This is a genomic window from Nocardiopsis coralliicola, from assembly GCF_054779695.1.
This window is the reverse complement of the sequence record NZ_BAAGXT010000014.1, coordinates 55,803-112,067: the sequence shown is the minus strand read 5'-3', so window position 1 is coordinate 112,067 and position 56,265 is coordinate 55,803. Positions and strand designations below refer to the sequence as shown.

The window sequence follows — 56,265 nt, the reverse complement described above, 5'->3', positions numbered from 1 at the left end:
GACCGATCCGGTGCACTACCGACCGGTCCGCGGCGGAGGGGCCGCGGCCACCATTGTGTTCGGGACCGTTCAGCGCCCGCCTGTCCGACACGCCGCAGCCGCTCCGGTCGGCGCGCTGCGGAGCGGGTTTCGCGCGCCACCGTGAAATTTCGGTGCAGATACGAGAAAAGACCGGCGAACCGGTCTTCTCCAGGGTGGAGCTGAGGGGATTCGAACCCCTGACCCCCTCGATGCGAACGAGGTGCGCTACCGGACTGCGCTACAGCCCCTGAAGACGCTTCTTAGATTACCAGCTCTCCGCGGGTGGTCCGAACACGTTTTCCGCCCCCTGCGGACGGGCGCCCGCGCGCGGTCGGACCGCCCCGTGCTGCGGCGCTGCGGCGGACGCCGCCGCTCTGACCGCGGCGCGGGGGCTCTCTCTTCCGACAATGGGCTCTCCTCCGGCGCGGACCCCCACCGGGCCGACGGTGCCGGCAGGCAGGGGCCCGCCCCCGAGCGGCAACCGGCAGCCGCCGCCCTAGGGCGTGGCGGGCGGACAACTGCCCTGCTGCGCGGCGCCCTGGCCCGCCCCTCGCGGCGTTCTCCTCAATCGAGGAGGAAACCCCGCCCTGACTCCCTCGCCGGCCGTGCGACGGGTGCACCGCCGACACCGATCGCGGTGAACGCCACCCACCACACACGCCCTAGTCGCCCGCTGCGCGGAGGTGGGCGTCGGTGTACTGGTCGTACACCTCGCCGTCACGGGCCGTCGGCAGGTCGATAATCTCGGCGCGGTGCGCTTCGGCCTTCTCCCGCTCGGCGCGCTCCAGCCGGGCCGCCCGCCGCGCCGCGGCGCGGGACTGCTCGCGGCGCAGTTCCTCGGCGCGGTGCTCTGCGTCGGCTTTGGCCGCCTCGCGCAGCAGCACGAGGTGGCCGCCGAGGAGCAGGACCGGCGGGGCCAGCACCCACCACGGGCCGAGCCCGGCCGCCACGGCGGCCGCGGTGACCGCGAGCAGTGCGGTGAGTCCGGTCGTGCGGCGCCGCCGGCGCGCGATCACCCGCGCCCGGGACGGCGGTGCGGACTGGCGCACGCTCTCCGCCACCGGGGCGCCGGGCACCTCGGGGCCGTCCGCGTCCTGGGCACCGGCGGGCTCTGCGGCGGCTCCAGGCAGGTATTCGTCGTAGTCGGCCGGCTCTCCGGCGTCCTCGTCGTCGATGGCCGCATCGGCGTCGGCACCCTCGTACTCGCCGTCCGGGACGGCGGGGCCGGGGTCGGTGCGGTCGAGCGCGGCCTGGTCGGGGTCCGCGGCGTCGCGGCGCAGCAGCATCGGCACGAGGACGACCAGCCAGACGACGACAATGGCGAGGTACAGGGCTGAACTGTTCATCGCCCCTCCTCGCGCCGCCGATGGCCAGACTCGCGCAGAACGCCCTGGTACGGCGGCCGTGCGGCGGTGTACGGAACCGGCCCCGGTGCCCGGGACCGCGGACGGTTCACCACCGCCGCCCGGCGCGTCCTCCGCGCCGCCCTCCGTACGCCGTATGCACCTGTTGCCGACATCCCTGATGCGTCTACGTTCCGCACGGTACGACCGAGTGTCCGTAAATGCGCAGTATTCGGCCCGGAGTGTCGTGAGATTGCAGTCTTCCTCTTCTCCCGCCGACTCCTCTGCCGGGAGTCACGGAGAGGCACGGAACCGCGGTGAGGCGTCGACCGTACCGACGGTACCGCGCCCGGAGGGTGCCAGGTTGCGTTGTTCCCGCGGTCCAGCACGAAGCGGGCGGGCGGTCGGTACCGACCGGCGATTCGCACGCGGCCGCGGTGCGGCTGCGGCGGAATTCGGAGGGTGGCGGATACGGCGGCGCGCGGTGTCCGGCGCGGCCGGATCCGGCCGCGCTGTAGCGGCGCTGCGGCAGGGCTCGCGCAGCCCTGCGCGGCTGCGCCGCTGCGCCGCCGGCCCCTCCGGCCGGCCCGGCGCAGTGCCGTGGCCCGAGGCACTCACCGGCTGCCGCGGTGGCCGCCCGCGGCGGACGCGCGTGCGCGGAACGGCGGATCGGCCCGGGCGCGTCGGGAGGTCCCGGACCCGGGTGGCGCTCCCGGGGCGCAGAGTGGGGCGCCGGCCGCCGCAGCGAACGAGCCGCCTGCTGGCATGGCTCCAGGGCGGCTTCGGCTCGGCGGTCAAGGGCCTAAGGTCCCCGGCTCGGAGCGGCCGGGCAGGAGCCGAAATGCGGGGCACCCCCGTGCGACGGCCACGCCGGTGCGCCGAATCATGTATTCGGAGCGCGGGGGACGGGCGGGTGTCCCGGCGGTCTCACCGCTCTGACCCGGCGACGGGAAGCCTTTCAACGCCGAACGGGAGCGCCCTTAGCCGCTCGTACCCGTCCAGGCACGCAGGGGCGAGCGCCGGGCCGGCCACCGCAGCGCCCGCACCCCGGTCCCGTTCGCACCGCCTCGGCTGGATGCTGGCGATCAGGCGTCCTCCTGAGCCAGGATCTCTGACCGCTCTGGCGGGGCCCTCCAGCTTGCCGCGGTCCGGATCCGGCTGCGGGCCCGACCTGTTCAGGGAACGGGACCGGGGGCGCGTCTGGTGGACAACCTGTCCTGCCGCGCGCCGCCCTGGCAGCCCCCTCCCGGCGTTCTCCTCTCCTCGGGGCGGCACAGGGGCCGGTTCACCGGGGCGGGCGCGTTCGCAGCGGCGTACGGTGCGGCCGGCGGCGCGGCCAGGCGGGCCGCCCCGGCGGGTGGGGGCGCGGTGGACGGTACAGGCGGGCATGTGCGGGTGCCCGGCGATGCGGACGGGTCCCCGCCGCTGTGGAGTGCGGACCGTGATGAGGCGCCGCTGCCGGCGGATGGGGCGGGGTGAGCGGGCGGGAGCAGCCCGGAGGGGGTGCGGGAGCGCGCGGCCCGGCGCAGCAGCCGCCGGTCCCCGACCAATACAGCGGGCCGGCGGGCGGCGGGCGCGAGCTTGGCAGGGGATGGATGGCGCAGGGCAGGAGGGGCCGTCCGGTCCATGCCGCCATCCGCGCCGATACCGGAGGCCCGCTCCGCTTGCTCCGCGCGGGGCGGGTGTCACCGGCCTCGGCGGTCAGTACACCCGGGGCGTGTTGGGTGAATGGCGTTCGTCGCGCAGCAGGCGGTTGGCCACCCAACACGCCCTAGGACGGCCCGTCCGCCGGATGGGCGTCGCGGACGGAGCGCCAGCGCGCGAGGAGGCCGCCGGGGACGTCCTCGGTGGTCAGGGCGTAGCAGATGTGGTCGCGCCAGGCTCCGTCGATGTGCAGCTGGCGCTTGCGCACGCCCTCTTCGCGGAAGCCGAGCTTCTCGGCGACGCGGCGGCTCGCCCTGTTCTCCGGCCGGATATTGGCCTCGATGCGATGCAGTCCGACGGTGAAGAAGGCGTGGTCCACGGCGAGCGCGACCGCAGTGGGCATAGCACCCCGGCCGGCCTGGGCCTCGTCGATCCAGTAGCCGACCTGGGCGGTGCGCGCCGACCCCCACACGATCGCGCTGACCGTGAGCTGGCCGGCGAAGGCGCCGTCGCAGGTGATGGCCCACGGCATCGAGAGGCCGTGCCGCGCCTCGCGGCGGATCGCCTGCAGCATCGCGACGTAGGGGCTGAGCGAGGAGGTGCGCAGCGGCATCTCGGGGTAGGTGGGCTCCCACGGCCGGAGCCACTCCGCGTTGCGGGCGCGGGTCTCCCGGAGGGCGCGGGCGTCCCGCACGCGCAGCGGGCGCAGCGCAACCGGCCCCTCGGCGAGGGTGACCGGCCAGCCGCGGAGTCGGTTCACGCGGGTCCTCCCCTTCCCCGGACGCGCTCGGTACCGGGCGACTCCTCCCAGTATTCCACTCTGTGCGCCCCGCGGCCGGTCACGCGGAACCGCGGAATGGCGCGGCCGTGCTGCGCGGCGGGCCCGGGGCCCCGCCTCGGCCGCGGGGGCCGGCGGCCAGGGCCCGGACCTGCTCGGGCGCGCCGGGGAGGACCGGAGCCCGCACCGCCGTTGCGTCGATCACTCTGGCGCGTCCTTCGCCGAAGCCGATCCGCTCGCCCCCGGTCCTCCCGCGCAGGCCGGTCTGCCGCACGGCCCTGGGCACGGGCCCGCCGCGGAGGACCCGGCCGCCGGAGGCACCCCGCCGCTGCGGGCTCCTCCCCCTGCGCCCGGGGGTCGGTTCCGGTCGGTTGCGGGCCACCGCTCCGGGCGGCGGCCCCGCTGCCCCGGCGCGGGGGAAGCGCCGGGGGGAAGGCCCGGCGCCCGCCCGCGGCCGGGTGCCCGGGCCCCCGAACCGGACCGCTGCCCACGCGGCTCCGCTCCCCCACCGGCCGGGCCTGGCCCGACTCCGGCTGCCAGGCCGCGCCGCCGGAGCCGCCGGCGCTCCGGCCCGGGTTCGGGGCTGCAGCGGTCAGTGGTCGCCGCCGCGGATCTGGTCGACTGCGTGGGTGAGGACGGGGGCGAGGACTTCCATGGCGTCGGCGACGCCGCCGCGCGAGCCGGGAAGGTTCACCACGAGCATGCGGTGGCCTGCGGCTTCGGCGATGCCGGCCAGACCGCGGGAGAGCATCGCCGCGGGAACGCCCTTGGCCAGGCCGGCCGCGCGCAGCGCCTCGGGGATTCCGGGGATCTCGGCCGCGAGCAGCGGGCGGGTCTGCTCCGGAGTGGAGTCGGTGGGGGTCAGGCCGGTACCGCCGGTGGTGAACACGGCGTCATAGCGCTCGCGGAGGGCATCCCGGAGGGCAGCGCCGACCGGCGGCCCGTCGGCGACGACACGGGGGCCGTCGGCCGCGAGGCCGGCCGCGCGCAGGGCCTCGGCCAGTACCGGGCCGGAGCGGTCGGGGTAGACGCCGGCCGCGGCCCGGTTGGAGGCGGTGACGACGAGGGCGCGGGCGGTCATCCGCGGTCCTCGGTACCGGACCGGGTCCAGTGGCCGGTCTTGCCGCCGGTCTTCTCCTCGACGCGCACGTCGGTGAGTACGGCTTCGGGATCGATCGCCTTGACCATGTCGATCAGCCCGAGGCCGGCCGTGACGACGCAGGTCAGCGCCTCCATCTCGACGCCGGTGCGGTCGGCGGTGCGGACGGTGGCGGTGATGGCGACGTCCGTGTCGCGCACCTGGAGATCGACGTCAGCGCCGTGTACGGCGATGGGGTGGCAGAGCGGGACGAGGTCGGGGGTGCGCTTGGCCCCCTGGATGCCGGCGATGCGGGCGACGGCGAGCGCGTCGCCCTTGGGCACGGTGCCGTCGCGCAGGGCGCGGACGACGCCGTCGGAGACGCGGACGCGGCCGGTCGCGGTGGCCGAGCGGGCGGTGACGTCCTTGCCGGCGACGTCGACCATGCGGGCGCGGCCGGCGGCGTCGAGGTGGCTCATTCCGGAGGGGTGCTGGCCGGGCTGCTCGGCGCTGCCCGGTCCGTGGTCACTGCTGGTGGTCATGGCGGTCTTTCGGTGCGGAGGTGCTGGACTGCGGTAGCCCGCTCTGCGGGTGCTGCCCGTGCCGGTGTCAGCACGGGACGCGGCCCGGCCGGGGAGTGCGGAGGGGGCGCGGGGCCCGGGCACGGGCGGGATCGGCGGAGCACCTGCTCCTTCTCCCCCGCCGCAGCGCCGCGGCTCGGTGTCCCTGCTCCGGTGCCGTCCTCCTTGCTCCCCGGTGCGCCGGGCACTCCGACTCTAGGGACCGCGCCCCCACTCCGGAAGCGGGATGGCCGCGGCTGTGGACAACCGCGCTGCGGGCCCGCGTCACGGGCGCGGCAGCAGCACCGCGTCGACCTCGGCTCCGGCGGGCAGCTCGGACACGCCCTCGGGGATCACGGCGAGGGCGTCGGCGTAGGCGAGCGCGGAGAGCTGGTGCGAGGACTGCCGGGAGACCGGTGCCACCGTCGTGCCGCCGGCATCGCTGCCGAGGACGGCCCGGCGGAAGCAGCGCCGCTCGGTCGGCGTGGCGACCGCCTCAGTGAGGCGGGCGCGCACCGACGGCAGCGGCTCCGGCTCCAGTCCGCGCAGGCGCAGCAGCGCGGGCCGCACGAGGATCTGGAAGCTGACGAACGAGCTGACCGGGTTGCCGGGCAGCGTGATCACCGGGGTGTCATCGTCGCCGACGGTGCCGTACCCCTGCGGCTTGCCCGGCTCCATCGCGATCTTGGTGAAGTGCACGGTGTCCCGGTCGGCCAGCACCTCCTTGACCACGTCGTAGGCGCCCATGCTGACGCCTCCGGTGGTGATGAGGAGGTCGGCGCGGACGAGCACGTCGTCGATCGCGCGCCGCACCTCGCCGGGGTCGTCGCCGACCAGGGTGTGCCGGTAGGCGTCGCAGCCGGCGTCGGCGGCGGCCGCGGTGAGCATGTGCGCGTTGGATTCCCAGAGCTGGCCGGGCTGGAGCGGCTGGCCGGGCTCGACGAGTTCGGCGCCGGTGGCGAGGACGACGACTCGGGGTCGCGGGTGGACCACCGCCGACCGGCGGCCGACCGAGGCCAGTACGGCGATCTCGGCGGCTCCGACCCGGACGCCGCGGCGCAGCACCGTGTCGCCCTCCTGCACGTCGCCGCCTGCCGGGCGGACCGCGGCGCCCGGTGCGGGGGCGCGGCGGAGGGCCACCTCCGCCAGGCCGCCGTCGGTCTGCTCGACGGGGACGACGGCGTCGGCCCCTGCGGGCAGCGGGGCGCCGGTCATGATGCGGGCGCAGTGCCCGGGAGCCACGGTGTGCGGCGCCGAGTCGCCTGCCGGGATATCGGCGGTGACCGGCAGCCGGACCGGGGCGTCCTCGGCGGCTCCGGCCACGTCGGCCGCGCGCACCGCATAGCCGTCCATGGCGGAGTTGTCGAAGCGCGGCAGTGACACGGGCGAGACGACGTCCTCGGCCAGGACGGCGCCGCGGACGCCGTGCAGGTCGAGTTCGATCGGTTCGACGGGGCGGACCGTGCCGAGGATGTCGGCGATGTGCTGGTCGACGCTCTTCATCTGCTGACCTCCGTTGGGACCGCCGCCGCGGTGGGCGGAGTGGTGTCGGTCCGGACCGGCAGGGCGGGCGGAGGCAGGCGCGCGGCGGGCGCCTCGGCGGCTGATCTGCCTCTCGCGCTTCCGGCGGGCGCCGGCCCACTGGTCCGGACCCCAGGAATCATCCCGGACCGCGCACGCGGGAGCGACCGCACCCCGCCGGGCGGCCGCATCCGCGGGGTGTCCGGCGCGCGGCACGGGCGCGCTGGCGGGAGCAGGGGGCAGCGGCCGCCGTGCTCCTCTAGCCCTGTTCTGCGGAGTCCGCGGCGCCGAGCTGCTCCGCCGCGAAGGCGCGCAGCCACGGGGTGAACTCGGCGGCGACGTCGGGGCGGGCGCACGCGAACTCGACGACGGTGCGCAGGTAGTCGACCTTGTTTCCGGTGTCGTAGCGCTGGCCGCGGAAGAGGACGCCGTGCACGGGGCCGCCGTCGTCGGGCTTGCGGCGGGCCAGCTCGCGCAGGGCGTCGGTCAGCTGGATCTCGCCGCCGCGGCCGGGCGGCGTCTCGCGCAGGACGTCGAACACCTCGGGGGCGCACACGTAGCGGCCGATGACGGCCCACCGGCTCGGGGCCGCCTCCATCGGGGGCTTCTCCACGAGGTCGGTGACCCGCACGACGTCGCCGTCCTCGGTCGGCTCGATCGCGGCGCAGCCGTACAGCGACACCTGCTCCGGCTCGACCTCCATCAGCGCCACGACGCTGCCGCCGCGCTCCGACTGCACCTCGATCATGCGCTCGAGCAGGGCCTCGCGCTCGCCGATGAGGTCGTCGCCGAGGAGGACCGCGAACGGCTCGCCGCCCACGTGCGCCGCCGCGCACAGCACGGCGTGGCCGAGGCCGCGGGGCTCGCCCTGGCGGACGTAGTGCACCTGCGCGAGCTCGCTCGGCGCGCGCACGGCGCGCAGCCGCTCCGCGTCGCCCTTGGCGTCCAGCGCCTCCTCGAGCTCGTAGGCCCGGTCGAAGTGGTCCTCGATGGAGCGCTTGTTGCGGCCGGTGATCATCAGGACGTCGCTCAGCCCGGCGCCCACCGCCTCCTTGACGACGTACTCGATCGCGGGTTTGTCCACGATCGGGAGCATCTCCTTGGGCGTGGCCTTGGTGGCGGGCAGGAAGCGGGTGCCCAAGCCGGCCGCCGGCACCACGGCCTTCGTGACCCGAGCGGGGGACTGTCGCGAATCCGTCATGACGGCACTCTAGGACACCGGCGGCGGCGCCCCGCGCCCGCCGCGCGCGTGCTGACCTGCATCGCTCGCGGTGGCCAGGAGCGACGGCACCGCCGCGCCCCCGGCGTTCACCGGCCTTTTCCCGGGCACTCACCGCCGCGCCCCCGCGGCGGCACCGCCGCGGCCCGGGCGACGCTAGACCGCTGGGCTCCATTCCGGCGGTGCCGTGCCCTGGGCGGACGCAGCCGGACCCGCACGTCCCGCGCGCGGGCCCGGAGCCGACTGCGCAGCGGCCCGGCCCCCCGCGGGCGGCGCCTGGAACAATGGCGGCCATGGACGACGGTGCAGCGGCGGCGGAGAGCGCCGGCGGGAGCGGCTGGGAGCGGGCGCAGGCGAAGAAGCGGCTGCGGCGCCGGCTGCTGGAGGAGCGGGCGACCATGCCGGAGGCGGAGCGCGCGGCCGCCGGGTCGGCGCTGCGCGACAGCGTCGCCGATCTGCCGGTGCTCAGCATGGGCGGGACCGTGGCCGCCTACTACTCCGTCGGCACCGAGCCGGACACCCGCAAGCTGGTCGCGGCGCTGTGGAAGCGCGGCTGCTATGTCCTCCTGCCGGTCTTCCTGGACAGCGGCGACCTCGACTGGGCCGCCTACGAGGGGCCCGACTCGATGGCGCCGGCCGGGCACGGGCTGCTGGAGCCGACGGGCCGCCGGTACGGGCCGGAGGCCATCGCCCGCACGGCGGCGGTGCTCTGCCCCGCTCTGGCGGCCGACCCGTCCGGGCGGCGGCTGGGCAAGGGGGCGGGCTGCTATGACCGGGCTCTGGCACGCGTCGGCCCGGACACCCGCACGATCGCGGTGATCTATGACACCGAGTTCCTCGATACGGTGCCCGCGGAACCGCACGACCGCCCGGTGCAGGGCATCGCGACGCCCCGCGGGGGCGTGCGGATGCTGTGACGGGGGCCGCCGCACCGGGCCGGGCGGAACAAGCAGCTCAGCCGCCCGCGTTCCACTGGGCGGCGGCGCGGCCCCGCCCGGCAGGGCCTGCGTTCGCGGTCCGCGTGCGCGAGCGCGTACTATTTAGCAGTCGATGGGCAAGAGTGCCAAGGAGGAGGAACTGCCGTGCCTACATACCAGTACGTTTGCACCGAGTGCAGCACGCCGCTGGAGGTCGTGCAGAGCTTCAGCGACGACTCGCTGACGGAGTGCCCCTCCTGCGAGGGCCGGCTGCGCAAGGTGTACTCGGCGGTGGGCATCGTCTTCAAGGGCTCCGGCTTCTACCGGACCGACAGCGCCAAGACCTCCGACCGCTCCGCCGTCACCGGCAGCTCCGGCAAGGACGGCGGCGACTCGGGCGGCGACTCCGGCTCGGCCGGCAGCTCCGCGGACTCCGGGTCCAGCAGCTCGTCCGAGTCGAGCGGCACCTCAAGCTCCTCGGACAGCGGGTCCTCCTCGAACGGGTCGTCCTCGAACGGGTCGTCGAACGGCGCGTCCAGCGGCTCCTCCTCGTCTTCGCCGTCTCCGTCGTCTCCGAAGGCCGCCGCGAAGGCGTAGCCGGCCGCGGGGAGCCCTTGCCCCTCCCCGCGCGGCACCGCGATTCCCACGGCCGGACCCGGCGGGTCCGGCCCTTTCGCGTGCGCCCGGAGGCGGGCCGCCGGCCGCTTCGGCTTTTCCCCAGGTTCCTGCACGGGCGTTCCGCGACGGCGGGGCGGCTGCCTACGGTGCTGCCATGCCCGTCCGCGCCGCCCTCGCCCTCTCCCGCCACCGCCGCGGCCTCGCTGCCCTCTGCGCGGGGCTGGCCCTAGTGGGCGCCCTGCTGGTGGTCCGGCCCCCGCCCGAGCGGGTCGAGCACCTCGTCGTGGCCGCCCGGGACCTGTCGCCGCTGGACCCGGTGGCCGCCGACGCCGTCCGCACCGCGCGGATCGCGGCCGCCGCCGCGCCGGACGGCGCCCTGCGCACACAGCAGGACGCCGTCGGCCGGCTCCTCACCGGCCCGGTCCGCCGGGGCGAAGTGCTCACCACCGCGCGGTTCGCCGATGCGCCCGCCGCCGACTACGGGCCGGGGCTCGTCGCAGCGCCGGTGCGGATCGCGGACGGCGGGGCGGTCGCCCTGCTGGCGCCGGGCAGCCGCGTCGACGTGCTGGCGGCCGCCGCGCTCGCCGGCGGCGACTTCGCCGGCCCTGCGCCGCCGCAGGAGGCGGCCGCCCTGGCCGAGGACCGCCCGGTGATCGCCGTGCCCGGGGACGGCAGCGCGGCCCCCGGCGGCGGCGCCGGCGGGGGCGGGTCGGGCGGGGCGCTGATCGTCGTCGCGGTCACCCCCGGGGAGTCCCGCCGGATCGCGGGGCACGGTGCGGCCGGCCCTCTCAGCCTGACCATCCGCGGTTGACCACCGACACTGCGTAGTGAATCCTGTTCCGCGCAGTTCCTGCGGGCGGCCGTACCGCGGACAGCCCGCGTACCGCCGCTGCCGCAGCGGCACCCGGAGCCCCCCAGCCCTCCGGCCCGCCCCGGCGGAGCTGCGCGCCCGGCGCCGACCGCCGGGCATTCGTCTGCGAAGAACCCGAAAGGGATGGAGTACCGGTGAGTGGATTCAAGCAGTTCCTGCTGCAGGGCAACCTGGTGCAGCTGGCGGTCGCGGTGGTCATCGGCGCGGTGTTCTCCGAACTCATCACCGCGTTCACGGCCGGGTTCATCACGCCGCTGCTGGGCATCTTCGGCGGGGTGCCGCAGTTCGGCGACCTGTACTTCGAGATCAACGGCAGCCGGTTCCTGTACGGCGCGTTCATCGACTCGATGATCAGCTTCGTACTGACCGCCGCCATCCTCTACTTCTTCGTGGTGCTGCCGGTCTCCAAGCTGCTCGAGCGGATGACCAAGGCCGAGGAGGCCAGTACGCGCGAGTGCCCGCGCTGCTTCAGCGAGATCAGCAACCAGGCCGACCGCTGCCCCGAGTGCACCTCCGAGATCACCCCGGAGGCGCCGGCCGCCACGGGATCCACCGCCGCCCCGTAATCCGCCGGAGGCCGCCCCCGGAGCGCCGCGCCGCCGCCCTCCGCCGGTGGAGGGCGGCGGCGCGGCGCTCTGCCAGGGCGTGTTGGGTGGGTGGCGTTCGTCGCAGCAGGACAGGTGCCCCCAGCACGCCCTAGCCCGCGTACTCGGCCTCGTACTCCCAGTGCCAGGGCTCGAACGGGTTGGAGTAGGCCCATTCCGGGTGGAACCAGCCGTACTCGGTGGAGTTGGCCTCCAGCCAGTTGAACTCGGGCGACCCCTGGTTCTGCACGCCGCCGCAGAGGTCCACGGCGAGGCCCCAGCCGTGGTTGGAGGTGCCGGGCACGGCCGCGTTTCCGGGCGGCTGCTCGGCGTAGACGCGCTGCTGGTTGGGCATGTCGCGGTAGGAACTGGTGACGCAGAGCTGCTTGCCCATCTCGCTCTGGAACGCCTCGTTCATCCGCATGAAGTCGACGGCGGCGTCGGCGCGCACGAAGTGGTCGCCCTGCGGCAGCTCGCAGAGCGCCCCCTGCGGCAGCAGGCCGTTGGGGTAGCCGGACGCCTGCTCGCCCTTTGCCGCGTCGCACTCGACGCCGGCCATATAGGCGTCGACGTCGAGCCCGCGGTCCTCGAGCTCCTTGGTGAGCGCGTCGCTGCTCTCCTTGGACTGCTCCTTGAGGGCGTCCAGGTCGACCTTGAGCTCGACCCGCGCGAGCTGGGTCTCCGACTGGAGCTGCTGGGCGTCGTTGGTGAGCTCGACCTGCTGGTCGCGGAGGTCGTTGGCCTCTTCGATCAGGGAGTCCTTGTCCTCCGACATCTTGGAGACGTAGGAGTCGACCTGGAGGTCCTGCTGGATGGTGCCCGACGTCATCACGCCGAGGATGCCGGCGTCCGGCTGCTGGTAGAGCGTGCTGGCGAGTTCGGCGAGCGGCTCGCGCATGTCGGCCAGCTTCAGCTCGGTCTGCTGCAGGTCGTGCAGGGTGTCCACCAGCTCGTCCTGCGCGGCGTCGAGCTCGTCCTCGCGGTCGGTGTAGGCGTCGGTCGCCTCCTCCAGGTCGTCCTTCGCCTTCTCCGCCTTGTCCGCGAGGGCGTCGAGGTCGTCGTCGGCGAAGGCGACGGAGAAGTAGGGCGAGAAGGCGGTCTGCCCGATGGGGACGACGAGCAGGGCGAGGAGCAGGACGACTACGGCGGCCGCGCCGCGCGACCGCGCGGCCCGGGACAGGGAGAGGACGGGCACCGCCCCGCTGCCGGACCCGCGGTGGTGCTGCCGCGGCGCTGCGCGAAAAGTCGGCACGTGGTCCTCCGGCTACACGGGTCTCGGGCGTCGAACGTGGGGGGTGGCCGCATGGCAAGGTACTACAAAGTCCACAATCGGACGCGCCGCGCCGAGTACCGCGGCCCGCTGCCCTGCGGCGGTGTGCGGCCGCACCGCTGCTCTGCTGCGGACCTGGGGACGGCGCCGCGCGGGGCGCGCTCCTGCGGCGCGTCCACCCGCCCCGGCGCCGAAGCGCCTACCCCCTGATGTGCCGGAGGTCACACGGGGTCGATGACAACCCCGCCACCGCAAGAGTACTCAAAGGCACCCCCGCCCGGTCCCTCCTGCCGCACCCCGCCGCCCCGCCTCCTCCGCTAGGATTGCCCCCCGAGGCCCCATAGCTCAGGGGACAGAGCACGGCTCTCCTAAAGCCGGTGTCGCAGGTTCGAATCCTGCTGGGGTCACCAGTAGCCACGGCGGGCGCGCCCTCTCCGCCAACACCCTGGCGTCTCGTCGCTCCGCACCCTCTCTGCGCATGGCCGAATGCCCTCTGCGCACTGGACGGTGTTCACTCGCCCTCAGCGCTCGTATGCTCCGGGCCCGTTGCGACCTCCCGGAGTGAGCCATGAGCGACGACGAAGTCGAAAAGACGCAATCCGACCGCCCTGATTCCGCTAGCGCTCCGCGCGGGCGCGGCCGCGTGACTCCGAGACGGTCAACCGATCGGCTCGGATGGACCCCTGGCTTCGGCGATGCCATCGATGAATCCTCCCGACGCGCCGAGGCAAAGAAGCGGAAAAGGCAGCAGAAAAACAGGGATAGGGCAGCACGGAGCGAGGCGAGGGAAGCCAAGAGGAATAGGCGGAGCGCCGCCAAGGCGACCCGCAGGCAGGCCCAGACAACAGGGAGCATGTCCGCCGCCATCGACGCGTCGAACGCGCAGGCCCGAGCCGGTACCGAAGCCCAGAAGAAACGACGCGACGCGAATCGCAAAGCGGCCGGCCGCGCCTGGAACGAGGCCAGAGCAGCCACGGGCCGCCCCGGTCGCGGCGGAGACTCGAGGCTCCCCACGACACCGCGTCGTACCTCCAGCACCCCCGGCAAGGGAACCGCCGGCGGCGCCCCCAAGGGCTCAGCATCCGGAGACAAGCCGGGCCGCACGGGAGCGGCTGCGCAACGGACTGGCGGACAGCCCGCAAAGCGGCCGGAGACATCGAAGCGGCGGCAGCCGCCCGGCGGCGGCCGCGGACGAGGCGGCCGGCGCTGAACCGAGCCCCTGGAGCTGGATGGACATCCCGGCACAGGGGCTTGTCCCTACCCCGGGTGCGGCGTAACATACAACCAAATGGTTGTAGAAAGCAGCGCCGACCGCGTGTTCCAGGCCCTGTCCGATGCCACGCGGCGGGACATCCTCCGGCGGTGTGCGGAGGAGGCGGTCCCGGTGTCGCGGTTGGCCCAGGCGTACCCGATGAGCTTTGCCGCGGTGCAGAAGCACGTGGCCGCCCTGGAGCGGGCCGGCCTCGTGGTGAAGGAGCAGCACGGCAGGGAGCGGCGGGTCCGCACGGTCCCTGCGGGGCTTGACGGGGCCCGCAGGGCGCTCGACCTCGCGGCGGGGTCGTGGCGCGGCCGCGCCGACCGGATGGCGCAGCTGCTGGAGGAGGACGGGCCTGCCGGGCCCGCCTCCGGAACGGGGGGAACCCGATGAGCATCGTCAGCGTGGAAACCGACCTGGAGGCCCTGGCCGTGGTCCTGGTCGCCGAATTCTCCGAGCCGCCGGAGCGGGTCTGGGAGCTGTGGTCGGACCCGCGGAAGCTGGAGCGCTGGTGGGGGCCGCCCACCTACCCGGCCACCGTGGAGCGGTTCGAGTTCGCGCCGGGGGGCGAGGTCTCCTACTACATGACCGGTCCCGAGGGGGACCGGCACGGCGGCTGGTGGCGCTTCACCGCGATCGAGGCGCCCACCGGGCTCAGCTTCGAAGACGGCTTCGCCGACGCCGACGGAAAGCCGGCCGACGCGCCGGTCGCCGCGGTCACCGTGGAGCTCGCGGCGGCGGGCCCGGGCACGCGGATGGAGATGCGCGCCGCCTACCCCACCCGCGCCGACCTCGACCAGGTCGTCGGCATGGGCATGGAAGAGGGCCTGCGCGAATCGGCCGGCCAGATGGACGCCGTCCTGGCCCGGTAGCCGAGCCGCACTGCCGGCGGAGGCCGCACCGCCCGCACTGGCGCTGCGGCCTCCGCCGTCCTGCGCGCTACGGCGTGCGGCCCAGGCTCGCGACCAGGTGGCCGGTCGCCGAGGCGTCGGCGGAGACCGGGACCGGCGCGGCGAAGAGGCCGGGGCGGGTCCCCTCGGTGACCACGAGTGGCACCACGGCGGCGAGCGGCTCGGCGAGGGCGTCGGGGAGGTCGGCGTCGCTGCCGGTGGAGCGGTCGATGTCCCAGGCGTGCACGGCGGTCTCGAGCGCGCCGACCGCGGCCATCGCCGACAGGCCAAGCGCGCGGTCGGCGACCGCCACCGCCGCGTCCGGGGCGCCGGCGCCGACCGCGCCCTCCCGGACGCGGCGGGATGCCGTCCGCACCGCCGCGACCGGGTTCCCGGCCGCGGCCGGCGCGCCGGTCAGCGCAACCGCACCGCGGCCGAAGCCCTCCTCGAGCGCCGCGAGCGATTCGGCGACGTGCGCGAGCAGCATGCCGAGGTCCCATCGGCCGCACGGTGTCGGAGCGCCGAGCCCGTCCTGCCGCACGGCGCCGAGCGCGCCGTCCAGCTGGTCGAGCGCCGCGCACAGCAGCGCCGGACCGTGCAGCGCGCCGGAGCCGTCCCGCTCCAGCAGCACCCCGACCGACGCCGTCCCGGACATCGCGCGCCATTGACCCGTCATCGCCGCTCCCGTCGCGCCGCCGGCGCGCCCCGCGCACGCCGTCTGGGAGTGGGGACCGGCGGCGGCGCGGAAACTCGTCGGTGGCGGCGGGATTTTTTTCGGGCACGGCAGAAGACCGCGGCGCCCGACGGCGGAACCGCAGTTCAGCGCTGTGGACGGCGCAGGTCTGGTCAGCCGCCCGCGACCGAGGGCAGGATGCGCACCTCGGCACCGTCGGGCACCGGGGTGTCGAGGCCGCCGAGGCCGCGGCACTCGTCGTCGCCGACGTAGACGTTGACGAACCGGCGCAGGCCGCCCTTCTCGTCGCGCACGCGGCGGTCGAGGCCCGGATGGCGGGCGGCGAGCTCATCGAGGACGCCGCGCAGCGGCCCCCCGCCGCCCGCCTGGGGCAGCTCGACGCGGTGGGCGCCGCCGGCGTCGCCCTGGAGCACCTGGGGCAGGACCACGGTGACCGGCACGGCTCACACCTCCGCGGCGCGGACGCAGAGCACGTCCGGCAGGTCGGTGGCGACGGGCATCCACTCCGAGCCGGGGCCGCCGACGCCGCTGCCGCGGTCCACCGCCGCGTAGACGTCCCCGGAGCGGGTTCCGAAGTAGAAGCCGGGCGCGGCCGCTCCGTCGGTGGCGGCGCCGTCGCGCAGCACGATGCCGTAGTACGGGCTGCCGGGCAGGCCGGCGTCGGCCGCCTGCCACGACTCGCCGCCGTTGCCGGTTCGGTAGGGCGTGAGCCGGAAGCCGGGCGGCAGGTGGCGCGCTTCGCTGATCACCGGGAAGTTGAGCGCCTCGCCGGACCGGTGCGGGTGGGCGACCATGGCGAAGCCGAAGTCGGTGGGCAGCCCGCCGGCGATCGAGTCCCAGCCCGAGGCCGGGTCGGTGCTGCGGTAGACGCCGTGGTGGTTCTGCGCGTAGAAGGCGCCGTCCGGGCCGATCGAGACCTTGTGCACGCACTGCCCGTACTCCGGCTCCTCGCCGGGCAGGAAGCCGGCGTAGATGCCGCGGTTGGCCGGTGCCCACGAGGCGCCGCCGTCGCGGGTCTGGTAGACGCCGCCGGTGGACATCGCCACGGTCATGGCGTCGGCGCCGTCCCCGCCGCCGCCGACCCTGCCCGGCAGGACGGTGTGGATCGCGGCGCCGCCCGCGCCGGGGAACCAGTTGGCCCGGTGCGGGTGGTCCCAGAGGGACCGGACCAGCGTGAAGTGCTCGCCGCCGTCGTCGGAGCGGAACAGCGAGTGCGGTTCGGCGCCGGCGTAGACCACGCCGGGCTCGCCGGTGTAGGCGAACTGCCAGGCGCGGACGAGCGAGTCCTCGACGTCGTCGGGGAAGGCGATCGACCGCGTGTCCGGCTCTGTCCAGGTGCGGCCGAGGTCGTCGCTGTGCCATACGCCCGGGCCGAACTGCATGTGCTCCGCGCCGACGAGCACGCGGCGGGTGTGCGGGTCGATGCCGAGGGCGTAGAAGCCCATCGCGTCGGTGTAGTGGTCCGCGTCGAGCTCCAGCGGACCGCTCACCTCCCAGTCCCGGCGGTCCTCGCTCTCCGCGCGGAACAGCCCTTTCCGCGTTCCGATCATCAGCAGGTAGGACATGGCGCTCCCCGTCTCTGGCGGCCTCCCGCGGCCGGCCTAGGTGATGAGTGCCACAGTGACACGGGGGAGTGACAATCGTGGGGCGCGCGCCGTTCACGACCGGGCAAAACCCGGTGGCGGCGCTGCTCAGCCGGGGGTCACGGGGCCGGCTCCGCCGCGGCCGGACGCACGGAACCCGCGCTGCGCAGCGCGTCGGCGAGCGGGCTGTCGCCGGCGACGGCCGCGGCGCCGGCGGAGACCGCGGCGGCCGGCGGCAGGTCGCCCGCGGCGATCTGCGCACAGACGTCCTCGGCCAGGTCCAGCCGGGCGTCGGCGGCGTCCCCCGCGGCGACGTCGAAGTAGCGCACCCCGCCGGGCTCGCCGGCGCCGAACTCCACCGAGAACGCGCCGGTCTCCAGGTGCACGTCGAGCACGCCGGCGGCGCCGCCGAGCACGCCTTCCAGCGCACTGACCAGCGGAGCCGCGAGCCAGTGGGCGCGGAACGCGTCCGTGGGGCGGCGCTCGCGCAGCGCCGGCGCGCCCCACTCGGCGAGCGCGCGGAGCACCGGCGCGAGGGCCCGGCCGCGCTGGGTCAGGGCGTAGGCGGAGGCGGTGCCGCGCGCGGAGAGCCGGTGCCGGGCCACGAGGCCGTCGCGCTCCATGTCGCGCAGCCGGGACGCGAGGACGTCGGTGCTGACGCCGGGCAGATCGGCGTGGAGGTCGGTGTAGCGGCGCGGGCCGGTGAGCAGCTCGCGGACGACGAGGAGGGTCCAGCGCTCGCCGGCGGTGTCGAGGGTCCGGGCGACGGCGCAGTACTGGTCGTAGCTTCGGCGCGGCATGGGGGACAGTGTAGACGTCAGGTTGGACTTTCCAAGTACTTGCTTGGTAGAACCAAGTAGCAGTTCCGGGGCCGCGGGGTCCGGAGCGGCCCGACGGGGGCCGGCGGAGAAGGGCGGAGAAGGGCGACGATGGAGTACAGGCAGTCCGGCAAGCTCACCAACGTCTCGTACGAGATCCGGGGGCCGGTGATCGAGCAGGCCAACGCCCTGGAGGAGGCCGGGCACAGCGTGCTCCGGCTGAACACCGGCAACCCGGCGCTGTTCGGGTTCGAAGCGCCCGAGGCGCTGGTGCAGGACATCATCCGCAACCTGCCCTCCGCGCACGGCTACAGCGATGCGCGCGGCATCCTGCCGGCGCGCCGGGCCGTCGTTCAGTACTACACCGACAAGGGCTTCCCCGAGCTCGACGTGGACGACGTCTACCTCGGCAACGGCATCTCCGAGCTGATCCAGATGTCCATCCAGGCGCTGGTCGACGACGGCGACGAGATCCTGATCCCGGCACCGGACTTCCCGCTGTGGACCGCCGCCACCACGCTGGCGGGCGGCCGCGCCGTGCACTACGTGTGCGACGAGTCGGCCGAGTGGCTGCCCGATCTGGACGACATCGCGGCGCGGATCACCGACCGCACCAAGGCGATCGTCCTGATCAACCCGAACAACCCCACCGGCGCGGTCTATCCGCGGGAGCTGGTGGAGGGCGTGTGCGACCTCGCACGGCGGCACAACCTCATCGTGTTCAGCGACGAGATCTACGACAAGATCCTCTATGACGGCGCCGAGCTGCACAGCCCTGCTGCGCTCGCGCCGGACGTCCTCACCCTCACCTTCAGCGGCCTCTCGAAGGCCTACCGGGTGGCGGGCTTCCGGTCCGGCTGGCTCGCGGTCACCGGTCCGCGCCGGCACGCGCGCGACTACCTCGAAGGGCTCACCACGCTGGCCGGGATGCGGCTGTGCCCGAACGTGCCGGCCCAGTTCGCGGTACAGGCCGCGCTCGGCGGCCCGCAGAGCATCAACGACCTGGTGCTGCCCGGGGGCCGGCTGCACGAGAGCCGGAACGTGGCCTGGGAGCGGCTGAACGCGATTCCGGGCGTGTCCTGCGTCAAGCCGAAGGGGGCGCTGTACGCCTTCCCGCGGCTCGACCCGGAGGTGCACCGCATCGCCGACGACGAGAAGTTCGTCCTGGACCTGCTGCTGCAGGAGAAGATCCATGTGGTGCAGGGCACCGGCTTCAACTGGCACTCCCCCGACCACTTCCGGATCCTCACCCTCCCCCACCCGGACGACATCGATACGGCGATCGGCCGGATCGGCCGCTTCCTCTCGGGCTACCGCCAGTAGCCGTCCGCGCCCCGCTGTCCGTGCCCGCCGCCCCGCCCGGCGGGCACGCTAAGCGCCTGCGCCGGGTCCGCCGGAAGGACGACATCCGGCCGGCGGAGGACGTACTTCGGTCGCCGGGGGCGATGCCGGCGACCGAAGCGGCGGCGGAGCGCCGGCGCCTAGCGTCGTCCCATGGACTCCCACGACCGCGCGACCGCAGGGGTGACCACCGTTTCCGGTTCCCTGGTGCTGCGGCTGCTCTTCCCCGTCATCGGCGCCGCTGCCGGCCTCCTGCTGAAGTGGGCGGCGGCGTGGATCACCGCCCTGCCGTTCGCGCCGCTGCAGGGGCCGCTCCGCCTGCTGGAGTCGCTGCCGGAGCCGGGCGCGACCGTCGGCGCCGCCGCACTCGGCGGGATCGCCGGCGTGGTCCTCGCCTTCCTGGACGACCACTACTCGCTGGTCCTCGTCGTCTCCCCCGAGCGCGCGGTGCTGCGCCGGCTGGGCAGCACCGAGGAGCACGGGCGCTCCGCGGTCGGCGCCGCCTTCCTCGACGGCAAGCGCCTGGTGCTTCTCGGCCCGGACACCCGGGAGCTGGTCCGCATCCCGTGCGAACTCGGCCCCGCGGCCGTCCGGCGCGCGTTCGAGGAGCACGGCTGGCCGTGGTGCGCGAGCGACCCCTACGCAGAGGAGTTCGAGCGCTGGGTGCCCGGCCTTCCCAACCTCTCGGACACCGCGGACGCCCTGCTGCGGGCGCGCGCCGAGGCCCTCGCGGCGGACTCCGAAGCCGACGCCGAAGAGCTGCGCCGAGCGCTGGCGGCGGAGGGCGTCGCCGTCCGCGACGAGAAGAAGCGCCAGTACTGGCGGCGCGCCGGCGGGCTGACCGGCGGCTGAGCCGCCGCTCCGGTGCGGCGGCCGCGGCGGGCCGGCAGCCCCGTCCCGCCACGGCCGCCCGCGCACTTCTTCCGGTACTTCGACACATGGGCACCACCCGGCTCGGTATGTTGACCGACGCGGCTCCGCCATCGGCCCCCTCCCCCGGTCCCGCTCGCACCGCAGACGGCCCTGCCCCGCCGGCGCCGGCCCCGCTGACTGCTGCGCCCCGCTTCGCACCCCGATGGACGAGCCCTCCCGACCCGCCACCGCGCGGCGCCCCGCCGCGCGCCGAGGAGGCGTCCCCTGCAGTGCCCGCGCCGTATCCGCCGACCGGTATCCCCGGCGACCGCACCCCGCGCATGCGCCACCAGGCGTGCCTGTACGGCTCCGACGCCGAGTTCCTGGCGGCCGCGGTGCCGTTCCTGCGCGGCGGACTCGCCGACGGCGTCCCCGTCCTGGCCGCATCCACCGCGGCCAACCGGGTGCTGCTCCGTACTGCGCTGGGCGGCGACGCCGACCGCATCACCCTGTGCGACACCGCTGACCTCGGCCGCCGACCGCCCGAGCGGCTGGATTTCTGCGACCGGTTCCGCCGGGCCGCCGCGGCGCACGGCGGCGCTCGGATCATCGCCGAACCGGTGTGGGCCGGCCGCTCGGAACGGCAGGTGATCGCGCAGACCTGCCTGGAGTCGTCGCTGACCGCGCTGTTCGCCGACGCACCGCTGCGGCTGGTCTGCCCCTACGATGTGCGGCGCCTGCCGCCGCCCATCCTGGCGGGTGCGCTGACCACGCACCCGGAGACCATCGCCGGAACCTCCGCGCGGCCCAGTGAATCCTTCGTCGACCCCGCGGTGTTCGCCCGCGGGGACATGGCGGCCACGCCCCGGACGGTGCCCACCGGCCTCTTCGGCGGCCGGTTCATGCCGCCCGACCTGCCGCGGGTCACCGAGGACGCGCACACCTACGCGCTGCGGGCCGGCGCCGGCGCGGCGCGCGCCGACGCGGTCGCGACGGCCGTGCAGGAAGCCGCGTCCAACGCGGTGCTGCACGGAGCCGGCCACGGAAGCGTGTGGCTCTGGACCGAGGAGGACGAGCTCGTCTGCGAGGTGGGCGACGCCTCGGAAGGCGCTCCGCTGCCGCGCTTCCCCGGCATGCCCCCGGCCGGTGGCGAACGGCCCCGCGGCTTCTGGCGCATCCGCCTCCTCTGCGACCGCCTGCACGTCTTCCGCACCGCCGGCCGCACCATCGTCCGGATGCACACCCTGGTCCGGGACTGAGCGAGCGCGGCGCGGCACGCCCCCGAATGACAACGCCTTGTCATCCACTCGGCAGTTTGACGACACGTTGTCATGAGCGATGCAGCGAAGAAGACCGTGCACCTCGCCCTGCCCGCGGGTTTCTCCGACTGGGAGACCGGGCACGCCGCGGCCCATCTGCGCAGCGGAGCGGCCCACCGGATCCCGGGCGGCTATCCGGTGCGCACCGCCAGCCGCGACGGCGGCCCCGTGACCAGCATGGGCGGGCTGCACATCCTGGCCGACTGCGCCGTCGCCGACCTCGACCCCGCTGATTCGGCGCTGCTGATCCTGCCCGGTGGAACGGCGTGGGATGACGATCCCGAGCGCACCGGCGCCTTCGCCGCCGCGGCCCGGGAGTTCACCGAGGCCGGAGTTCCCGTTGCCGCCATCTGCGGCGCGACGGCCGGGCTCGCGCGCGCCGGTCTGCTCGACGGCCGCGCACACACCGGCCCCGCCGCCGAGTATCTCGCCGCCACCGGCTACGCGGGCGGAGCCCTGTTCCGCGACGCCGACGCGGTCACCGACCGCGGTGTGGCCACCGCCGGGCCCACCGCACCGGTCGCCTTCGCACGCGAGGTCTTCGCCCTGCTCGACGTGTTCGAGCCCGAGGTCCTGGACGCCTGGTACCGGCTGTTCGCCCACCGCGACGCGAGCGCCTACCCGGTCCTGGCCGAGGCGTCCGCGTGAGCCGGGACTCCGCCGAGCGCCGGCAGCGGACAGCAGAAACCGCCCGCGCGCAGGAGCTCCTGTCCGGCACAGCAATGTCGGCGTTCCGCGTCAACGGCGCCGTCCTCGCCGTTGCGGAGGACCTGGCGAGGCCGGCCGGGCTCACCGCCGCCCGGTGGAAGGTCCTCGGGGTGGCCTTGGAGGAGCCGGCCACGGCCTCGGGCATCGCGCGGGCGCTGGGGATCAGCCGGCAGGCGGTGCAGCGCACCGCGGACGCCCTGGCGGTGCAGGGCCTTGCGGAGTACCGCCCCAATCCGGCGCACGCGCGGGCACGGCTGCTCGTCCCGACCGCCGAGGGGCGCGCCGCCGTGCGGCGGATCGATCCGGCCCACGCCCGGCTGGCCGAACGCCTCGTCCGGGAGGTCGGCGCCGAGGCGCTGGAGGCGGCCGTGGCGGGGCAGCGCCTGCTCTCCGCAGCGCTGGAGCGCATCGGCCCCGCGTCCGGGGGCGCGGTGGGCGGAGCGGACGCCGGCGCGGACGCCGGCGCGGGGCGGGCGGGCTGATGCGCCCCGCCGGCCCTCGGCCGCCGGCGGATCCGCAGCCGATCCGGCCGCGGATCCGCCCGGGGCGGCCGCGCTGGCCGTCCGGCCGCTCCCGCTGCTGCTCTGGCGGGCACACGGAAAGGGGAGGCCCACCCCTGGCGGGCCTCCCCTGTGCTCATCGTCCCCGGGCGGCGCGGTCAGCAGCCGCGGTGCCCGTGAGCGGTGCGGCGCTCAGCCGAGGCGGGTGATGAGCTTGTTGTACTCGTCCCACAGCTCCGCGGGGAGGTGGTCGCCGAAGCCCTCGAAGAACTCGGGGACGAGCGCGGCCTCCTGCTTCCACACGTCGCGGTCGACGGAGAGCACGAACTCGAGCTCCTCGTCGGTGAGGCCGAGGCCGTCGGTGTTCAGCGACGCGGCGGTCGGGACGTTGCCGATCGGCGTGGCGACGGCCTCGGCGCGGCCGTCGAGCCGGTCGATGATCCATTTGATGACGCGGCTGTTCTCGCCGAAGCCCGGCCACACGATGCGGCCCTGGCCGTCCTTGCGGAACCAGTTGACGTAGAAGATGCGGGGCAGCTTCTCGGCGTCGGTGGCCTTGCCGATGTCCAGCCAGTGCTGGAAGTAGTCGCCCATGTTGTAGCCGCAGAACGGCAGCATGGCGAACGGGTCGCGGCGGAGCTCGCCGACGGATCCCTCCTGGGCCGCGGTCTTCTCCGAGGACACGTTGGCGCCGAGGTAGACGCCGTGCTGCCAGTCGAAGGACTCGTTGGCCAGCGGCACCGCGGTGGCGCGGCGGCCGCCGAACAGGATCGCCGAGATCGGCACGCCGGCCGGGTCCTCCCACTCCGGCGCGATGGTCGGCGCCTGGCCGGCCGGGGTGGTGAAGCGGGCGTTGGGGTGGGCGGCGGGCTCGGCGGAGTCCGGCGTCCAGTCGCGGCCCTTCCAGTCGGTGAGGTGCGCCGGCGGGGTGTCGGTGAGGCCCTCCCACCAGACGTCGCCCTCGTCGGTGAGCGCGACGTTGGTGAAGATGCTGTTGCCCCACAGCGTCTCGACCGCGTTGGCGTTGGTGGACGCGCCGGTGCCCGGGGCGACACCGAAGAATCCGGCCTCGGGGTTGATGGCCCGGAGCCGGCCCTCGTCGTCGAAGCGCATCCAGGCGATGTCGTCGCCGACGGTCTCGACCTTCATCCCGGGGATGGTCGGCTGGAGCATCGCCAGGTTGGTCTTGCCGCAGGCGCTGGGGAAGGCCGCCGCGAGGTACTTCGGCGCTCCGCCGCCCTCCGGGGTGACCTTCAGGATGAGCATGTGCTCGGCCATCCAGCCCTCGTCCCGGGCCATCACCGAGGCGATGCGCAGCGCGTAGCACTTTTTGCCGAGCAGGGCGTTGCCGCCGTAGCCCGAGCCGTAGGACCAGATCTCGCGGGTCTCGGGGAAGTGCGAGATGTACTTGGTGGGGTTGCACGGCCAGGCGACGTCCTCCTGGCCGGGCTCCAGCGGGGCGCCCACGGAGTGGATCGCCTTGACGAACTCCCCGCGCTCCTCGATGAGGCGCAGGGCGGCGTCGCCCATGCGGGCCATGATGCGCATCGAGACGACAACGTAGGGGGAGTCGGTGATCTCGACGCCCAGCTGGGAGATCGAACCGCCGAGCGGGCCCATGCAGAACGGGACGACGTACATGGTGCGGCCGCGCATGGAGCCGTCGAAGACGTCGGCGAAGGTGGCGCGCATCGCGTCGGGCGCGACCCAGTTGTTCGTCGGGCCGGCGTCCTCCTCGCGCTCAGAGCAGATGAAGGTGCGGTCCTCGACGCGGGCGACGTCGCTGGGGTCCGACCGGCAGTAGAAGCTGTTCGGCCGCAGCTCCGGGTTGAGCCGGACAAACGTGCCGGTGTCGACCAGTAGACCGGTGAGGCGCTCCCACTCGGCCTCGGATCCATCGCACCAGACCACGGCGTCCGGCTTGGTGAGGGCGGCGACCTCGTCGACCCAGGCGGTCAGCTCAGCGTGGCTCGTGGGCTCGGTACCCGTGCCAGGTACGCGTACAGACACAGCGGCTCCTTCTCGTTGTCTGCTTCGCATCATCGGCGATGCCCCCTCGAACAGGCCAGTTGGTCTGGACAACAGGTTTAGACCAGTGGTCTAATCTCCCGTGTTTCCACTGTACGCAGGGCGCGCGGAGCCGCCCGGCTCCGCGCGCCCTGCGTGTCGCGGGCGGAGCCTCAGCACTCCCGCCCGGCGTTGATGCAGTTCACGACGGTGTCCATGCGCTCGGGCGGCATCACGTTGATGAAATCCGAGTGATCCGTCACAGGCGCGCGGCCCTGGTCGGGGAACCCGTCGACGGCGTAGGAGCGGCCCGCGGGCACGTCGTAGACGAGGGTCTGGCGCAGCTGCGGGACGGGCCGGGTGCCGTCGGGACAGGTGCCGGTCTCGTCCGGAAACCGCACGTGGGAGCGGTTGTCCTCGCTTTCGGTGGCCGCACCGTCCCAGCAGGAGGGGAAGTCCATGATGCGGACGACGCTGCTGCCCCCGGGGCAGAGCGGATAGCGGTCGCTGCTGATGCGGCTGGTCCAGTCCTGCCCGGCGGAGGCGGTGCAGGTCCACTGGGCGCGGGCGTTCTCCGGGCCGTTGGTGACGGCTTTGGCGTCGCCGGTGATCACCTGCAGGAACCGGGGCATGGGGACGACGTCCTCGGCCGCGTTGCCGCGGAACTCGATCCGCACCTCCTGCGGGGTGAGGATCGCGCCGGTGTTGCCGTCCGCCCCGCCGCCGGACCGGCCGGCGTCGGCACCGGTCCCGGAGAGGTCGCGCAGCACGGGCCAGTAGTGGACCGAGCGGTCTGCGTTCTCGCAGGTGGTGGAGCCCTCGGCGAGGATGCGGTTGTTGGCTCCGACATCGTCGGTGAACCGCTGGACGTCGCGGTTGCCCACGTAGTCGTGGGTGTGCTGGGCGCCGTGCTCGACGCCCGGGGCGACGATCACGTTCTCGGCGTTGCGCACGCCGCCGGCGTTGCGGCCGCAGTCGACTGCGGCCGTGCCGTCGGCGCCGCCGAGCGCGCCCGGCTCGGGAGCCGCTTCGGCCTCCGGGACGTCGCGGATGTCGGTGTAGAACCGGGGGTCGGGCGGGTCACCCGGCTCCGGGGCGCCTCCACCGCCGCCCCGTTCCGGGGCGCCGTGGCCGCCGTGGCCGCTGCTGCCCGGATCGCCGGATTCCGCTGGACCGCCGGCGCCGGCGGAGCTGCCGTGCTCTCCGTGCCCGCTGCCCTCGCCGCCGGGCGGTTCCAGCGGCGCGGAGGCAAGGCGCGCGCCCGGCGGGCCGGCGACGGCCGGGGCGGCCAGCGCGGTGCCCGCGGTGGCGATGGCCGCGGCACTCATCAGCAGGGCGGAGCGGAGACGGCGGCGGGGCGGCGCAGAGCAGCGGCGCGCCCGGCCGGAACGGGGGGCGGGGCAGCGCCCGGGGCGGGGCTTCGGTTCGGGGGCGGACATAGACGGGCCTCCGTGCGGTCGGTGCCGGAGCGCTCAGCCGGGCCGCCGTTCAGGGGGCGGGGGTTCGGGGAGGTTCTCGTACTCCACGAGGCCGGTGCTCTCCAGCAGGGTGATGTGGCGCAGCACCATCAGCAGCGAGTGCTGCGCGAACGAGCGGACCAGTTCGTTGCGGGTTCCGGCGCGGACCTCTGCGATGACCTGCAGCACCTCGCCGTGCGCGGCGCGCAGCCGATCGGCGAACGCGCGATCGTATTCCTCTCCGGAGAGAGCGGAGAGCTCCTCCATCCACTCCTGCTGCTGGGGGCTGGCGGTGCTGGGCAGTTCCACTTCCAGCCGCCCGGCGATATCGCGCACCTGCTCGTCCATCAGCAGGTGGTCCTCGGCGATGGTGCCGCCGACCTCGCGGACGCGGTCGCTGCGGGCGCGCTCCTCGGCCTGCTGGCCGGTAGGGACCTCCCACAGCCCTGCCTGGCGCACCTTGACCAGGACGCTGCGGTCGGCCGGACCCAGCGGCCCGTGCGCGGTGGACTCCCAGTCGCGCCAGAAGACGCCGGTGACCGACAGCGCCCCGTTGGGGACGACCATGAACACCGTGATCGAGGAGATCACCAGGAAGACCGCGACCCCGGTGAACTCCATTGCGGTCAGCGCCGCGAGCGGCCGCATCCGCGGCCGGTGCCGAATGGCCACGCTGGACCCTCCCTCTCTCCCGGCAGGTGCGCCCTCTTCCGCCGCGCCCGCCCGGGGCGCGCGGGCGCCAGTCGCGGCTCAGTACCCCGGGGCACCGCCCGTCCCCTCCTCTTCGGTGCCTCCGCTGCCGCGGGTGCCTCCGCTGCCGCCGCTGCCGTCGTCGCCCTCGCTCCGGGGCGTGGCCTGGCCGGGGCCGTGGCCCGCGTCGGCGTCGTTGACGCCGCCGCCGGGAGCCGCCGCGAACCAGGCGCCGCCGACGCCCTGGCCGTTGACGTCGCCCGGCACGACGTCGCCGGCATAGCGGTACAGCGGCGCGCCGTCGAACGCCAGCTGGGTCGCGCCGTCGTCCCGTTCGAGGGTGGCGGCGAGGCCGGCGTCGATACCGTCGTCGGCGGTGGGGCCGTCGTCGCCGCCCGCCGCCGGGGGCCACTGCTGGGCGCAGTCGCCGGCGCAGACGGAGGCCGGCGGCTCGGTGCCGTCCTGGGCGAACCGGTAGAGCGTGTATCCGTCGCCGTCGGCGAGGACGGCGCCGACGGCGGTGTCCTCCTGGATCTGCAGGGCGGCCGTCGAGGTGTCGTCGGCGGCGGCACTGGCCCCGGGCGCGCCGGGTTCGGGAACGCTGCCGGGCTGCCCCGAGCAGGCGGATGCGGCAAGGAGGGCGGCCGCGACCGCTGCCCGCGGCAGTGCGCGGCGCCCGGCGGGCGCTCCGCTGCGGTCCGGGGTGCGGAAGGCGGTGCGGGGAGCGGTCGTTGCGGCGCGGGTGTCCACGATGGCGGTCCGTTCTCTCGGTCGGGTGCTGCGTGCGGGTTGCGGCGGAGCGGCCTGCGCGGCGCAGGGGCGGTTCCTCCGGATCGGCGCCGCGCTCGGCAGCCGCGCGCTGTTCCCTATTGCCGGCCCTGGCAGAGGAAAGCGGGGGCGATCGGGACATCGCTACACCGATACGTTTTCTTCTCGTTATAAGACAGAGATACTCCTTGGGCGGCGCCGCCGCCCGCAGAATCCACAAATCAGATTCAATCCGCCCACACTCGGCCGCACCGTGCTAAGTTCTGGCCCGACTCCCCGTCCCGTGGAGGCGGCAATGCTCGATCCACCCCGAGCCCACCAGCCTGATCACCCTCTGGCCTCGCACGACACTCCGGCCATCGCGGAACGATCCACCCCGCTGCGCCGCGGTTCCGCGCCGGCTGCCGCCTTTCTCCTGATCGGATTAGTAGTCGCCAACTCGGTGATCGCGATTGCGGCGCCGCGCCAGCTGGAATTCCAGCGCGCCGTCCAAGACTTCCTCTGGGCGGGCTCCGGGGTAATCGCCCTTGTCGGCCTCACCGCCGCCGTTGTCGGCGGTCTGCTCGCGACCGACCGGCTGTTCCTGGGACCGCGCGCCCGCATCGCCTTCCAATCGGCGCACCGCTCGGTGGCGGTGGCGGCGCTGGGGTTCCTGGTGGCGCACGTGGCCCTGCAGATCGTCTACGGGCAGGCGGCCGTCCACCACGCCGCCGTGCCCTGGGGCGCGGACCCGGCGGTCGCATTCGGCACCGTCGCCTTCGACCTGGTGCTGCTGCTGATCGCGACCGGCCTGCTGCGGCGGCGGTTCAGCGGCGCCCTCCCGGTGCTGCCGCGGATGTGGCGCATCCTGCACGCCGCGGCCTACCTGTGCTGGCCGCTGGCGATCGTGCACGGCCTCACCGCCGGCCGGCCGCCGTCCGGCCTGGTCGTGCTCTGCTACTGCCTGTGTCTCGCGGCGGTGGGCGCCGCCCTGGTCGCCCGGCTGCTGCTGACCGCCGGCGGCAGTGCTGCCGCGGTGCCGGAGCGCAGGGTGACCGTGGTGGCCGCCACCGGAGCAGCGGGGGCGCCGCCCGCGCGGCTCCGCCGGTCCGGCCGGCTGGCCGGTGTGTGGCGCCGGCCGGCCCGCCGCGGCGGGCCGGCGTCTGCCCAGGGCGACGCCCTCACCGAGGACCTCGCCTTCTGGAGCTCGCTGAGAGACCGGCGCTAGGGCGCAGGCGGGCCCCGCTCACACCGGGCGCCCGCGCGCGGCGTGCCGGACTGCTCCCGGTGCAGAGCCCCGCCGAGCGGGACCGCCGCCGCTGCCTCTGCAGTACGCGGCTGCGCCGCAGCACACGCCGCCTCCGGGCGGGCCGCACCGCTGGACCGTCCCGTCCGCACCCCGCCTTTCCGCACCCTGCCCGCAACGGCTTCCGCCCGCACACAAGGGAGTGCGCCATGAGCACCGCGATCCACTGGCCGTCCGCGCCCGCGTCCGCCGCTTCCGTCCCCCTGCTCCGGATCGGTCCGCCCGGCCTCACCGCCGGACTCGCCGCCGTGCCCGGCCCGTCGCCGGCGCCCCGGCAGCCCGCCGGAGCCGAACGGCTCGGGTGGGAGGCGCACCGGGCCGTGCACCGGCGGCCCGCACCGCTCGCCGCCGGCGAGCCCGCCGCCCTGGCCGAGCTCGCCGGCCTGCGCGGCCGCGGCGGCGCCGGGTTCCCGCTCGCGCGCAAGATCGCCGCGGCCGCGCGAGCCGCCGAGCGGCGCGGTACCGGCTGCCGGATCGTGGTGAACGCCGCGGAGGGCGAGCCGGGCAGCGCGAAGGACCGGCTGCTGCTCTCCCGCGCGCCGCACCTGGTCCTCGACGGCGCCGAACTCGCAGCCGGAGCCCTGTCCGCTCCGGAGATCGTGGTCGCGGTGGCCGGGGACGGGGCCGGGCCGGCGGAGCGGTCCCTGCTCGCCGCAGCGGCCGAGCGCCCGGCGGCACCGCCGGTGCGGATCGTGCGCCTGCCCGAGCGGTTCCTGTCCGGCGAGTCCGGCGCGGTCGTCAGCGGTGTCAACGGGCGCGCGCCGCTCCCGCCCGGGGTGCAGCGGCGCGCGGCGGAGGCCGGGGTCGACGGGCTGCCGACGCTGCTGTCCAACGCCGAGACCTTCGCGCAGCTGGCGCGGCTGGCGGCGGTGGGCGCGGACCGGTTCGCGGCGGTCGGCGCGCCGGGGGAGCCGGGGACCGCGCTGTTCACGGTCGGCGGCGCGGTGCAGCGCCCGGTGGTGGTGGACGCGCCGCTGGGGACCGGGCCCGCGGCGCTGCTCGCGCGGTGCGGCGCGGATGCCGGGCGCGGCGTGCTGGTCGGCGGCTACCACGGCGCGTGGCTGGCGCCCGGCGCGGTCGCCCAGGCCCGGCTCTCCCGGCAGGGCCTGGCGCCGTTCGGCGCGGCGCCGGGTGCGGGGATCGTCCTGCCGCTCGGCCCGAACGCCTGCCCGCTGGCCGAGACCGCCCGGGTGCTGCACTACCTCGCCGGGGAGAGCGCGGGCCAGTGCGGCCCGTGCATCCGCGGGCTGCCCGAGCTGGCGCGGGCCTTCGACGCGCTGGTGGCCGGTGCGGGCACGGCCGGTGCGGTGGGCGCGGCGGCGGCAGTCGGAGCCGGGCGCGGGGCGTGCGCGCATCCCGACGGCGCGGGGCGCCTGGCAGCGTCGGCGCTGCGCGCCTTCCCGGACGAGGTCGCGCGGCATGCCGCCGGCGCCGGGTGCACGGCGCCGCCCGGAGTTCTGCCGCTGCCCGGGAGTGCTCCGCCGACCGCCCGGCTCACCGTGGACTGGTCCCGCTGCTCAGCGCACGGCCTGTGCGCGCAGCTGGCACCGTCGCTGGTCCAACTGGATCGGCACGGCTATCCCGGATCGCCCTCCACCCCCGTTCCGGACGGGGTCGCTGCTGCCGCCGCGCGCGCGGTCGCCATGTGCCCGGCGCTGGCCCTCCGGGTGGTGCCGCCCGAGGGGTGATCCCGGCCGTTGCCCGGCCGCAGAGCTCGCCCCTCCGCCGGGCGGCCGCTCCCGCCCGTTCCGCTCCGGGCTATTCGGGGAGGATCTCCAGGCGGGACGGCAGCGGTGCCGCCGGAGCGGGCCGGGATACGCGTCCGGAGAGCACCGGGTGGGCGGCGCCGGTGCACGCGGGCACGGTCGACGGCACCCCGTTCCAGGTGAGGAAGCCGATGAGAGCGAACAGGTAGGCCTCCTTCGCGTCGCCGTCGATGCCGAGAGCGGCGGAGGCGACGACGTCGGCCGGGGCCGCCGCGGCGGCGAGGGCCTCCATCAGGGCGGGGTTGCGGGCCCCGCCTCCGGAGACCGCGAGCGTCTGCACCCCGCGGTCGCGGCAGGCGCGGCCGGCGGTCTCGGCGGTGAGGGCGGTGAGGGTGGCGAACAGGTCATCCCAGGCCGCCTCGGTGGCCGGGGCGCGGCCGTCCAGAGCTCGCTCCAGGTAGGCGCGGTTGAACAGCTCCTTCCCGGTGGTCTTCGGCGCGGGCCGGGCGTAGTACGGGTCGGCCAGCAGGCGGTCGAGCAGGGCGCGGTCCACGGCGCCGCGGCGCGCGCGGGCGCCGCCCCCGTCCATCGCGGCGCCGCCGGGCGCCCATTCCGCGGCGGCGTCGAGGAGGGCGTTGCCGGGGCCGGTGTCGAAGGCCACCGGGTCGGTGCCGGGGGCGAGGGCGGTGAGGTTGGCGATGCCGCCGATGTTGAGCGCGCCGGCGGGGGCGCCGCGGCCGGACAGCCACAGGACGTCGAACACCGACGCGAGCGGGGCGCCCTGGCCGCCGGCGGCGATGTCGGCGCTGCGCACGTCGGAGACGACGGGCAGGCCGGTGGCTTCGCCGATCCAGGCGGGCTGGCCGAGCTGGAGCGAGCCGAGGACGGCGCCGTCCTCGACCCAGTGGTAGAGGGTCTGCCCGTGCGAGACGACGAGGTCGGCGCGGCCGCGGGGGCAGAGTTCGGCGATACCGGTGCGGGCGGCGCCGGCGAACGCCTTGCCGATGCCGGCGTCGATGCGGCAGACGTCGTGCAGCGTGGTGGCAGCCGGCGGCAGCGCGGCGAGCACGTCCTCCCGCAGACCGGCCGGGTAGGGCGCCTCGATGGCGCCGAGCGGCCGGAGCGTGACGACCCCTCCGTCGAGGCGCAGGTCTGCAGCTGCCACGTCGATGCCGTCGACGGACGTCCCCGAGGACAGGCCGATCACGATCACGGGCGCTCCTCCTTCCGGGCGGGGTGACGACCCCCGCACCGCAGCGCTTCCCGGCGGGGTGACGGCCCGCCGCACCCCGTTCCTGCCTGACGTTGCCGTACGAGTCTCCGGGCTGGATGGCCGCCTTCGCAAGTGTCCGGACCGGGGAGGCGGCCTGGGCCGACCGCGGCATGCGGACGGGATGCGCCGCAGCCGCGGCCGGTGGGCAGCCGAGTGGACTTCCGTGCCGCACCGGGCGACCATCGGGGCATGTCCGCTCCGTTCCGCCTTCCCGGCCTGGTCGTCACCGACCACACGTTCTCCGTCCCGCTCGACCACGCGGCGCCCGGCGGGGCGCGCATCCCCGTCTTCGCCCGCGAAGTCGCCGCCCCCGGCGGGGAGGACCGCCCTTACCTGCTGTTCCTCCAGGGCGGGCCCGGGCAGGAGGCGCCGCGGCCCACCGGCAGCCCGGCCGGCCCCGGCTGGCTGAGCCGCGCCCTGGCCGACTACCGCGTGCTGCTACTCGACCAGCGCGGCACCGGCCTGTCGGCGCCGATCGGTGCCGGCCTGCCCGGCACCCCGGAGGAGCAGGCCGACTACCTGGCACTGTTCCGCGCGGATTCGATCGTCGCCGACGCCGAGTGGATCCGCGCCGAGCTCGGCATCGAATCCTGGAGCGTACTGGGGCAGTCGTTCGGCGGGTTCTGCACGCTGCACTACCTCAGCGCCGCCCCGCACGCGCTGCGCGCGGCGTTCTTCACCGGCGGCCTGCCGCCGGTCGGCCGCCACCCCGACGAGGTCTACCGCGCCACCTTCGACCGGATGCGGCGCCGCACCGAGCGGCACTACCGGCAGTTCCCCGAAGATCGGGCGCACATGGAGGCGCTCTCCGGCCGCCTCGCGGAGCAGGACGTCCGGCTCCCCAACGGAGACCGGCTCACACCGCGCCGGCTGCGCCAGATCGGGCACCTCCTCGGCAAGAGCGACGGCGGCGAGACCGTGCACTACCTCTTGGAGCGCGGCGCGGACTCGCCGGCGTTCATCGCCGACGCCGCAGCGGCCATGCCGTTCTCCGGACGCAACCCGCTCTACGCCGCCATCCACGAGTCCTGCTATGCCGACGGGTCCGCCACCCGCTGGTCGGCGCAGCGCACGCTGCCGGACGACTTCGCCGCCGACCCGGCCCTGCTCACCGGCGAGCACGTGTTCCCGTGGATGTTCGAGGAAGAGGGGTACGGCGAGCTCGCACCGCTGGGCGCCGCAGCGGAACTCCTCGCCGAGCGGGAGTGGCCGCGGCTGTACGACGCGGGCGCGCTGGCCGCCTGCACGGTGCCGTGCGCGGCCGCGATCTACGCCGACGACGTCTACGTCGAGCGGGCCTTCTCCGAGGAGACCGCCGCGCTCCTGCCGTCGCTGCGCCCCTGGATCACCAACGAGTTCGACCACAACGGCCTGAACGCCGGCGGCCCCCGCGTCCTAGACCGCCTCATCGCCCTGGTGGACGGCACGGTCTGACGAGCACCCGGTCGGCCGCGGAGGGGCGCTTGCGGAACCCGCGCACCGCCGCCCGCGGCGGCCGGCGGGCCGTGTCCCGCGCGCTCGGCGCGGCGGAGGCCGCCCCGCCGGACCGCGGCCATCCTGCACCCGCGCTCAGCAGGGCAGCAGGTCCGGGAACCTGCGGGGAGGGGGACTTGCAGAGCTGGGGCACGCCCCCGGCCTCGGACCACGGCGGCTACCGGCTGGTACCGGCGGCCCCGTGGGGGGCGCCATCCGCGGCGGGCGCCGGGGGGCTCTCCCGCGGCCCCGTGGACGCGCAGCGCGGGCGGACGCGACCGCGGCGGTCAGGAGCGGATGCGCTGCCAGGCGCGGCGCATGCCGGCGAGCCAGCGCTCGCGGTCGGTGGCGCGGCGCTGCTCGAAGACGGCCGCCTCGGGGTGCGGGAGGATCAGGAACCGGCCTTCGGCGAGGGCTGCGGCGACGCTGTCGGCCACCTCGCCGGGCTCCAGGTAGGCGCCCCCGATGGCGGTCGCGGAGGTGGCGCTGTCTCCGGCGGTCATGGCGGTGTGCACGCCTTGCGGGCAGAGGCAGGACACGGTGATCCCGTCGGCGGCGTGGCGGATCGAGAGCCACTCGGCGAGGGCCACGGCACCGTGCTTGGTGACGGAGTAGGGCGCGGTGTCGACGTTGGTGAGCAGCCCGGCGGCCGACGCGGTCACCAGCAGGTGGCCGCCGCCGCGGGCCGCCATCCGGGGCACCAGGGCGCGGGCCGCGTAGACGTGCGCCAGGACGTGGACCCGCCAGGAGAGGTCCCAGTCGGCGTCCTCGCCCAGCCCGGCACCGGCCGCCACGCCGGCGTTAGAGCACCACAGGTCGATGGGCCCGGCCGCCTCGATCCGGTCGATGGCGGCGCGGACGGCCGCCTCGTCGGCCACGTCGAACTGCTCGGCGCGGGCGCGCTCGCCCAGCGCGTCGGCTGCTGCACGGGCCCGGTCGCCGTCGGTGTCGGCGACGATGACGCGGGCCGCGCCGTCGGCGAGCAGCCGCGCGGCGAGCGCGCGGCCGATGCCGCCTGCACCGCCGGTGACGACGGCGGTCGCGCCTGCTGCGGTGAACGCGTCGGGCATGGGGGCTCCTTTCGGTGCGCGGGCGCCGCACCTGCGCTGCGCACGGGGTGGACGGGGCGGCCCGGCGGTACCGGTCCGCGGCGCTGCCAGCGACGCAGGGGGCTCCGGCGCCGCACCGCGTGCGGGCGGCGACCGCAGCCGTGCGGCTACTCCGGCCGGAAGACCAGGCGGCCGGTCGTGGAGCCGTCGGCGAGGCGCTGGACGCCGTCGGCCAGATCGGCCGCGCCCAGGCGCTCCGAGACCAGGGGCTTGGCCAGCCCCTGGTCGGCCAGCGCGGTCAGCTCGGCGTGCGCCGCGGGGATGTGCTCCGGTGCGCGGCGCGCGTACAGGCCCCAGTGCAGCCCGAGCAGTGAGTAGTTCTTGATGAGCACGTGGTTCAGGGCGTGCCGCGGGATGTCGCCGCTGGCGAAGCCGATGATGACGATGCGGCCCTCGAAGGCGATGCACTTGGTGGAGCGGGCGAAGGTGTCGCCGCCCACCGGGTCGAAGACCACGTCGGCGCCGCGGCCGCCCGTCTCGGCCTTGACCACCTCGACGAAGTCCTCGGAGCGCCGGTCCACGACGACGTCGGCGCCGAGCTCAGCGGCGATGCGGGCCTTGTCCGGTCCGCCGGCGACCCCGATGACGCGGGCCCCTGCCGCCTTCGCCAGCTGGATCGCCGCGCTGCCGACGCCGCCCGCTGCGGCGTGCACGAGCACGGTCTCGCCGGGCTGCAGTCCGGCCCGGCGGTGCAGTGCGAACCAGCCGGTCTGGTAGCCGATGAAGAAGGACGCGGCCTCGTCGTCGGTGAGCGACGCGGGCGCCGGCAGGGCGCCTGCCGCCGGGACGAGCGTGTACTCGGCGAACGCGCCGCGGGGCAGGTCGGGCGAGCCGATGATGCGGGTGCCGGGCGCGGGTGCGCGGTCCGGCACGCCGGGGCCGGCCGACACCACCTCGCCGCACATCTCCACGCCGGGCGTGAACGGCAGCTCCGGGCGGACCTGGTACTGGCCGCGGCAGAGCAGGGCGTCGGGGAAGTTGACCGCCGCCGAGCGGACCCGCACCAGCAGCTGCCCCTCCCCCGGTTCGGGAACCTCGGTCTCACCGGCCTCCAACACCTCGGCCGGTTCGCCGAGCTTGTTCACCCGAAACGCCTTCACCGCAGCCTCCTGTCGATACCGACCGGTCGGTCACACAGTGAACCGCGCCCGCGAACGCCCCGTCAAGGCCGCCGGCAGGCCCGCCGCCCGGCCGTCCGCCCTCCGGCGCACAGCACCGGGAAACGGCGCGATCCGGCGCCGGCCGGCACGATTCGGGGCACCCGGCCACCGCCGGCGGACGGAGCTGCCGCAACGGACGGCAGCCCCTCCTTCGGCCTGGGACAGGGCACCGACGCGGATACGGCGGCGGCACCGCCTTCCCTGCGTGTGGCGCATGGTGGCTGCCGCCGGGGGCCGGCCCCTGCAGTGGCGGCCTGGGGGGGGTGTCGGTGGACCACTGCCCTGCCGCGCACCGCCCCGGCGCCCGCTCGCGGCGTTCCGCTCAGCCGGGGAGCCGGAAGCGGGCCCCTCACCGGCCGTGCGACGGGGCACCCGGCGGCACCGCTCGCAACAACCCGCAGCAACCGCCGCCCCGCGCACGCCCTAGCGGACCACCACCACGGGGCCGTGCGCGCCGTGCAGGATGGCCTGGCTGACCGAGCCGAGCAGGAGGCCGGTGAAGCCGCCGCGGCCGCGCGAGCCGACGACGAGGAGGTCGGCGGCCGTGGCCTCCTCCAGGAGGCCCACGACCGGGTGGGCGCGGACGGTCTTGAGCTGGACGTGGACGTCGGGGTGGGCGGCGCGCGGGTCAGCCAGGGCGGCCTCGGCGGTGCGGCGGGCCGCGGCCTCGATGACCTCGTCGTCGAACGCCTCCGGCGGCACCGGGCCGATCGACGCGGCGAAGGCCGCCATCGGCTGCCAGGCGCACACGCCGACGAGCTCCGCACCGGTGCGCTCGGCCTGGCGGAACGCGAAGCCGAGCGCGCGCCCGCCCGCCTCCGAGCCGTCCACGCCGACGATGATGCGGCCGCGGGTGCCCTCAGCGCTCTCGTGCTCCTTGGGCAGCACCACGGTCGGCACCGGCGACTTGGCGGCCAGCTCCACGCCCACCGAGCCGACGAACGCCGAGGCGAGGCCGCCCATACCGCGCGAGCCCACCACGACGATGGCCGTGCCCTCCTCGCCTGCGGCGTCGATCAGCGCCTGCGAGGGGCGGGCGTCGACCGCGCGGGTCTCCACGGCCAGCTCGGGGAAGATCCGGTGCACCCAGTCGCGCGCGTAGGCGAGCAGCGCGTGCGCGTCCCGCTCGCGCGGGCTCTCGCCGTCGGGGCTGCGGCCCTCGCCGAACACGCCGCCGTGGTCCGGCGGCCAGACGGCGGTCACGATGCGCAGGCCCAGGCCGATGCCGGCGGCCTGGTTGGCCGACCACTCCAGCGCGTACCGGCTGGAGTCGGACCCGTCCACGCCCACCACGGCCCAGCGCGTTCCGGTTTCGGCAGCCATCTGCGGTTCCTCGCTCTCGGTCGGGACCCTTCGTCGGGGCGCGCCCCGCTCTCCGGGGCCACCCGACCGGGTTCCTACCCGCCGCCGCGCGCGACAGCCCTGCACCGGCTGTCCCGTAGGTCACGCCGCTCTCGGCGCAGGCCGGCTCACGGTACTCCGCCGCGCCTCTTACCCCTCTCTCACCTGGATAGGCCAGCATTGCGGCCATGACCACGACGGGCAGCGTCCTCATCGCCGACGACGACCGCGCGATCCGCGACGCGCTGCAGCGGGCGCTGGAGCTGGAGGGCTACCGCGTGCTGACCGTCGAGGACGGTGTCCAGGCGCTCGCCGCCGTCCACGCCGAGCCGGTGGACCTGCTCGTCCTCGACGTGATGATGCCGGGCGTCGACGGGCTCGGCGTGACGCGGGTGCTGCGCGCCGAAGGCGACCGCACCCCGATCCTGATGCTCACCGCGCGGGTGGAGACGCCCGACCGGGTGGCGGGGCTCGACGCCGGCGCCGACGACTACCTGCCGAAGCCGTTCGAGCTGGACGAGCTCCTCGCGCGGATCCGCGCGCTGCTGCGCCGCGCCGCACCGGCGCCGGAGGGCGGGTCCGAGCCGGCGCTGCAGGTCGGCGACCTCCGGCTGGACCCGGGCGCGCGCCGGGTGTGGCGGTCCGAGCAGGAGGTCGAGCTCTCCAAGACCGAGTTCGACCTGCTGGAGCTGCTGGCCCGCAACTCCGGGCTGGTGCTCGACCACGCCACGATCTACGACCGGATCTGGGGCTACGACTTCGGCCCGGAGTCCAAGAACCTCGCGGTCTACATCAGCTATCTGCGCCGGAAGCTGGAGCTGCCCGGCACGGAGCCCCTGATCCAGACGGTGCGCGGCGTCGGCTACACGCTGCGCCCGGCAGGGAGGTGAGCCGCAGTGGCACGGCCCGCGGCACCCGGAACAGGCCCCGGCACCCCGGGATCCGCCCACCAGACGGCGGACGGCGCCCGCAGCGGGCGCCTGACCGAGTTCCTGCACCGGCTGGCGAGTCCGTCGGGATGGCGGCTCAGCACCAAGTTCTCCGCCTTGTTCGCACTGGTCACGGCCATCGCCAGCCTGCTGATGGGCACGCTCGGCTACGGCACGGCCGCGCTGATGATCCGCGGTGACGCCCGCAGCGAGTTCGAGGCGACGACCGATCGGCTCGCCTCCGAACTGGCGGACTCCTCGCTGTCCGGGCAGGGCCGCACGCTGGCCTTCCTGCACTCCGACACCTTCACCTACCAGGCGATCAGCCCGTCCGGCGCGCTGTCGGTCCCGGTCAACGGGTCGGGGGCGGTGGAAGTCCTGCCGGTCCGCTCCAGCGACCGGCTGGTCGCCGCCGAGCAGGAGGCCGGCGTGGTGCGGACCAGGGAGGACTCGCGCGGCTCCGAACGCTACCGGGTCGGCACGGTGTCGCTGGGAGACGGCCGCGGCGCCATCCAGGTCGGGCAGCTGCTGTCGCCGACGGAGCGGATGCTGCAGGCGCTGGCGCTGCAGATCCTCGGCGTGGGCACGGTGGTGCTGGTGGGTTCGGCGGGCGCCGGATGGCTGGTGGCGCGCCGGGTGACCGGGCGGCTGGTCCGGCTCACCGACACCGCGGAGCAGGTGAGCGCCACCGGCCGACTGGACCGGCCGGCACCGGAGGGCGACGGCGAGTCGGCCGACGAGGTGGGGCGGCTGGGGCGCGCGTTCAACGCGATGCTGGCCCGGCTGACCGATTCGGAGGAGCAGAAGCGGCGGCTGGTGCAGAACGCCTCGCACGAGCTGCGCACCCCGCTCACCAGCCTGCGCACCAACATCAGTGTGATGCGGTCGTTCGACCGCCTCTCTCCGGAGTCGCAGCAGCAGCTGATCGACGACTTGCAGGGCGAGGCGCGGGAGCTGTCCGGGCTGGTCGACGAGCTCGTCGAGCTGGCGACCGGGACCCGCGAGGACGAGCGCCCGCGCGAGGTGGCGCTGGGCGGGCTTGCGGAGCGGGTTGCCGAGCGCACCCGGCGGCGCACCGGCCGCGCGGTCGCGGTGGACGCCGACGGCAGCACGGTGTTCGGCCGCCCGGCGGCGCTGGAGCGCGCACTGTCCAACCCGGTGGAGAACGCGGCGAAGTTCGATGCCCAGGGCACGGCGCCGATCGAGATCGCGGTGCGCGACGGCCGGGTGGAGGTGCGCGACCGCGGTCCGGGGATCGAGCCGGACGCGCTCGGCCACGTCTTCGAGCGCTTCTACCGCGCCGACTCGGCCCGCGCCCTCCCTGGATCGGGTCTGGGCCTGTCCATGGTCGCCGACATCGTCCAGTCCCATGGCGGCGAGGTCTTCGCTGCTCCCCGGGAGGGCGGCGGCAGCATCGTCGGCTTCTCCCTCCCCCTCGCCGAGCCGCCTCCGGCAGGTCCGGGCCGGAAACCCGACCCGCCGGACTCCCCGGCCCCCTCCGAACCGCACTAGGCCGTGTGCGGTGGATGGCGCCGAGCGCCAGGCCGGCGCGGCGGCCGCCGCTGCAACCGGTGCTGGCCACCCGAACCGCCCTGGCCTCCTCCCCCGGGCTGAGAGGGGCCGAGCAGGTCAGGCATCCTCGCCGCCCGGGTCCTGTCCTGCGGCGGGACCGGGCGAAACGCCCGGACGACGCTGAGGACGACGAGTGCGGCGCCGGCCGCCGCGGCTGCGCACAGGGCCAGGGCAACGTCAGGGATCCAGGCGGCCATCGGGCCCGGGCGCAGGAGCGCGGCCGCCGTGGCCAGAATCGCGCAGGGAAGCGCACCCGCCGACGCGTACAGGGCAGCCGCCGCGGCACGGCGCGGCCTGGAGGCGGGCGGGGCCGGCCGGCGCACCTGCACGACCGAGCGTCCGGTCGGCAGCCGCTTGGCGCAGCGCGTGCGGAGCCGGGGCGCGGCATCGGCGCGGCCGCCTGCCCCGCCCCATCCCCGGCCCGTATCCCGGCTTGGAGCCCCTTCAGCTGGCCACGCCGACGGCGGTGCGGATGCGCGCGGGGTCGGTGAGGGCCGCGAGGGCGGCGTGCGCGACGTCGGCGCGGGGGATGGTGATGCCGCCGCGGACGTTGGCGCCGTCAGCGGTGCGGTACCGGCCGGTGGCGGGCTTGTCGGTGAGCTTCGGCGGGCGCAAGACCGTCCAGTCCAGGCCGGAGCCGTCGAGCACGGCCTCCATCCGCAGCGAATCGGCCCGCGGGTGGCGGAGCATGCGGACCAGGAGGGGTTTGACCAGCATCCGGGTGAACGGGCCGTCCCCCTTGTCGGTGACCGTGGCGGCGCTGATCGCCACGATGCGCCGGACACCGGCCCGCCGCATGGCGGCGGCTGCGGCCCGGGTGCTCTCCTCGCAGACGCGCGTGGGAGTGCTGGCGCTGCCGCTCGTACTGATGGCGTTGATGACGCCGTCCGCCCCCGCGATTCCGCCGGCCAGCGCAGCGGCGTCGGTCTGGTCCGTGACCTCGACGCGCAGCCCGGCGCGGTCGGGGAGCACCTCGGCCGCCTCCGGTCGGCGCACGAGTGCGACGACGTCGTGTCCGCCGGCCAGGGCTTGGGCCACGATTTCGCGTCCCACCCCTCCGTTGGCTCCGAGCACGGTGATGCGCATGGTCCGCCGCCTTCCGGCCGCAGGCGCGGCCTGGTGAGTGAGCACTTACTTACTTTCGACTATGCTCGTTCCCGCCGGGGACGTCAACCCCCGCGCTCGGGCCGCCCGCCGGGCAGCCCGCCCTTCGGCACCCCAGCGAGAACAGAGACCGGGAGGCCCGCCGCATGGCGAACACCCGCGCGGCCATCGTGGCTGCGGCTGAGCACGTCATCCGCGAACACGGGATCGCGCACGCCACCACCCGCCGGATCGCCGAGGCGGCCGGATACAGTGAGGCGACGCTCTACAAGCACTTCGCCGACAAGCAGGACCTCTACCTCACGGCCCTCATCGGCGCGGCTCCGACCATCGGCGATGCGATGGATGCCCTCGCCGGCGCCGCCGACGCCGGCGCCCTGCGCAGCGGCCTGGAGGAGGTGGCGAACGCGGCACTGGAGTTCTACCGCCGCGCCGCGCCGCTGGGGGCGTCGTTCTTCGCCGACCCGCGGCTGCTCGAGGCGTTCCGCGGCTACATCGGGGAGCAGGGCCTGGGCCCGCACCTGCCGCTGGAGCTCCTCGCCGACCAGCTGGCGGCCGCGCGCACGGCCGGCCTGCTCAAGCCGGACGCCGACGTGCACGCCGCCGCAGCCCTGCTCCTCGGAGCCTGCTTCCAGCAGGCGTTCTTCTCCTGGTTCACCGACCGGGCGCGGGCCACCGATGCGGAGGACGCGGCAGGCGGCCCCGCCGCAGCGCTGGTCAGCACGGTGCTGGACCCGCTGGTCGACTGAGGGGTCCGGAGACGGCCTCGGCCCGGCGCGCCGGGGCGGCGTGCCGGGCCGGGTCGGCCCGCGGGGGAGGCGGGCCGGGGGCGATCAGAACCGGTAGTGCAGGATTCCCCAGGCCAGCGAGCCCGAGTTGCCGCCGTTCACCCAGTTGCGCAGACCCGTCTTCATGTGGGTCAGGTAGTCCTCGCTGATACGTCCCTTCAGCTCGGACTCGCGCTCCTCGGTGACGGCGAGAACGCGGCCGTAGTGCGCCGCGATCATCCCCGTCCGGTCCTCGAACTCGACCTTCGTGAGCCCCAGGCGGGACGCTTCGGCGTCGTAGAAGCCGGGCGTGCCCATGGAGTCGAGGTGGATCCGCTCCAGGATCGGCCGCAGCGCCTGGGGGTCGGCCCCGTCGGCCGCCATCGGGTCGGTGAACACCAGGTGGCCGCCCTTGCGCAGCACGCGGGCCGCCTCCTCCATCACCCGCGGGCGGTCGCCGGAGTGCAGGAACGCGTCCTGGGACCAGACGACGTCGAAGGCGTTGTCCTGGAAGGGCAGGTCCTCGAACGAGCCGTCGACCACCTCGATCAAGTGGTCGAGGCCGGCCTCGGCGTTGGCCGCCCGGTTCCGCTCGTTCTCCACCTCGCTCAGGTTGAGGCAGGTCACGTGGCACCCGTAGGTCGACGCCAGGTGCCGCGCCGAACCGCCGTAGCCCGAGCCGATGTCGATCACGCGGGTGTCGGCGGTCAGCTCGACCTTGCCGGCCATCTGCTCCACGGTCCGCCGGCTCGCCTCCGCGATGTCGCCGTCGGCGCTCTCGTACAGGCCGACGTGGATGTCGGTCCCGCCCCACACCGAGTGGTAGAACGTGTCGGCGTCGGAGGAGTTGTAGTACTCCCGCGCGGTGCGCACCGCCGAGGAGTAGCGCTCCGTGCGGTCGCCTTCGGCGAGGTAGGCCTTCTCCGCGATGTGGATGAAGAAGTCCGGCTCGTCGCCCTGGTGGGTCTCCTGGAAGTCGCCGTAGGTGTCGACGCCCTGGAAGCCCACCTCCCGCAGCAGCCGCCGCACGTAGTTCTTGCGCAGCGGGAACATGTTGAGGTGGTACTCGGAGGAGTCCGGGAAGCGGTAGACGAACCGGGCCAGCCCGTCGTCGACGTGCTCCGGCTCGGCCGACACCTCTTCGCCGCAGTAGTAGTAGGTGTGCTTGTTGCCGTACTTGCCGTCCAGCAGAGCGTCATAGTTCCGCTGGTCGATGATGAGCACGCCGTCGTGCTTGAGCATCGCGTAGAACTCGGCCAGCGCCTTGCGCCGGTCCTGCTCGGAGAACAGGTGCGTGAACGAGTTCCCGAGGCAGATGATCGCGTCGTAGGTTCCGTGGACGTCCCGGTTGAGCCAGCGCCAGTCGGCCTCCACAACCCGCAGGATGTGGCCCCCGAAGGTCTGCCCGTTGGAGAACGCCTTGGCCAGCATCTCGGGGCTGCCGTCGGCGCTGACGGTCTCGAACCCCTCCTCGGCGAGCCGGACCGAGTGGAACCCGGTACCGGTCGCAACGTCGAGGACTTCGCGGACACCGCGCTCCTTGAGCTGGTCGATGAAGAAGCGGCCCTCGCTCTCGTAGCGCCGCTTCCAGTCGATCAGCTCGTCCCACTTGTCAACGAACCCGGTCACGTATTCGGCTTTGTAGTGGTCCGTGTCGCGAACGGCTAGCGGGTCGTCTCCAAAACGCTGCTGATCCTGCCCTTTAATAGGTCGACTCCTCACACTAGAACACCCCGCGGCGCTCATGGCATACGGCACCGAGGGTGAAACTTCGCGTATCTCTATTGAAAAGCATGACTCCGACCCCGATTCAAGTGGGCGGAGCGCCGTTCGCGCCGTCACTGCAGGTCACATCGTGAAAAATTCTTCGCGCCGGATCGGCCCGATCGCCCCCTCCGGCGACCTGCACTCCACCACCGAGGGGCATCATCCATTCGCCCCGAGTGACACGAAAGCGCAGAGCGCAACGCAGTGCACCAGGCGCTACAGCCGAATAGGAAACGCCGATAATTCAAAGGGAATCCCCGGAGAATATCCCGGAATCATGCGTGCCCTATAATCCGCACTCCGGCCGCGCCGCGGTGCGCGGGCGCGGTTTCCGGCCCGCCAGGTGCCGCCGCGCCGCACCGGCGCCGCCCGCCTGCCCCGGCGGGGCGGGCGCTGCTGGACAATGGGGGCATGGTCATCAGCGGACGGGGATCGCACGAGATCGCCGACAGCGTCGAGGAGGAGATCGCCGGCGGAGCCCTGGAGCCGGGTGCCGTCCTGCCGCCCATCCGCGACCTCGCCGGCGACCTCGGGGTGAACCCGAACACCGTTGCCGCCGCCTACCGCGCCCTGCGCGAGCGGGGCCTGGTGGAGACGGGCGGCCGGCGGGGCACCCGGGTGCGCACACGCCCGGCCGCCGCACCGCGGGAGGCGGGTCCGGAGGCGGTCCCGGCCGGCGCGCGCGACGCCGCGACCGGGAATCCGGACCCGCGGCTGCTGCCGGACCTGCCGGCCGCTCTGGCCGCCGTCGCGCAGCGGCGCCGGGGCCGGGCACCGGCCCAGTACGGCGATCCGCCGGTGCTCGCCGCCGCCGAAGACGCGTCCCGGACCCTGTTCGCCGCGGACGGGGTGCCGGCGGAGGCGCTCACCCTCACCGCCGGCGCGCTCGACGGCATCGACCGGGTGCTCCGCTCGGCGCTGCGCCCCGGCGACACGGTGGCGCTGGAGGACCCGGGCTGGCCCAGCGAGTACGCGCTGCTCGCTGCGATCGGGCTGCGTCCGGTCGCGATGCGCGTCGACGAAGAGGGGCCGCTGCCCGACGAACTCGCGGCCGCCCTGCGGGCGGGAGCCCGCGCGGCGGTCCTGACCAGCCGCGCGCAGAACCCGACGGGCGCGGCCGTGACGGAGCGGCGCGCCGCAGCCCTGCGGTCCGTGCTCGCCGGCCACCCGCACGTCCTCACGGTGGAGGACGACCACGGATTCGGCCTGGTCGGCGCCGCGTTCCACGGGGTCTTCGGCGCAACCGACCGGTGGGCGGTGGTGCGCTCGGCCGCGAAGGGCTACGGACCGGACCTGCGGCTCGCTCTGCTGGCCGGCGACCTGGTCACCGTGGACCGGGTCCGCGGCCTGCTGCAGACCGGCCAGGGCTGGGTGAGCACCGTGCTGCAGGAGTGCTTCGTGGAGCTGGTGGAGCGGTCCGAGAGGGACTGCGGTGCCGATCGCGCCGCCCGCTCCTACACCGAGCGGCGGGACGCCCTCATCGCGCGGCTCGCCGAGCACGGCCTGCCGGCGACCGGAAGGACGGGGCTCAACGTCTGGGTGCCGGTGCCCGACGAGGCGGCGGCGACGGCGGGCCTGCTCGCCCGCAAGTGGGCCGTCACCCCGGGCCACCCGTTCCGGGTGGCGGCACCGCCCGCACTCCGCATCACCGTGTCGGCGCTCGACCTCGCCGACATGGCTGCGCTGGCCGACGACCTCGCCGCCGCCGTCCGCGCAGGCGGGCCGGCCGTCTAGGGCGTGCTGGGTGGGCACCTGCCCTGCTGCGCGGAACCCTGGCACGGAACAGCCCCCCGGCAGCGCTTCATGCGGGCCGCCAAGGCCGGTCCAGGCGTGCACCGCGGGGCGGCTCCGCATCTTCGGGCAACGGCTCTGCAGCCGGTCCGCTCGCCCTCGCGTCCGAACATGCCAGCACCGTCGCCGCTGCGTGGACTGCGGCCCTGCGGCCGGTGGGGAGCCGACTGGCCCGCCCCGGCCGGCCGTGCTCCGCCACCGGGCAGCACATCGCCGATGCGGTTTCGGCTCCGCCACCCCGGCTCTCCGGCGACGGCAGGAGGGGGCCGGGGACCGCCGTCAGGCTCCGAGGAGCGATCCAGTCCGGCGAGGCATCGGCGGCGCTGCACGCAACCGCCGTGGCCGCCGTCCCGGTGCAGAACCGCTCCGTGGCCTGGGGCCCGGCCGGGGCGCCGTGCCGCGCCGGCGCGGCCGGCCGCGGAAAACCCGTCGCGGGGAACAGCCGCGCGGCCTACCGTCGCCGACATGAACCTCGCTACGCACCCCGGACCGGGCACCGGTGATCCGCGCGCCATCGCGGCCGCGCACGTCCGCGCCACCACCGCCGCCTGCGCCGCGGCACTGCGCCCGGCCACCGGCGCCGACTGGTCCGCGGCTGCCTCCGGCCTCGACTGGAGCTGCTCGGACACTGCCGCGCACATTGTCGACGACATGTACGGCTACGCCACTCAGATCGCGGGCAACCGCACCGGGCGCTCCTACATCGCCTTCGAGCTGACTCCCCAGGGGGCCCCGGAGCCAGTGGAGATGATCGAGGCCATCGAGGCCTCGGGGGCGCTGCTGGCGGCTGCGGTGGCCACCGCTGCTCCGGAGTACCGCGCCGGACACGTCTTCGGCGAGTCGGGGCCGGTCGGGTTCGCGGCGATGGGCGTCACCGAGCTCGCCGTGCACACCCGCGACATCGCGGTGGCACTGGACACCGCGTTCACGCCGCCGGAGGACGCCGTCGCGCACACCCTGGGCCGGCTGTTCCCCAACGCGCCGGAGGACACCGCTCCGTGGGACGCGCTGCTGTGGTGCACCGGGCGCACGGCGCTGCCGGGCCGGCCGCGCCTGGCGGAGTGGCGGTGGTTCGGCGAGGGGCCGTGACGGCGCGCGGCACCTCTCCGCGAAGCGCGGAGGCCGGTCCTCCGCTCCCCGCTCCAGCCGCCTGACCTGCGCGGACCCCCGGGTACGGCCGCACTGCTGTGTAACCGGGCAGCCACTCGTGGTTATCGCCTGTGACCTGCGGGTATGGGCCTGATGACCGTGTTCGGCGCCGTATCTGGGGGTATCCGGCATGTGCGCATACGAGAACGGCCGGAACATCAACGTCTCCCGCCTGTGGTCGGGCGGCCTCGCCACGGCGATCGTCGCGGCCCTGGTGATCTTCGTGGGCGCCCTCATCGTGCGCGGCATCTTCGGCATCCCGGTGCTCGCCCCGGAGGAGGCCGGCTACTTCGGCGGTGCCGGCACCGCCGCCTACGCGGCGATGGCCGCACTCGCCGCCCTGATCGCCACCGGCCTGCTGCACCTGCTGATGATGAGCGCTCCGCGGCCGATGACCTTCTTCGGCTGGATCGTGGGGCTGGCCACGGTGGTGGCCGCGGTGTCGCCGCTCACCCAGTCGGGCTCGCTGGCGAGCCAGATCGCGACGGGCCTGATCAACGCGGTCGCGGGCATCGCGATCGTGTCCCTGCTGAGCAGCGTCGGCGCCAGCGCCTACCGGAACCGCATGCACCGCAGGCTCCGCGGCGAAGGCACGCTGCCGGGCGCCTACGACGAGGACACCGACGACGCCGCGTTCCGCAGCGGCTACGGCGACGCGATCGCCGACCAGCCGCGCCGGCGCTACGACGGCCGGCACCGCGCCTACGAACCGGGCGCGGCCGGCATGCCCCCGGACCGCGACTGAGGCGGTGCGCGGCCGCACGGGTGCGAGGCGCTGCACCGCGGCCGCCGCCGCAGCCGGACCTTCCGACACGCAGGGCAGGAAGAGCAGGCAGGGCAGACACACGGAGCAGGACGGCCGGGGCGCTGCGCACCGGGTGCCGCCGTGCGCTTCTGTCCGGACGGCCCACCGCCCGCTCGCCCTCCGAGCGGCCCGCGCCCGCACACTCTCCCCTCCCGACCTGGCTCCGCCCGTCTCCGGGCCCGCAGCGGCGGTCCGGTCAGTCCGCGCGTTCAGGGGCGCCGGGGGTCCGGGACAGACCCGCGGCGCGGCCCTTTGCGGCGACCACCAGCGCCATCTTCCGGGACGCCTCGTCGAGCATCTCGTCACCGAGCATGACGGCCCCGCGGCCCTGCACTCCGGTGGCGTGCTCGTAGGCGTCGAGGATGCGCTCGGCGCGGTCGTAGGACTCCTGGTCGGGCGCGTACACGCCGTTGGCGGCCTCGACCTGGGACGGGTGCAGCACCCACTTGCCGTCGTAGCCGAGCGCCGCGGTGTGCCGCGCCGAGGCCAGGAACCCGTCGACGTCGCGGACCTGCGGGAAGGGGCCGTCGATGGCCTGCAGCCCGTTGGCGCGCGCCGCGGTGAGGATGCGCATGAGGACGTAGTGGTAGGCGTCGGCCGCATAGCCGGGCGGCTGCGCGCCGACGGTGAGCGTGCGGATGTTCATCGACGCTATGTAGTCCGCGGGCCCGTACACCAGCGTCTCCAGCCGCGGCGAGGCGGCGGCGATCGCGTCCACCGCAGCGAGCCCGCGGGCCTCCTCGATCTGCGCTTCGATGCCGATCCGGCCCGGCTCCAGCCCGCAGGCCCGCTCGATCTGGGTGAGCAGCAGGTCGAGCCAGCGCACGTGGTCGGGGCCGGTCACCTTGGGCAGCACCAGGCAGTCGAGGTCCGCACCGGCGCCCTCCACCACGGTGACGACGTCCCGGTAGGTCCACGGCGTGTTCAGGTCGTTGACCCGGACGGTGCGTACCCGGCCGTCCCAGCCGCCCTCGGTGAGCGCCGCGACGGCCGCGCCACGGGCCCGCTCCTTCGCCGAGGGCGCTACGGCGTCCTCGAGGTCCAGGAAGAACGCGTCGGCCTGCAGGCCGCGCGCCTTCTCGATGAACCGCGGGGTCGATGCCGGAACCGCGAGCACCGACCGCCGGGGCCGCAGGGGAGCCGCTGCCATGTGTCCACTCCTGTGAGGTCGCGTCCTGCAGTCCCGCCCTGCAGGGCGGGACCGGGTTGCCGTCGCCGAGGCTGCAGTGCCGTACTGCTGCGCTGATGAGCCGGGGGCGGTGCCGGCGCCGCCCTATGCTCGCAAACCCGGTTGTGCATATGCCCGAAGGGCCCATGCCCGGCGCGTGCTCCGCCGACTACAAAGGAAGAGTAGAAAGGTGCATAGGGGTGCAATCTTCGCGCGGTACCGCAGCGGGTGCCGCGCGGGCGCCGCGCACCATCGCGAGCAGGGGGGACGCAGGACCGATGGACCAGAAGCAGGGCGAAGGGCTCGGATCCGGCACGCAGGAGGGCGGCCCGGTGGCCGTGCCGACCAGCACGCACTGGGGGGCGTTCGACGTCCTGGTGGACGGCGGCCGGGTCGTCGGAGTGCGCCCCGACCCCCGCGACCCGGCCCCCGCACCGCTGATGCACAACGCCCCCGGGGCCCAGCACCACAGCACCCGGGTCGCCCGGCCGTCGGTCCGCCGCCGCTGGCTGGAGCGCGGCGCCGGGCCGGACCCGCAGCGCGGCGAGCCCGGTGACGTCTACGTCGAGGTGGACTGGAACACCGCCCTGGGCCTGCTCGCCACGGAGCTCCACCGCGTGTACACCGAGCACGGGCCGCAGGCCGTCTTCGGCGGCTCCTACGGCTGGGCCAGCGCCGGGCGCTTCCACCACTCGCAGAGCCAGCTGCACCGCTTCCTCAACACGCTCGGCGGGTACACGCGCAGCCGCAACACCTACAGCCACGCCGTAGTGGAGGTGCTCTTCCCGCACCTGATCGGCGCCCCCGCGGCGCACGAGCTGATGGAGCGCGCTCCCAGCTGGTCCGCGATCGCCGAGCACACCGACCTGCTGGTCACCTTCGGCGGGCTGCGCGTCTCCAACACCTGGACGATCTCGGGCGGCCGCGCCGAGTCGACGGCCGAGCCGGGCATGCGGGAGGCGGCAGCGGCGGGGCTGCGCACCGTCTCGGTGAGCCCGCTGCGCGACGACACGCTGGCGGAGATGGGCGCCGAGTGGCTGCCCGCGGCGCCGGGCACCGACACCGCGGTCCTGCTCGCACTGGTGTACGTGCTCTTCGACGAGGGCCTCGCCGACCGCGCGTTCCTCGACCGGTACACGGTGGGCGCGGACGTCGTCCGCCGCTCGGTGACCGGCGAGATCGACGGCGTGGCGAAGACGCCCGAATGGGCGGCCGAAGTCTCCGGGCTCCCCGCACCGGAGCTGCGCGCCCTGGCCCGGTCGATGGCGGCCGGCCGCACACTGATCAACGTGGGCTGGTCGGTGCAGCGCGCCCGCTACGGCGAGCAGCCCATGTGGGCCGGGCTCGCGCTGGCGGCTTGCCTGGGCCAGATCGGCCTGCCCGGCGCCGGCTTCGCCACCGGCTACGGATCCACCGGCCGCTACGGCGGCGGCGCCACACCGGGAGGGCTGCCGCGCTTCCCCCAGGGCGCCAATCCGATCGACTCCTTCATCCCGGTCAACGACACCGCGGAGATGCTGCTCTCCCCCGGCGCGCCGTTCACCTACAACGGCGAGGAGGGCAGCTATCCCGACATCAGGCTGGTGGCCTGGTCGGGCGGCAACCCGTTCCACCACCACCAGGACCTCGGCCGGCTCACCGAGGCGTTCACCCGGCCCGACACGGTGCTCGTCGTGGAGACGCACTGGACCGCCACCGCCCGGCACGCCGACATCGTCCTGCCCTCGACCACGGCGCTGGAGCGCGAGGACATGGCGGCGAGCCAGGGCGACCAGCGGCTGCGGTCGATGCCGGCGGCCGTCCCCCCGCACGGCGACGCCTGGAACGAGTACGACATCTACTGCCGCACCGCCGAGCGCCTGGGGGCCGGGGAGGCGTTCTCCGAGGGGCGCTCCGCCGAGGAGTGGCAGCGGCACATGTACGAGGAGTGGCGCCTGCGGCAGCACACCGCCTACGGCGCGGAGCTGCCGGACTTCGACGGCTTCCGCGCCGCCGGCTCGGTGGACCTGCCCGGCCGGGTGCACGACGACGCGCTCTTCGCGCACTTCCGGGAGGACCCGGTGGGCCGCGCGCTGGCCACGCCGAGCGGCCGGATCGAGCTGTACTCGGCGACGATCGCCGGGTTCGGGCAGGCGGACTGCCCGGGCTACCCGGTGTGGCTGCCCGGCGAGGAGCGGCTGGGGTCGCGCCGGTCCCGGCGCTGGCCGCTGCTGCTGGTCACCAACCAGCCCAAGGCGCGGCTGCACAGCCAGCAGGACATGGGCGCGCACAGCAGGGCGGAGAAGATCGGCGGGCGGGCCCCGATCCGGCTGCACCCCGACGACGCGGCCGAGCGCGGCATCTCCGACGGCGACCTGGTCCGGGTGTCCAACGACCGCGGCAGCATCATCGCCGGCGCGGTCGTCTCCGACGCCCTGCTCCCGCACATCGCGCAGCTGTCAACCGGCGCCTGGTTCGATCCGTCGGCGCCGGGGTTCACCTGCGTGCACGGGAACCCGAATGCGCTGACCTCGACCGCCGGCACGTCGTCGCTCGCCCAGGGCTGCACCGGCCAGCACGTCCTGGTCGAGGTGGCCCGGCTCGCCGGCGACGCCCCGCCGGTGCGCGCCTTCGATCCGCCGCTGCTGATCACCCTGGAGCAGCAGGACTCCGAAGGCTGGGCCTGAACCGGGCCGGATCAGGCGTGCACCGCGCACGGCGTTCGCCGCCGGCCCCGGCGGGCGGCGGTCTGTCCGGAGGTGAACCTGTTCACCCTGAACATCCGCTTCCGCGCCGGACGAAGGTAGGTTAGCCTCTACTAAGTTCACTGCCGGTGCACTGCTGCGCCGGCTGCGCCCGCTGTGCGGGCTCCCCTGATCCGGAAGGAACGAGCCGTGTCGGTGCGATCGCGTTGGCGGGGCCGAGGGTGAGCACGGGAACGCGCGAAGCGGACCTGCTCGGCGCCGGAGCCGCTCCGGTGGGCCGCGACGAGGCCGCGGCCGAGCTCGACCGCCGCACCAGCAGCCAGGCGCGCACCCGCATCCTGCGCTGGACCGGGCTGGCCGCGCTCCTCGGCGTGCTGGTGCTGTGCATCGGCCTCAGCATCGCCGTCGGCGCCAAGCCCATCCCGCTGGGCACCGTGTGGGACGCGCTGTGGAACAACAACGGCTCCTACGACCACTCGGTCATCCACGAACTGCGGCTGCCGCGCGCCGTGCTCGGCGTCTTCGTCGGTGCGGCGCTGGGCCTGGCCGGAGCGCTCATGCAGGGCCTCACCCGGAACCCGCTGGCCGAGCCCGGCATCCTCGGCGTCAACTCCGGCGCCGCAGCGGCCGTGGTCGTCGCGATCTTCGTCTTCGGGATCTCCAGCCCGACCTCCTACGTGTGGTTCGCCTTCATCGGCGCCGGGCTGGCATCGGTCGCGGTCTACGCGCTCGGCTCGCGCGGCCGCAGCCAGGCGACCCCGGTGCGACTGGCACTCGCCGGAACCGCCATCGCCGCGGTGCTGCAGGGCCTGGTCTACATGGTCATCGTGATCGACGACTTCGTCTTCGACCGCATCCGGTTCTGGCAGGTCGGCTCGCTGGCAGGGCGCGACCTGGAGCTGTTCGCGCGGATCTGGCCGTTCCTCGTCGCGGGCATCGTCATCGCGCTGCTGCTGGCGCCGTCGCTGAACGCGGTGGCGCTCGGCGACGATCTGGCCGCCGCGCTCGGGGCGCGCCTCAACCGCACCCGCGCCCTGGCCGCGGTCGCCATCGTGCTGCTGTGCGGCGCGGCCACCGCCACCGCCGGGCCGATCTGGTTCGTCGGCCTCATCGTGCCGCACGTCGCCCGGGCGCTGACCGGGCCGGACCAGCGGTGGCTGCTGCCCTATGCGGCGGTGCTGGCCGCGGTCCTGCTCACCGCCGCCGACACGGCCGGCCGCGTCGTGCTGCCGCACGGTGAACTGGAAGTCGGCATCATCACCGCGCTGATCGGCGCTCCCGTGTTCATCGCCCTGGTGCGGCGGAAGAGGATGGCCCAGCTGTGACCGCGACCGAGACCCCGGCGCCCGCCTCCGCGGACGCATCCGAGGACCGCCGCCGCACCGGCCGGTCCGCGCCCCGGACCCGGGTGGTGCGGCTGGCCGGCGGCCGGGTGTCGATGCGGATGCGCCCGTGGTCGGCGATGGCCATCGGCGCCGTCATCGCCGCCGCCACCGCGGTCTTCTTCGCGCAACTGGCCATGGGCGACTACGCCATTGCGCTGCCGGACGTACTCGCCGCCCTCGCCGGCACGGGTGAGCGCCTCGACCTGTTCTTCGTGCGCGACGTGCGGCTGCCGCGCGCCTGGGCGGCGGTGCTGGTCGGCGCGGCGCTGGGGATCGCCGGCGCGGTCTTCCAGAGCCTGTCCCGCAACCCGCTGGGCAGCCCGGACATCATCGGCTTCACCGGCGGCGCGGCGACCGGTGCGGTGCTGACCATCCTGGTGTTCGGCGGCACCACGCTGCAGGTGTCGCTGGGCGCCGTCGCGGGCGGCGTCGCCACCGCGGCGCTCGTCTACCTGCTCGCGCTGAAGAACGGCGTGCAGGGGTACCGCCTGATCCTGGTCGGTATCGGCATCAACGCGATGCTGCTGTCGGCGCGCGACTACCTGATGACCCGCGCCGAGCTGGAGGAGGCGAAGACGGCGCAGGTGTGGATGATCGGCAGCCTCAACGCCCGCACCTGGGGCGAAGTGATCGCGCTGATCGCCTGCATGGCCGTGCTGGTACCGGTGATCCTGGCACTCGCGCCGCGGCTCCGGCTGATGGAGATGGGTGACGCGACGGCGGGCTCGCTCGGCGTTCCGGTGCAGGCCACGCAGGCGTGGGCGCTGATCGCCGCGAGCGCGCTGACCGGCGCCGCGATCGCCGTGGCCGGGCCGATCTCGTTCGTCGCGCTGGCGGCGCCGCAGCTGGCCCGGCGCCTGCTGCGCACCCAGGGCACCACGCTGCTCGGTGCGGCCGCCATGGGGGCGCTGCTGCTCATCGCGGCGGACTTCGCCGCCCAGCGGATGCTGGCGCCGGTGCAGCTCCCGGTCGGCGCGCTGACCGCGGTGATCGGCGGCGGCTACCTGGTCTGGCTGCTCTACCGTGAATGGCGGACCGGACGTGCCTGACGCTCCGCAGTCCCATCCCGACCCCGCCCTAGGGCATGCTTGGTGGACAACTGTCCTGCTGCGCGTCGCCCTGGCACGCCCCTCGCTGCGTTCTCCTCTTCTCGACAGGAAAACCCGCCCTGACTCCTTCGTCGGCCTTGCGATGAACGCACCAGGACACCGCTCGCGACGAACGCCACCCACCAAACACGCCCTAGACGGCGGCGCCCACCCTGGAGAGGCAGCGATGCACGAGCAGTCCCGGCTGTGGGGAGAGAACCTGACGCTGGCCTATGACCAGAGCGTCATCTCCCGGAACCTCGGGATCAGCATCCCGGACAACTCGTTCACGGTGATCGTCGGCCCGAACGCCTGCGGCAAGTCGACGCTGCTGCGCGCGCTGTCCCGGATGCTCAAGCCGTCCGAGGGGTCAGTGCACCTCGACGGGCGGATGATCTCCTCCTACCCGGCCAAGGAGGTCGCCCGCCGGCTCGGCCTGCTGCCGCAGTCGTCGGTGGCTCCGGACGGCATCACGGTGGCCGACCTGGTCGCCCGCGGCCGCTACCCGCACCAGAAGCTGCTCCGGCAGTGGTCGCGCGCCGACGAGGCGGTCCTGGCCGAGGCGATGGAGGCCACCGGGGTGACCGACCTCGCCGAGCGCATGGTGGACGAGCTCTCCGGCGGCCAGCGGCAGCGCGTCTGGCTGGCGATGGTGCTGGCCCAGCAGACGCCGCTGCTGCTCCTCGACGAGCCCACCACCTATCTCGACATCGCCCACCAGATCGACGTGCTGGACCTCTGCGCCGAGCTGCATTCCGAGCGCGACTACACGCTGGTGGCGGTCCTGCACGACCTCAACCACGCCTGCCGGTACGCCACCCACCTCATCGTGATGAAGGACGGCGGCGTCGTCGCCGAGGGCCGCCCGGCCGACGTCGTCACCGAACCGCTGATCGAAGACGTCTTCGGCCTCCCCGTCCGCGTCGTGCCGGACCCGGAGACGCAGACCCCGATGATCGTCCCCGTCGACCGCCGCTCCGCCCGCCGCACCGCCCTCCCCGAGGACGAGGCCCGCTCGGCCTGACCGGGGCTCCACGCCGCACCCGCGCACCCGCCCCGCATCGGTGGCCGGCAGATCCGCGCCTCCCCGGCACTGCCCCGCCGGCGCGACCGCAGCCCTGAGTGCGCCGCCGAGAACCTGCGCGCCCGGGCGTCCGTCCGGTCCGCGTCGACAGCGCCGCCGGCGCCCGGCCCGCGACGCGGAGTCAGCCGTCTCCCGGCAGGGCACCAGGGGCGATAGGCGGGGTAGGGCGCGCAGCGGGAATCCGCGCGCCCGGTGCGCCGATCCGGGGCACCGTGCGCTACTGGCCGGGTGCCGCTGCACCGTGCTCCTGCAGCGGGCCCGGAAGCGGGGCCTGGTGGACGACATGCAGGCGGGAGACGGCGCGGGTGAGCACCACGTAGAGGCGGTGCAGGCCGCGGGGCTCGGCAGCGGCGATGGCGGCCGGTTCGGCCACCACGACCGTGTCGAACTCCAGGCCCTTGGCCAGTGACGCCGGGACGCACACGAGGCGGTGGGATTCCAGGGCCGCGGGATCGTCGGCGAGCAGGCCCGGCTCGGCCGCGCCGGCGTCCCGCGCGGCCGCAGCCGCGGCGGGGAGCAGCGCGGGAAGGTCGCCGTCGGCCGCGATGAGGGCCACCGACCCCTCGCCCGACAGCGCCTCCCTGCAGGCTGCGGCGACGGCGCCGGCCAGCGCGCTATCGGCTTCTCCTGCTGCGGCGGGGGCTGCGCGGTCGATGCGGAGCGCGCCCGGGGCGCGGCGCACGGCGACCGGGGCGGCCAGGCCGGGGGCGATGCCGGGGAGCAGGCGGGCCGCGAAGTCGATGATCTGGGCCGGCACCCGGTAGCCCCGGTCGAGCACGCTGAGGCGGGCGTCCTCCTTGCCCAGGTGGTGCAGGAGGGTCGGCCAGTCGGCGGCCGCCGCCGGCGCGGTGCCCTGCGCGATGTCGCCGAGGATCGTCAGCGAGCCGCTGCGCACCCGCCGGCCCAGGGCGCGCAGCTGCATCGGCGCGAGGTCCTGCGCCTCGTCCAGCACCACGTGGCCCAGGCCGGACGGCCGCGCGATCAGGCAGGCGGCCTCGTCGATCAGCGCCAGATCGGCCGGCGTCCAGCGGGCGCTGCGCGGACCGCGGGGGCGCCCGGGCATCCGGACCGCCGCCTGCTCTGCCGGGTCGAGCAGGCCGCCGGCGGCGCGCGCCAACCGGTCCGGGTCGGTGAGCAGTCCGAGCACCAGCCGCACCGGGTCGGCCTTCGGCCACATCGCGGTGACGGCGGAGCGGACCTCCCTGGTGCGCCGCACCTGGTCGTGCGTGCGGTCGTCGCACGCCTCCCCCGCGGCTTCCATCCGGCTCAGCACCACGTGCGCGATCCGGTGCTCCAGTAGAGAGCGGCCCGACCCGTAGGCGATGCCGCGCTCGCGCAGCTCCGCCGCGAGCTCGGCCAGCTCCTCGGGGTGGACGCGCCAGCGGCGGGAGCCGCGCTGCACCACGACGGCCTCCTCGGGGGCGCGCGGCAGCGACCACAGGTCGCGCCGGATCACCTCGGCCATCCGGGCGTCGCCCTTGATGCGCTCCGCCTCCGGGCTGGCCGCCGGGCCCGTGTCGACCAGGCCGATCAGGTCCGGCAGCGTGGTCTGGCCGACGTCGACCTCGCCGAGCGCGGGCAGCACATTGCTGATGTAGGAGAGAAAGGACCGGTTCGGCCCGACGATCGCGACGCCCGAGCGGGCGAGGCGCTTGCGCTCGGTATAGAGCAGGTAGGCGACGCGGTGCAGGCCGACCGCGGTCTTACCGGTGCCGGGCGCACCCTGCACGCAGAGCGTCGACTCCAGCGGGGCGCGCACCAGCGAGTCCTGCTCGGGCTGGATGGTGGCGACGATGTCGCGCATCGGGCCGGTCCGCGGCCGCTCGATCTCGGCGGCGAGCAGCCCGCCCGCGCCGGCGTCCGGTCCGGCCCCGGCTGCGAGGCCGGCAGCACCGCCGACGAGGTCCTCGTCCTCGAACGCGGTGAGGACCCCGCCCGCGCCGAAGCCGTAGCGGCGGCGCGCCGCCACCGCCATCGGGTCCTCGGGGGTGGCCCGGTAGAAGGCCGCGGACAGCGGCGCACGCCAGTCCAGCACCAGCGCGCGGCCGTCCTGGTCGTGCACGTGGCGGCGGCCGATGTGCACGCGGTCGGCGCGCGGCTCGGCGCCGGATACGGGAGCGCCGCCGCCCGCGCCGGGGCCGGGGTCCGCGTCGCCGTAGACGGTGCCGGGGGCGAAATCGAGGCGGCCGAAGAACAGCGGGGCGTCCGGCAGGTCGGCGAGGGCCTCGGCGCGCATCTCCCGCGCCTGGCGCAGCACCTGCGTCGAGACCCAGTCGCCGAACACTTCGGGCGTCTCGGTGGCGAGGACGTCCTCGCGCA

Annotated in this window: 47 protein-coding genes and 2 tRNA genes (1 of these 49 cut by a window edge); 25 read left to right on the top strand and 24 right to left on the bottom strand. The window is 75.0% G+C overall.

Annotation, left to right across the window (positions count from 1 at the left end; translation table 11 throughout):
* Positions 1 to 195 precede the first annotated feature (195 nt).
* The 7 genes from ACYVGT_RS12985 to galU form a co-directional block, all read right to left on the bottom strand.
* Positions 196 to 269, bottom strand: a tRNA-Ala gene (locus ACYVGT_RS12985).
* A gap of 414 nt (positions 270 to 683) precedes the next feature.
* A complete protein-coding gene (gene sepX / locus ACYVGT_RS12980; protein WP_460857621.1) occupies positions 684 to 1,367 on the bottom strand; it encodes a divisome protein SepX/GlpR in 684 nt (227 codons plus the stop codon).
* Positions 1,368 to 3,135: 1,768 nt separating this feature from the next.
* Positions 3,136 to 3,768 (bottom strand): GNAT family N-acetyltransferase, encoded by a 633-nt coding sequence (locus tag ACYVGT_RS12975; RefSeq protein ID WP_460857618.1) that lies wholly within the window; start codon positions 3,766 to 3,768, stop codon positions 3,136 to 3,138.
* Between the two features lie 610 nt (positions 3,769 to 4,378).
* Positions 4,379 to 4,867 carry a MogA/MoaB family molybdenum cofactor biosynthesis protein gene (locus tag ACYVGT_RS12970; RefSeq protein WP_460857616.1) on the bottom strand — a complete coding sequence of 163 codons (489 nt, stop codon included), beginning with the start codon at positions 4,865 to 4,867 and terminating at the stop codon, positions 4,379 to 4,381.
* A complete protein-coding gene (gene moaC / locus ACYVGT_RS12965) occupies positions 4,864 to 5,406 on the bottom strand; it encodes a cyclic pyranopterin monophosphate synthase MoaC (protein WP_460857614.1) in 543 nt (180 codons plus the stop codon). Before moaC ends, ACYVGT_RS12970 begins: the two co-directional genes overlap by 4 nt.
* A 303-nt stretch (positions 5,407 to 5,709) precedes the next feature.
* Entirely contained in the window at positions 5,710 to 6,927 is a 1,218-nt protein-coding gene (gene glp / locus ACYVGT_RS12960; protein ID WP_460857612.1) for a molybdotransferase-like divisome protein Glp, read from the bottom strand.
* A gap of 277 nt (positions 6,928 to 7,204) precedes the next feature.
* On the bottom strand, positions 7,205 to 8,146 hold the full coding sequence (galU, locus tag ACYVGT_RS12955) for a UTP--glucose-1-phosphate uridylyltransferase GalU (protein WP_460857610.1): 942 nt from the start codon (positions 8,144 to 8,146) through the stop codon (positions 7,205 to 7,207).
* A 311-nt stretch (positions 8,147 to 8,457) separates the two neighbouring features.
* Here galU and ACYVGT_RS12950 point away from each other — a divergent pair, with 311 nt between their 5' ends.
* The 4 genes from ACYVGT_RS12950 to ACYVGT_RS12935 all read left to right on the top strand — a co-directional run bounded on the left by ACYVGT_RS12950 (position 8,458) and on the right by ACYVGT_RS12935 (position 11,136).
* Complete coding sequence (locus ACYVGT_RS12950) at positions 8,458 to 9,081, top strand: 5-formyltetrahydrofolate cyclo-ligase (RefSeq protein ID WP_460857608.1); 624 nt, start codon at positions 8,458 to 8,460, stop codon at positions 9,079 to 9,081.
* 165 nt (positions 9,082 to 9,246) lie between these two features.
* Positions 9,247 to 9,678: an FmdB family zinc ribbon protein gene (locus tag ACYVGT_RS12945; protein ID WP_460857606.1), complete on the top strand. Its 432-nt coding sequence runs from the start codon at positions 9,247 to 9,249 to the stop codon at positions 9,676 to 9,678.
* A 175-nt stretch (positions 9,679 to 9,853) separates the two neighbouring features.
* A complete protein-coding gene (locus ACYVGT_RS12940) occupies positions 9,854 to 10,510 on the top strand; it encodes an SAF domain-containing protein (protein ID WP_460857604.1) in 657 nt (218 codons plus the stop codon).
* Between the two features lie 194 nt (positions 10,511 to 10,704).
* A complete protein-coding gene (locus ACYVGT_RS12935) occupies positions 10,705 to 11,136 on the top strand; it encodes an MscL family protein (RefSeq protein WP_460857602.1) in 432 nt (143 codons plus the stop codon).
* A 130-nt stretch (positions 11,137 to 11,266) separates the two neighbouring features.
* Here the strand turns inward: ACYVGT_RS12935 and ACYVGT_RS12930 are convergent, their stop codons facing one another.
* Positions 11,267 to 12,349: a D-alanyl-D-alanine carboxypeptidase family protein gene (locus ACYVGT_RS12930; protein WP_460857600.1), complete on the bottom strand. Its 1,083-nt coding sequence runs from the start codon at positions 12,347 to 12,349 to the stop codon at positions 11,267 to 11,269.
* 409 nt (positions 12,350 to 12,758) lie between these two features.
* Here ACYVGT_RS12930 and ACYVGT_RS12925 point away from each other — a divergent pair.
* The 3 genes from ACYVGT_RS12925 to ACYVGT_RS12915 all read left to right on the top strand — a co-directional run bounded on the left by ACYVGT_RS12925 (position 12,759) and on the right by ACYVGT_RS12915 (position 14,551).
* Positions 12,759 to 12,834 (top strand) — tRNA-Arg (locus ACYVGT_RS12925).
* Positions 12,835 to 13,712: 878 nt separating this feature from the next.
* Positions 13,713 to 14,072 (top strand): ArsR/SmtB family transcription factor, encoded by a 360-nt coding sequence (locus ACYVGT_RS12920; RefSeq protein WP_460857598.1) that lies wholly within the window; start codon positions 13,713 to 13,715, stop codon positions 14,070 to 14,072.
* Positions 14,069 to 14,551 carry an SRPBCC family protein gene (locus ACYVGT_RS12915; protein ID WP_460857596.1) on the top strand — a complete coding sequence of 161 codons (483 nt, stop codon included), beginning with the start codon at positions 14,069 to 14,071 and terminating at the stop codon, positions 14,549 to 14,551. The genes ACYVGT_RS12920 and ACYVGT_RS12915 overlap by 4 nt, the downstream gene beginning before the upstream one ends.
* A 67-nt stretch (positions 14,552 to 14,618) precedes the next feature.
* Here ACYVGT_RS12915 and ACYVGT_RS12910 read toward each other — a convergent pair whose 3' ends face one another.
* From ACYVGT_RS12910 to ACYVGT_RS12895, 4 genes are all read right to left on the bottom strand, one after another.
* Entirely contained in the window at positions 14,619 to 15,245 is a 627-nt protein-coding gene (locus ACYVGT_RS12910) for a TIGR03086 family metal-binding protein (RefSeq protein ID WP_460857594.1), read from the bottom strand.
* Between the two features lie 170 nt (positions 15,246 to 15,415).
* Entirely contained in the window at positions 15,416 to 15,703 is a 288-nt protein-coding gene (locus ACYVGT_RS12905) for a MoaD/ThiS family protein (protein ID WP_460857592.1), read from the bottom strand.
* 3 nt (positions 15,704 to 15,706) lie between these two features.
* A complete protein-coding gene (locus tag ACYVGT_RS12900; RefSeq protein ID WP_460857589.1) occupies positions 15,707 to 16,828 on the bottom strand; it encodes a WD40/YVTN/BNR-like repeat-containing protein in 1,122 nt (373 codons plus the stop codon).
* Between the two features lie 137 nt (positions 16,829 to 16,965).
* Positions 16,966 to 17,646 carry a winged helix-turn-helix transcriptional regulator gene (locus ACYVGT_RS12895; protein ID WP_460857586.1) on the bottom strand — a complete coding sequence of 227 codons (681 nt, stop codon included), beginning with the start codon at positions 17,644 to 17,646 and terminating at the stop codon, positions 16,966 to 16,968.
* Between the two features lie 129 nt (positions 17,647 to 17,775).
* Between ACYVGT_RS12895 and ACYVGT_RS12890 the strand changes: the two genes are divergently transcribed.
* From ACYVGT_RS12890 to ACYVGT_RS12870, 5 genes are all read left to right on the top strand, one after another.
* Positions 17,776 to 18,987 carry a pyridoxal phosphate-dependent aminotransferase gene (locus ACYVGT_RS12890; RefSeq protein ID WP_460857583.1) on the top strand — a complete coding sequence of 404 codons (1,212 nt, stop codon included), beginning with the start codon at positions 17,776 to 17,778 and terminating at the stop codon, positions 18,985 to 18,987.
* Between the two features lie 171 nt (positions 18,988 to 19,158).
* Positions 19,159 to 19,857 carry a YqeB family protein gene (locus tag ACYVGT_RS12885; RefSeq protein ID WP_460857581.1) on the top strand — a complete coding sequence of 233 codons (699 nt, stop codon included), beginning with the start codon at positions 19,159 to 19,161 and terminating at the stop codon, positions 19,855 to 19,857.
* A 290-nt stretch (positions 19,858 to 20,147) separates the two neighbouring features.
* Positions 20,148 to 21,116 carry an anti-sigma factor RsbA family regulatory protein gene (locus ACYVGT_RS12880; protein ID WP_460857579.1) on the top strand — a complete coding sequence of 323 codons (969 nt, stop codon included), beginning with the start codon at positions 20,148 to 20,150 and terminating at the stop codon, positions 21,114 to 21,116.
* A 72-nt stretch (positions 21,117 to 21,188) separates the two neighbouring features.
* Positions 21,189 to 21,824, top strand: a complete 636-nt coding sequence (locus tag ACYVGT_RS12875; protein WP_460857577.1) for a DJ-1/PfpI family protein — start codon at positions 21,189 to 21,191, stop codon at positions 21,822 to 21,824.
* Positions 21,821 to 22,366 (top strand): MarR family winged helix-turn-helix transcriptional regulator, encoded by a 546-nt coding sequence (locus tag ACYVGT_RS12870; RefSeq protein ID WP_460857575.1) that lies wholly within the window; start codon positions 21,821 to 21,823, stop codon positions 22,364 to 22,366. The genes ACYVGT_RS12875 and ACYVGT_RS12870 overlap by 4 nt, the downstream gene beginning before the upstream one ends.
* A gap of 210 nt (positions 22,367 to 22,576) precedes the next feature.
* Here ACYVGT_RS12870 and ACYVGT_RS12865 read toward each other — a convergent pair whose 3' ends face one another.
* From ACYVGT_RS12865 to ACYVGT_RS12850, 4 genes are all read right to left on the bottom strand, one after another.
* Positions 22,577 to 24,394, bottom strand: coding sequence for a phosphoenolpyruvate carboxykinase (GTP) (locus tag ACYVGT_RS12865; RefSeq protein ID WP_460857573.1), 1,818 nt, complete (start codon positions 24,392 to 24,394; stop codon positions 22,577 to 22,579).
* Positions 24,395 to 24,564: 170 nt separating this feature from the next.
* Complete coding sequence (locus ACYVGT_RS12860) at positions 24,565 to 25,719, bottom strand: DUF1996 domain-containing protein (protein ID WP_460857571.1); 1,155 nt, start codon at positions 25,717 to 25,719, stop codon at positions 24,565 to 24,567.
* Between the two features lie 144 nt (positions 25,720 to 25,863).
* Positions 25,864 to 26,520 carry a DUF4142 domain-containing protein gene (locus ACYVGT_RS12855; protein ID WP_460857569.1) on the bottom strand — a complete coding sequence of 219 codons (657 nt, stop codon included), beginning with the start codon at positions 26,518 to 26,520 and terminating at the stop codon, positions 25,864 to 25,866.
* Between the two features lie 78 nt (positions 26,521 to 26,598).
* Entirely contained in the window at positions 26,599 to 27,288 is a 690-nt protein-coding gene (locus tag ACYVGT_RS12850) for a COG4315 family predicted lipoprotein (protein ID WP_460857567.1), read from the bottom strand.
* A gap of 313 nt (positions 27,289 to 27,601) precedes the next feature.
* Between ACYVGT_RS12850 and ACYVGT_RS12845 the strand changes: the two genes are divergently transcribed.
* Both ACYVGT_RS12845 and ACYVGT_RS12840 read left to right on the top strand, forming a co-directional pair.
* A complete protein-coding gene (locus ACYVGT_RS12845) occupies positions 27,602 to 28,513 on the top strand; it encodes a ferric reductase-like transmembrane domain-containing protein (protein ID WP_460857565.1) in 912 nt (303 codons plus the stop codon).
* A 227-nt stretch (positions 28,514 to 28,740) separates the two neighbouring features.
* Positions 28,741 to 30,279, top strand: coding sequence for an NADH-ubiquinone oxidoreductase-F iron-sulfur binding region domain-containing protein (locus ACYVGT_RS12840; protein WP_460857563.1), 1,539 nt, complete (start codon positions 28,741 to 28,743; stop codon positions 30,277 to 30,279).
* Between the two features lie 70 nt (positions 30,280 to 30,349).
* Here ACYVGT_RS12840 and ACYVGT_RS12835 read toward each other — a convergent pair whose 3' ends face one another.
* Positions 30,350 to 31,510 (bottom strand): anhydro-N-acetylmuramic acid kinase, encoded by a 1,161-nt coding sequence (locus tag ACYVGT_RS12835; RefSeq protein WP_460857561.1) that lies wholly within the window; start codon positions 31,508 to 31,510, stop codon positions 30,350 to 30,352.
* A 249-nt stretch (positions 31,511 to 31,759) separates the two neighbouring features.
* Here ACYVGT_RS12835 and ACYVGT_RS12830 point away from each other — a divergent pair, with 249 nt between their 5' ends.
* Positions 31,760 to 33,004 carry an alpha/beta fold hydrolase gene (locus ACYVGT_RS12830; protein WP_460857559.1) on the top strand — a complete coding sequence of 415 codons (1,245 nt, stop codon included), beginning with the start codon at positions 31,760 to 31,762 and terminating at the stop codon, positions 33,002 to 33,004.
* A gap of 326 nt (positions 33,005 to 33,330) precedes the next feature.
* Here the strand turns inward: ACYVGT_RS12830 and ACYVGT_RS12825 are convergent, their stop codons facing one another.
* From ACYVGT_RS12825 to ACYVGT_RS12815, 3 genes are all read right to left on the bottom strand, one after another.
* Positions 33,331 to 34,113 (bottom strand): SDR family oxidoreductase, encoded by a 783-nt coding sequence (locus ACYVGT_RS12825; protein WP_460857557.1) that lies wholly within the window; start codon positions 34,111 to 34,113, stop codon positions 33,331 to 33,333.
* A 146-nt stretch (positions 34,114 to 34,259) separates the two neighbouring features.
* Positions 34,260 to 35,252 carry an NADPH:quinone oxidoreductase family protein gene (locus ACYVGT_RS12820; protein ID WP_460857554.1) on the bottom strand — a complete coding sequence of 331 codons (993 nt, stop codon included), beginning with the start codon at positions 35,250 to 35,252 and terminating at the stop codon, positions 34,260 to 34,262.
* Between the two features lie 483 nt (positions 35,253 to 35,735).
* Entirely contained in the window at positions 35,736 to 36,635 is a 900-nt protein-coding gene (locus ACYVGT_RS12815) for a universal stress protein (RefSeq protein ID WP_460857551.1), read from the bottom strand.
* A gap of 206 nt (positions 36,636 to 36,841) precedes the next feature.
* On the opposite strand from ACYVGT_RS12815, the gene ACYVGT_RS12810 reads away from it, so the two are divergent.
* Positions 36,842 to 37,543, top strand: a complete 702-nt coding sequence (locus ACYVGT_RS12810; RefSeq protein WP_460857549.1) for a response regulator transcription factor — start codon at positions 36,842 to 36,844, stop codon at positions 37,541 to 37,543.
* Positions 37,544 to 37,633: 90 nt separating this feature from the next.
* Entirely contained in the window at positions 37,634 to 39,094 is a 1,461-nt protein-coding gene (locus ACYVGT_RS12805) for a sensor histidine kinase (RefSeq protein WP_460857660.1), read from the top strand.
* A 504-nt stretch (positions 39,095 to 39,598) separates the two neighbouring features.
* On the opposite strand, the gene ACYVGT_RS12800 is transcribed toward ACYVGT_RS12805, so the two are convergent.
* A complete protein-coding gene (locus tag ACYVGT_RS12800) occupies positions 39,599 to 40,240 on the bottom strand; it encodes an NAD(P)-dependent oxidoreductase (RefSeq protein WP_460857547.1) in 642 nt (213 codons plus the stop codon).
* Positions 40,241 to 40,404: 164 nt separating this feature from the next.
* Here ACYVGT_RS12800 and ACYVGT_RS12795 point away from each other — a divergent pair, with 164 nt between their 5' ends.
* A complete protein-coding gene (locus tag ACYVGT_RS12795; protein WP_460857543.1) occupies positions 40,405 to 41,007 on the top strand; it encodes a TetR/AcrR family transcriptional regulator in 603 nt (200 codons plus the stop codon).
* Positions 41,008 to 41,091: 84 nt separating this feature from the next.
* Here the strand turns inward: ACYVGT_RS12795 and ACYVGT_RS12790 are convergent, their stop codons facing one another.
* Entirely contained in the window at positions 41,092 to 42,771 is a 1,680-nt protein-coding gene (locus ACYVGT_RS12790) for a glycine/sarcosine N-methyltransferase (protein ID WP_460857541.1), read from the bottom strand.
* Positions 42,772 to 43,203: 432 nt separating this feature from the next.
* On the opposite strand from ACYVGT_RS12790, the gene ACYVGT_RS12785 reads away from it, so the two are divergent.
* The 3 genes from ACYVGT_RS12785 to ACYVGT_RS12775 all read left to right on the top strand — a co-directional run bounded on the left by ACYVGT_RS12785 (position 43,204) and on the right by ACYVGT_RS12775 (position 46,477).
* Positions 43,204 to 44,526: an aminotransferase class I/II-fold pyridoxal phosphate-dependent enzyme gene (locus ACYVGT_RS12785; RefSeq protein WP_460857539.1), complete on the top strand. Its 1,323-nt coding sequence runs from the start codon at positions 43,204 to 43,206 to the stop codon at positions 44,524 to 44,526.
* A gap of 522 nt (positions 44,527 to 45,048) precedes the next feature.
* Complete coding sequence (locus ACYVGT_RS12780; RefSeq protein ID WP_460857537.1) at positions 45,049 to 45,672, top strand: maleylpyruvate isomerase N-terminal domain-containing protein; 624 nt, start codon at positions 45,049 to 45,051, stop codon at positions 45,670 to 45,672.
* 190 nt (positions 45,673 to 45,862) lie between these two features.
* Positions 45,863 to 46,477, top strand: coding sequence for a DUF6069 family protein (locus ACYVGT_RS12775; protein ID WP_460857535.1), 615 nt, complete (start codon positions 45,863 to 45,865; stop codon positions 46,475 to 46,477).
* Positions 46,478 to 46,733: 256 nt separating this feature from the next.
* Here ACYVGT_RS12775 and ACYVGT_RS12770 read toward each other — a convergent pair whose 3' ends face one another.
* Positions 46,734 to 47,687 carry an HpcH/HpaI aldolase/citrate lyase family protein gene (locus ACYVGT_RS12770; protein ID WP_460857533.1) on the bottom strand — a complete coding sequence of 318 codons (954 nt, stop codon included), beginning with the start codon at positions 47,685 to 47,687 and terminating at the stop codon, positions 46,734 to 46,736.
* Positions 47,688 to 47,983: 296 nt separating this feature from the next.
* On the opposite strand from ACYVGT_RS12770, the gene ACYVGT_RS12765 reads away from it, so the two are divergent.
* The 4 genes from ACYVGT_RS12765 (at position 47,984) to ACYVGT_RS12750 (ending at position 53,886) form a co-directional block, all read left to right on the top strand.
* The gene (locus ACYVGT_RS12765) at positions 47,984 to 50,371 is read left to right on the top strand and encodes a molybdopterin-dependent oxidoreductase (RefSeq protein WP_460857531.1); all 2,388 of its coding nucleotides are present in this window, start codon (positions 47,984 to 47,986) and stop codon (positions 50,369 to 50,371) included.
* Between the two features lie 290 nt (positions 50,372 to 50,661).
* Entirely contained in the window at positions 50,662 to 51,714 is a 1,053-nt protein-coding gene (locus ACYVGT_RS12760) for a FecCD family ABC transporter permease (protein WP_460857658.1), read from the top strand.
* Positions 51,711 to 52,823: a FecCD family ABC transporter permease gene (locus ACYVGT_RS12755; RefSeq protein ID WP_460857529.1), complete on the top strand. Its 1,113-nt coding sequence runs from the start codon at positions 51,711 to 51,713 to the stop codon at positions 52,821 to 52,823. The genes ACYVGT_RS12760 and ACYVGT_RS12755 overlap by 4 nt, the downstream gene beginning before the upstream one ends.
* 226 nt (positions 52,824 to 53,049) lie before the next feature.
* The gene (locus ACYVGT_RS12750) at positions 53,050 to 53,886 is read left to right on the top strand and encodes an ABC transporter ATP-binding protein (RefSeq protein WP_460857526.1); all 837 of its coding nucleotides are present in this window, start codon (positions 53,050 to 53,052) and stop codon (positions 53,884 to 53,886) included.
* A gap of 277 nt (positions 53,887 to 54,163) precedes the next feature.
* Here ACYVGT_RS12750 and ACYVGT_RS12745 read toward each other — a convergent pair whose 3' ends face one another.
* A protein-coding gene (locus tag ACYVGT_RS12745; protein ID WP_460857523.1) for a HelD family protein crosses the window boundary here: on the bottom strand, positions 54,164 to 56,265 show its 3' portion. It continues 112 nt past the right edge of the window; the window shows 2,102 of its 2,214 coding nt (coding positions 113-2,214); the start codon falls outside the window, past its right edge; its stop codon occupies positions 54,164 to 54,166.

Excerpts from the sequence above, each read along its gene's own strand:
- sepX (WP_460857621.1), bottom strand. The coding sequence starts at position 1,367 with ATGAACAGTTCAGCCCTGTACCTCGCCATTGTCGTCGTCTGGCTGGTC.
- ACYVGT_RS12970 (WP_460857616.1), bottom strand. The coding sequence starts at position 4,867 with ATGACCGCCCGCGCCCTCGTCGTCACCGCCTCCAACCGGGCCGCGGCC.
- moaC (WP_460857614.1), bottom strand. The coding sequence starts at position 5,406 with ATGACCACCAGCAGTGACCACGGACCGGGCAGCGCCGAGCAGCCCGGC.
- glp (WP_460857612.1), bottom strand. The coding sequence starts at position 6,927 with ATGAAGAGCGTCGACCAGCACATCGCCGACATCCTCGGCACGGTCCGC.
- galU (WP_460857610.1), bottom strand. The coding sequence starts at position 8,146 with ATGACGGATTCGCGACAGTCCCCCGCTCGGGTCACGAAGGCCGTGGTG.
- ACYVGT_RS12950 (WP_460857608.1), top strand. The coding sequence starts at position 8,458 with ATGGACGACGGTGCAGCGGCGGCGGAGAGCGCCGGCGGGAGCGGCTGG.
- ACYVGT_RS12940 (WP_460857604.1), top strand. The coding sequence starts at position 9,854 with ATGCCCGTCCGCGCCGCCCTCGCCCTCTCCCGCCACCGCCGCGGCCTC.
- ACYVGT_RS12920 (WP_460857598.1), top strand. The coding sequence starts at position 13,713 with ATGGTTGTAGAAAGCAGCGCCGACCGCGTGTTCCAGGCCCTGTCCGAT.
- ACYVGT_RS12915 (WP_460857596.1), top strand. The coding sequence starts at position 14,069 with ATGAGCATCGTCAGCGTGGAAACCGACCTGGAGGCCCTGGCCGTGGTC.
- ACYVGT_RS12910 (WP_460857594.1), bottom strand. The coding sequence starts at position 15,245 with ATGACGGGTCAATGGCGCGCGATGTCCGGGACGGCGTCGGTCGGGGTG.
- ACYVGT_RS12900 (WP_460857589.1), bottom strand. The coding sequence starts at position 16,828 with ATGTCCTACCTGCTGATGATCGGAACGCGGAAAGGGCTGTTCCGCGCG.
- ACYVGT_RS12895 (WP_460857586.1), bottom strand. The coding sequence starts at position 17,646 with ATGCCGCGCCGAAGCTACGACCAGTACTGCGCCGTCGCCCGGACCCTC.
- ACYVGT_RS12890 (WP_460857583.1), top strand. The coding sequence starts at position 17,776 with ATGGAGTACAGGCAGTCCGGCAAGCTCACCAACGTCTCGTACGAGATC.
- ACYVGT_RS12885 (WP_460857581.1), top strand. The coding sequence starts at position 19,159 with ATGGACTCCCACGACCGCGCGACCGCAGGGGTGACCACCGTTTCCGGT.
- ACYVGT_RS12875 (WP_460857577.1), top strand. The coding sequence starts at position 21,189 with ATGAGCGATGCAGCGAAGAAGACCGTGCACCTCGCCCTGCCCGCGGGT.
- ACYVGT_RS12860 (WP_460857571.1), bottom strand. The coding sequence starts at position 25,719 with ATGAGTGCCGCGGCCATCGCCACCGCGGGCACCGCGCTGGCCGCCCCG.
- ACYVGT_RS12845 (WP_460857565.1), top strand. The coding sequence starts at position 27,602 with ATGCTCGATCCACCCCGAGCCCACCAGCCTGATCACCCTCTGGCCTCG.
- ACYVGT_RS12840 (WP_460857563.1), top strand. The coding sequence starts at position 28,741 with ATGAGCACCGCGATCCACTGGCCGTCCGCGCCCGCGTCCGCCGCTTCC.
- ACYVGT_RS12830 (WP_460857559.1), top strand. The coding sequence starts at position 31,760 with ATGTCCGCTCCGTTCCGCCTTCCCGGCCTGGTCGTCACCGACCACACG.
- ACYVGT_RS12825 (WP_460857557.1), bottom strand. The coding sequence starts at position 34,113 with ATGCCCGACGCGTTCACCGCAGCAGGCGCGACCGCCGTCGTCACCGGC.
- ACYVGT_RS12815 (WP_460857551.1), bottom strand. The coding sequence starts at position 36,635 with ATGGCTGCCGAAACCGGAACGCGCTGGGCCGTGGTGGGCGTGGACGGG.
- ACYVGT_RS12810 (WP_460857549.1), top strand. The coding sequence starts at position 36,842 with ATGACCACGACGGGCAGCGTCCTCATCGCCGACGACGACCGCGCGATC.
- ACYVGT_RS12800 (WP_460857547.1), bottom strand. The coding sequence starts at position 40,240 with ATGCGCATCACCGTGCTCGGAGCCAACGGAGGGGTGGGACGCGAAATC.
- ACYVGT_RS12795 (WP_460857543.1), top strand. The coding sequence starts at position 40,405 with ATGGCGAACACCCGCGCGGCCATCGTGGCTGCGGCTGAGCACGTCATC.
- ACYVGT_RS12790 (WP_460857541.1), bottom strand. The coding sequence starts at position 42,771 with ATGAGCGCCGCGGGGTGTTCTAGTGTGAGGAGTCGACCTATTAAAGGG.
- ACYVGT_RS12785 (WP_460857539.1), top strand. The coding sequence starts at position 43,204 with ATGGTCATCAGCGGACGGGGATCGCACGAGATCGCCGACAGCGTCGAG.
- ACYVGT_RS12780 (WP_460857537.1), top strand. The coding sequence starts at position 45,049 with ATGAACCTCGCTACGCACCCCGGACCGGGCACCGGTGATCCGCGCGCC.
- ACYVGT_RS12775 (WP_460857535.1), top strand. The coding sequence starts at position 45,863 with ATGTGCGCATACGAGAACGGCCGGAACATCAACGTCTCCCGCCTGTGG.
- ACYVGT_RS12770 (WP_460857533.1), bottom strand. The coding sequence starts at position 47,687 with ATGGCAGCGGCTCCCCTGCGGCCCCGGCGGTCGGTGCTCGCGGTTCCG.
- ACYVGT_RS12765 (WP_460857531.1), top strand. The coding sequence starts at position 47,984 with ATGGACCAGAAGCAGGGCGAAGGGCTCGGATCCGGCACGCAGGAGGGC.
- ACYVGT_RS12750 (WP_460857526.1), top strand. The coding sequence starts at position 53,050 with ATGCACGAGCAGTCCCGGCTGTGGGGAGAGAACCTGACGCTGGCCTAT.